Here is a 57,671-nt window from a genome sequence, read left to right as displayed (position 1 = left end):
ACCAAAGGTACGGGCGCGGCTGACTTCTTTTACGAACGAAGTGCTGGAAAAATCCACGCTTGCACTCTGGGTGCGGTCACGGAAAACCGGATGATCGAAATCGATCTCGAAACTCACCTTGAAACCTTCGAAAGGGACGAAAGTGGCGCGCTTGTCGCCGTCTTCCACTGTCACTTCCCGCAGGATACGGATGAATTTCTTGGCAGCATCCTGTTCTTCCAGGCCTGCCGATTGAATCAGAAATACGAAGGGTCCAGCGCTGCCATCCATGATCGGGACTTCGGACGCGGAGAGCTCGACGTAGGCGTTATCGATGCCCAGGCCAGCCATGGCCGAAAGCAAGTGCTCAACCGTATCCACTTTCACGTCACCGTTGACCAGCGTCGTCGACATGGTTGTCTCGCCGACGTTGGCGGCACGAGCCGGGATCTCGACCACAGGATCGAGGTCGGCACGGCGAAAGACGATGCCGGTGTCAATCGGTGCAGGCTTGAGGGTCAGGTAGACCTTCTCGCCGGAGTGCAGACCAACACCTGTGGCACGGATAATATTTTTCAGTGTGCGTTGTTTAATCATGGCTTGGGCCGCTTCAGCGCAAATTGCGAACTGGTATCAACAAAGGCTGGCGATAATAGCAGACCATGCCTTTGCTGAACACCAATCACCTTCATAGCCCTGATACATTCCATCAATCGGCCTGACGACGCAGGAAAGCCGGGATGTCCAGATAGTCCAGATCATCTTGCGGATTCATCTTCGCAGCAGTCGCAGCACCGGCCTGGGCCTGGTTGCGCATGACGGTCGGACGGTCCAGGTCACGGTAATTCACCGCTGGCGCTTCCTGACGAGCGGGCGCCGCAGTTTGCGGTTGTGCTGCCATGGAGGTGTGAACGGTGTTGTCGATGACCTTCACAGGCTTCTCGATTTTTGCACCCAGACCGGTGGCAACCACGGTTACGTGCAGTTCGTCGCGCATGTCCGGATCGATAACGGTACCGACCTTGACCATCGCATGCTCGGAAGCGAAGGCTTCGATGATGCTACCCACGTCGGAGTACTCACCCAGGGACAGGTCTGGACCTGCGGTGATGTTCACCAGGATGCCGCGCGCACCTTGCAGGTTCACGTCTTCGAGCAACGGGTTGCGGATGGCCGCTTCGGTGGCTTCGCGTGCACGGTTCGGACCGCTGGCGCAGCCAGTGCCCATCATCGCCATGCCCATCTCGCTCATCACGGTACGTACGTCGGCAAAGTCGACGTTGATCATGCCCGGACGCTTGATGATGTCGGAGATACCGCGAACAGCACCGGCCAGTACATCGTCAGCCTTGGCGAAAGCCGACAGCAGGCTGGCGTCCTTCCCGAGGATAGTCAGCAGCTTCTCGTTGGGAATGGTGATCAACGAGTCGACGCTTTCGGACAGCAGACGAATGCCTTCGTCGGCGAGTTGCATGCGCTTGCGGCCTTCGAACGGGAACGGACGGGTCACCACCGCAACGGTGAGGATCCCCATTTCCTTGGCGACTTCGGCAATGATCGGCGCAGCACCCGTACCGGTACCACCGCCCATGCCAGTGGTGATGAACACCATGTTGGTGCCCTGCAGGACTTCGGCGATGCGCTCACGATCTTCGAGAGCGGCCTGACGGCCCACTTCAGGGTTGGCACCGGCGCCCAGACCTTTGGTCACGCCAGTACCCAGTTGCAGGATGGTCCGCGCGCTGATGCTTTTCAGCGCCTGGGCATCAGTGTTGGCGCAGATGAACTCAACGCCTTCAATGTTGCTCTTGACCATGTGATTGACGGCGTTGCCGCCGCCTCCGCCAACACCGATGACCTTGATGACCGGGCTTGCGGGGACGTTGTCTACGAGTTCGAACATTTTCCCTCTCCTTTACGTTCTCTAGTTTTTTTCGCCTACTGCGTTACTGCGTGTTGCTGCTTGCTCTGTCTTGCAGCTTCAAGCTTGAAGCTTGCTGCTGCTTCTTTAAAAGTTGCCTTGTACCCAGCTCTTGATGCGATCGAGCAGGGCACCTTTGGGTTCTTCATTGCTGTAGCTGTCACGGCTGCCGATGCCCGAGAACGAAACCCCGTCGGACTGCTTTTGCAGGCCGTACATCAACAAACCAACGCCTGTGGAATAGATCGGGTTGCGCACCACGTCATCCAGGCCTTTCACGCCGTGGGGCACGCCCAGGCGTACCGGCATGTGGAAGATCTCTTCGGCCAGCTCGGTGGCGCCTTCCATTTTCGACGTACCACCGGTCAGCACGATGCCGGCCGGGATCAGGTCTTCGTACCCGCTGCGTCGCAGCTCGGCCTGGATCAGCGTGAACAGCTCGTCGTAACGCGGCTCGACCACTTCGGCCAGGGCCTGGCGGGACAACTCACGCGGTGGACGGTCGCCTACGCTTGGCACCTTGATGGTCTCACCGGCACCGGCCAGCTTGGCCAGCGCGCAGGCATAGCGGATCTTGATTTCTTCGGCGTACTGGGTCGGTGTGCGCAACGCCATTGCGATGTCGTTGGTCACCTGATCGCCAGCAATCGGGATCACGGCGGTGTGACGGATCGCGCCTTCGGTGAAGATCGCGATGTCAGTGGTGCCGCCACCGATGTCCACCAGGCAGACGCCCAGCTCTTTTTCGTCGTCGGTCAGTACCGAATACGCGGACGCCAGTTGCTCAAGGATGATGTCGTCGATTTCCAGGCCACAGCGGCGCACGCACTTCTCGATGTTCTGCGCGGCGTTGACGGCGCAGGTGACCACGTGGACCTTGGCCTCCAGGCGCACGCCGGACATGCCCAGCGGCTCGCGCACGCCTTCCTGGTTATCGATCACATAATCCTGCGGCAGGGTGTGCAGCACGCGCTGATCCGCCGGGATCGCCACGGCCTGGGCGGCGTCAAGCACGCGCTCCAGGTCGGCGGTGCTGACCTCACGATCGCGAATGGCGACGATGCCATGGGAGTTGAGGCTGCGGATGTGATTGCCCGCCACGCCGACGAACGCCGAGTGAATTCGGCAACCGGCCATCAGTTGCGCTTCTTCAATCGCGCGCTGGATCGACTGCACGGTGGATTCGATGTTCACCACCACGCCCTTCTTCAGGCCGCGGGACGGATGAGTGCCGATCCCGACGATATCCAGCGTGCCGTCGTCCCCGACCTCACCGACCAGCGCCACCACCTTGGAGGTGCCGATATCGAGACCGACGATCATTTTGCCGCTTTGCACGTTTGCCATGGGTCCTGCCTCTCTTAATTCTTCGCGACAGCGGGTTGGGCTGTCGTGGGCGCTACCGGTTCCCGCCAGCCAACAGCCAGGCCGTTGGCGTAACGCAGATCGATACTCGCAATGTTCGTAATCTGTTCTTTAAGCGTCTTGTCATAGATGGCAATGAAACGGCGCATCTTCTCTACCTGGTTGCCGCGGCCCAGCAGCAGCTCGATCCCCGGGCCCGAACTGCCGGCACCGGTGGTCAGGAACCAACTACCCCGTTCACGCAACTCCAGGCGCGCAATCGAGAAGCCCAGCGGCCGGAGCATCTGGCTCAGCACCTGGTATTGCTGCATCACTTGCTGCTGGGCCCGTTGTGGGCCGAACAACTGCGGCAGGTGTTCGTAGTTCGCCAGCTCACGCGGGGTGAACGCCTGGCCCTGGTTGTTCAACAGGGACTCATCGCCCCACCGGGCAACCGGCAGTTGTTCTTCCAGGCGGATCACGACCTGATCCGGCCACACCCGACGCACTTCGGCGTGGGCAATCCATGGCATCTGCTCAAGCTCGGTGCGCATGCTCGCCAGGTCGATGGTGAAGAAGCTCGACGCCACGTAGGGGGCGATCCGCTGCTGCACCGCTTGCTGGCTGATGTAGCTGAGGTCGCCCTGTACCGCGACCTTGGTGATCGGCCGGTCCGCATACGGCAGCAACCTTTGCGCGCCCTCGTAGGTGCCGAACCCCAGCCCAACCAGCAATACCGGCCAGGCCAAGGCTTTGAGAAAGCCAAAATTGGCTTTGGGCAGGCGTGCGGACATCGGCTCCTTGGCCACCATTCGGCTTGCACCCCGTGGCACCGGCTTGCGGCCGGGTGCGGGTGGGGGCTGATGTCGCAGCTGAGCGCCTCGCATGGACTTACCCTCGCGGCTCTTCGTTGTCGGCAATGCTTGCCGCCAGGATTGCCAGCACCAGTTGCTGGAAATCCAGGCCGGCGGCACGTGCCGCCATCGGCACCAGGCTGTGATCGGTCATGCCCGGTGCGGTGTTGACTTCAAGGAACCAGAATTGACCGTCAGCATCCTGCATCACGTCTGCCCTGCCCCAACCGGCGATACCCAACGCCTCACACGCCTTGGCCGTGAGGTCCATCAGTTCCTGTTCCTTGGTGCTGTCCAGCCCGCATGGAATGCGGTACTGGGTATCGTTGGCGATGTACTTGGCGTCGTAGTCGTAGAAACTGTGTGTCGTGCCCAGGGCGATCGGAGGCAACACCTGGTCACGCAGCGTGGCGATGGTGAACTCGGGACCTTGAATCCATTGCTCGACCAACACTTGCGAATCGTAGGTACTGGCCGCTTTCCAGGCGTCGATCAAGGCGTCGCAGGAAGTCACTTTGGCCATACCGATACTTGAACCTTCATGGGCCGGTTTGACGATCAAAGGAAAGCCCAGTTCCGTCGCTGCCGAAATACAATCGGCCTCGCAAGTCAACACGGCGTGACGCGGCGTCGGGATGCCGAGGCTTTGCCAGACCTGCTTGGTCCGCAGCTTGTCCATGGCCAACGCCGACGCGAGGATGCCGCTGCCGGTGTACGGAATGCCCAGGCACTCCAACAGCCCCTGCATGCTGCCGTCCTCACCGCCACGACCGTGGAGAATGATGAAGGCCCGGTCGATTTTCTCGCTCAGCAGCCGCTGCAACAGATCGTCTCCGACGTCGAGGCCGAATGCGTCAACGCCGGCGTCTTGCAGCGCCTGGAGGACCGCGTTGCCCGATTTCAGGGACACCTCACGTTCGGCACTCTTGCCGCCGAACAGCACGGCGACGCGACCGAAGTCCTTCGGCGCGACAGTGGAGACGAGGTTCGCGTATGCAGCAGTCATTTCAATTTCCCCACGGCCGGTGCCGCCACGGCGCCGGTGAACAACGGACTTTTCAACAGATTCGGAGCGAGGCCGCCCACATCACCGGCGCCCTGGCACAGCAGGATGTCGCCGGCACGCAGCAGCGGCTTGACCACGGGCGCGAGGTCGACACCGCGCTCGATGTAGATCGGGTCGAGCTGGCCGCGCTGACGGATGCTGTTGCACAGCTTGCGGCTGTCAGCGCCCGGGATCGGCTCTTCGCCTGCCGGGTACACTTCCATCAGCAACAGGACGTTGGCGTCGGCCAGCACCTGGACGAAATCGTCGTATAGGTCACGGGTCCGGCTGTAGCGGTGCGGCTGATAAACCATCACCAACCGGCGCTCCGGCCAGCCACCGCGTACGGCCTTGATCACGGCGGCGACCTCGGTCGGGTGGTGACCGTAATCGTCGACCAGCATCACGTTGCCGCCTTCGACCGGCAGTTCGCCGTAGACCTGGAAGCGTCGACCCACGCCCTGGAACCCGGACAGCCCCTGGACAATGGCTTCGTCACTGACGCCTTCGTCGGTGGCAATGCAGATGGTCGCCAGTGCGTTGAGCACGTTGTGATTGCCCGGCATATTCACCGAGACGTCCAGTGGCTCACGGTCAGGACGCAGTACGGTGAAGAACGTCTGCATACCCTGCTGGCGTACATTGATCGCACGCACGTCGCAGTCGTCGCCGAAGCCATAGGTCACGGTCGGACGTTTGACCTGAGGCAGGATTTCACGCACGACTGGATCATCGAGGCACACCACGGCCAGACCGTAGAACGGCAGGTTGTGGAGGAACTCGACAAAGGTTTTCTTCAGTTTGTTGAAGTCACCGTCGTAGGTCGCCATGTGGTCGGCGTCAATATTGGTCACCACGGCCACCAGCGGTTGCAGGTGCAGGAAGCTGGCGTCACTTTCATCGGCTTCCGCGATCAGGTAACGACTGGTACCGAGTTGTGCATTGGTGCCCGCGGCGTTCAGGCGGCCACCGATGACGAAGGTCGGGTCCAGGCCACCGGCGGCAAACACCGAGGCAATCAGGCTGGTGGTGGTGGTTTTGCCGTGGGTACCGGCAACGGCAATGCCGTGGCGATAGCGCATCAGCTCGGCCAGCATTTCGGCGCGCGGCACCACGGGAATGCGACGCTCCAGCGCGGTGGCAACTTCCGGGTTGGAGGTGTTCACCGCGCTCGACACCACCAGCACGTCAGCGGCAGCGGCGTTTTCGGCGCGGTGACCAATGAAAATCTGCGCACCAAAGGTTTCCAGGCGCTCAGTCACCGGCGACGCTTTGAGGTCGGAGCCGGACACTTCATAACCCAGGTTCAGCAACACTTCGGCGATGCCGCACATGCCCACGCCGCCGATACCCACGAAGTGGATATGACGGATGCGGCGCATTTCCGGTTGCGGCATGGCTTTCTGATTCTCAACCATGGGCCACCTCCAGGCAGGTATCGACCACGTTACGGGTGGCATCGGGTTTGGCCAGGCGACGGGCAGCGGCCGCCATGTCGGTGAGTCGTTGTGGTTGCATCAAAACCTCTGTCAGGCGAGCGGCAAGATCCGCTGCACCAGTCGTTCTTTGCGGCATCAGGAAGGCAGCACCTTCGCGGGCCAAATAATCGGCGTTGCGGGTCTGGTGGTCGTCGATCGCGTGGGGCAAAGGCACCAGCATCGAGGGCAGACCGGCGGCGGCCAGTTCACTGATGGTCAATGCGCCTGCACGGCACACCACCAGGTCAGCCCAGCCATAGGCTTGGGCCATGTCTTTGATGAAAGGCTGCACTTGCGCCTCGACGCCAGCGGCGCGATAGCGCTCTGCAGTCACTTCATCGTGTTTTTTGCCAGCCTGATGGAACACTTCCGGGCGCAGGTCGGGAGCGACTTGCGCCAGGGCTTCTGGCAGCAACTTGTTCAACGGTTCTGCGCCCAGGCTTCCGCCCAGGATCAGCAAACGCGCCTTGCGACCTGCCAGGGCAGGTCGCGGGGTGTCGAGGAACAGCTCGGAGCGCACTGGATTACCCGTGGTCCGTCGGCTGTCCGACAGGGTAAAGGTGTCGGGGAACGCTTCACAGACTCGGGCGGCCAACGGCACCAGCAACCGATTGGCGGTACCGGCCACAGCGTTCTGTTCGTGAACGATCACCGGCACACCGGCCAGTTTGGCCGCAACACCACCAGGACCGGTCACATAACCGCCAAATCCGACGACACATGCCGGGCGCAACTGACGAATGATCGTGCGCGCCTGCCAGATCGACTTGAGCAACATGAACGGCGCCTTGAGCAGGGACAACTTGCCCTTGCCACGCAGGCCACTGGCGTTGATTCGATGCAACTCGATACCGGCCATCGGCACCAGGTCGTTTTCGATGCCGCGCGGCGTCCCCAGCCAATGCACCGTGTAGCCGCGCATCTGGAATTCGCGGGCACAGGCCAGCGCCGGGAACACGTGGCCACCGGTGCCGCCGGCCATGATCAGGACGTTAGCGCCCATGTCTTGGCTCCTCGGCAAAGTCGCTCTCATGGAACTCCATTTCCTCGCTGCCCAGGTGGGTCCGACTCTCCCACTCGATACGCAGCAGCAAACCCAGACAGGCGCAGCAGATCACCAACGAGCTGCCGCCGTAGCTGAGGAACGGCAAGGTCAGGCCCTTGGTTGGCAGCAGGCCGACGTTCACCCCGATATTGATCAGGAATTGACCAATCCAAAGGAAAGACAAGCCATAGGCGATATAGGCGGCGAAGAACTGCTTGGACTTCTCGGCCCAATAACCGATGTACATGCCGCGCACACAAACGAAAACGAATAGCGCCACGGTCAACAACGACCCCACGGCACCCAGTTCTTCGGCCAGAACCGAGAATACGAAGTCAGTGTGGGCTTCGGGCAGGTAGAACTGCTTCTGCACGCTATTGCCCAAGCCAACGCCGAGCCATTCGCCACGACCAAACGCGATCAGCGCCTGGGACAACTGATAGCCGGCACCGAACTGGTCGGCCCACGGGTCAGCGAAGTTGGTCAGGCGCGCCATCCGATACGGCTGCACTTGAATCAACAACACCACCGCCGCGACGGCCAGGACCACCATCAGCGAGAAACGGAACAGTCCGACCCCACCGAGGAAGAGCATCGCCGCTGCGGCCCCCATCATGACGACGGTGGCGCCGAAGTCCGGCTCCATCAGCAGCAGGCCGGCCATCGGCAACAGCACGATGAACGGCTTGAAGAAACCCATCCAGCTCTCGCGCACTTCTTTCTGGCGACGCACCAGGTAACCGGCGAGATAGATCACCACGAAGACCTTGGCGATCTCGGACGGCTGGACGTTGAAGAAGCTGAAGCCGATCCAGCGCATCGAGCCGTTCACTTCGCGGCCGATCCCGGGGATGATCACCATCACCAGCAAGCCAAACGCACCAATGAGCATCATCCAGCCCAGGCGTTGCCAGGTGGCGATCGGGACCATCATCGTGACAATGCAGGCACCCAGACCCAGCGCCACGTAGATCAGGTGGCGAATCATGTAATACAGCGCGCTGCCCGATTGCACCGCCGCCACTTCGGTCGATGCCGAGGCAATCATCACCAGCCCCAGCCCCAGCAGCGCCAGGCAGCCGGCCAGCATCGGGAAGTCGAGGTCGATACCACGCCCGGTGATGATCGGCGACGGATACGGCTTGATGATGTTCAAAAGGCTCATGCCAGATCCTCCACTGCATGGACGAACTGGTGACCACGGTCTTCGTAGTTCTTGAACATGTCGAAACTGGCGCAGGCTGGCGACAGCAGCACCGCGTCACCGGGTTGGGCAACGGTGCGGCATTGCTCCACCGCTTCGACCAGCGACGCGACACGGATCAGTTGCACACCATCGCCAATGGCCGCGCCGATCTTGTCCGAGTCACGACCCATCAGGATCACGGCACGGCAGTTGGCAGCCACCGGATCGCGCAGGTCCTTGAATTCGGCACCCTTGCCATCGCCACCGGCGATCAGCACCAGCTTGCCGTCAATGTCGGCCCCCAGGCCTTCGATGGCGGCCAGTGCAGCGCCCACATTGGTGGCCTTGGAGTCGTTGTAGTAACTCACGCCGTCCAGGTCTCGGACCCATTGGCAGCGGTGCTCGAGGCCCGCGAAGGTGCGCAGGCTCGAGAGCATGGCATCGAACGGCAGGCCGACCGCATGCCCCAGCGCCAAGGCCGCGAGGGCGTTGGACTGGTTATGGGCACCGCGAATTTTCAACTCGCGCACCGGCATCAGGTTCTGGAATTCGAAGGCCAGATATTTCTCGCCGTTCTCTTCGCGGATACCAAAGGCCTTGAAATCGGGTTTACCCAGGCCGAAGGTCCAGCAAGGTTGACCTTCGCCCATCAACGGACGGGTCAGGGCGTCCTGCCGGTTGACCACAAACTGCCGGGCACCGCGGAAGATCCGGTGCTTGGCCAGGTGATAGGCCGGCAGGCCGCTGTAGCGGTCCATGTGGTCTTCGCTGATGTTGAGCACGGTCGCCACTTCGGCGTTGAGCTGGTCGGTGGTTTCCAATTGGAAACTCGACAGCTCCATGACGTACAGCTCGATGTCGTCATCCAGCAGGTCCAGCGCCGGCGTGCCCAGGTTGCCACCCACGGCGACGCGCTTGCCTGCGGCTGCAGCCATTTCGCCTACCAGGGTGGTCACGGTGCTTTTCGCGTTGGAACCGCTGATGGCCACGATCGGTGCCTTCGCGTGACGCGCGAACAGCTCGATGTCGCCGGACAACTTCACGCCACGGGCCGCAGCCGCCTGCAGGGCCGGGGTCGCCAATGCCAGGCCGGGGCTCACGTAGAGCTCATCGGCACGGCACAGGAATTCGACGTCCAGCTCGCCACAACGCACTTCCACGTGCGGATAGTCACGCTTGAGCGTGGCCAGTTCCGGCGGGTTTTCGCGCGTATCGGCCACGGCAAACGACGTGCCCCGGCTCGCCAGGAAGCGAACCAGGGACATGCCGCTCTTGCCGAGGCCGACAACGATGCGGAAGTGGTCAGAAGCGATCAGAGACACTCGTTCTACCTCAGCTTCAGGGTGGCAAGGCCGATCAGCACGAGAATCACGGTGATGATCCAGAAACGGACGATCACGCGTGGCTCGGGCCAGCCCTTGAGTTCAAAGTGGTGGTGTATCGGCGCCATGCGGAACACACGGCGACCGGTCAATTTGAAGGAGGCCACCTGGATGACCACCGACAGGGTTTCCATCACGAACACGCCGCCCATGATGAACAGCACGATTTCCTGGCGAACGATCACCGCGATGGTGCCCAGGGCTGCGCCGAGCGCCAGTGCGCCGACGTCGCCCATGAAGACTTGGGCCGGATAGGTGTTGAACCAGAGGAACCCCAGGCCCGCACCGATCAGCGCGCCGCAGAACACGATCAGCTCGCCCGCGCCCGGTACATAAGGAATGAGAAGGTATTCGGCGAACTTCACGTTACCCGACAGATAGCAGAAGATCCCCAGGCCACCGCCGACCATCACGGTCGGCATGATTGCCAGGCCGTCGAGGCCATCGGTCAGGTTGACCGCGTTGCTCGAGCCGACAATCACGAAATAGGTCAGGACGATGAAGCCCGCGCCCAGCGCGATGCTGTGGTCCTTGAGCATCGGCAGGATCAGCGTGGTCTCGACCGGCGTTGCTGCGGTCTTGTACAGGAAGATCGCCGCCGCGAGGCCGAACACCGACTGCCAGAAATACTTCCAGCGGCTTGGCAGGCCACGGGAGTTCTTCTCGATGACCTTGCGGTAGTCATCCACCCAGCCGATGGCGCCGAACAGCAGGGTGACCAGCAAGACCACCCAAACATAACGGTTGCTCAGGTCAGCCCACAGCAGCGTGCTGACGCCGATCGAAGACAGGATCAGTGCGCCGCCCATGGTGGGCGTACCCGACTTGGACAGGTGCGATTGCGGACCATCGTTGCGAACGGACTGGCCGATCTGACGGTTCTGCAGGGTGCGGATCATCCAGGGGCCATAGCACAACGACAAGACCAGCGCGGTCAACACACCCAGAATCCCGCGCAGGGTCAGATACTGGAAGACCGCGAAGCCTTTGTAGAACTGTTGCAGATACTCCGCTAGCAGCAGCAGCATTAATGTTTCTCCGGACTGGACCCGCACAAGGCGGCGACGATGTTTTCCATCGCCGCGCTGCGCGAACCCTTGATCAAAATGGTGGTGTTTGTATCTTGCTCGGCGCCCAGGGCCTCGATCAGCGCTGCCTGGGTGGCAAAGTGATAAGCCTGATCGCCAAAAGCGTTCACGGCGTGAGTCATCATCGGACCCACGGCATACAGAGCCGAGACCTTGCCACGGGCGTACTCGCCCACGTCGTGGTGCCCCTGCTGCGCCCAGTCGCCCAATTCGCCGATGTCCCCGAGCACCAGGACGGTGCGGCCGGGAAAGCCGGCGAGAATATCAACGGCTGCGCACATGGAAGTGGGGTTCGCATTATAGGTGTCATCGATCACGCGCGTGCCATTGCTGGCCAACTGCGCCACGGTGCGGCCCTTGACCGGCTGCACCGCGCCAAGGCCGGTGGCGATACCGAACAACGACACGCCCAGGGCATACGCTGCCGCAGCAGCGGCCATGGCGTTGGCCACGTTATGGGTGCCGAGCAGGTTCAGTTGAACGTGCTCCACACCTTCGGGGCTGTGCAGTTTGAACGACGGGCAACCGCGAGCATCGGTGGACAGGTCGCTGGCATGGAAGTCCGCCTGGCTATTGGTCAGGGCGAATGTCAGCACCTTGCGACCGGCGGCGCGGGTTTTCCAGATGTCGAATGCCTTGTCGTCAAGATTGAGCACGGCGACGCCATCGGCGGCCAGCCCTTCGATGATCTCGCCCTTGGCTTCGACGATCTTGTCCGGGCCGCCAAACTCGCCAACGTGGGCAGTCCCGGCGTTGTTGAGGATGGCGACGTGGGGCTTGGTCATAGCGACGGTGTAGGCAATCTCGCCGAGGCGCGACGCGCCCAGTTCGATGACGGCGGCGCTGTGCTCCGGCGCGAGCTCGAGCAGGGTCAGCGGTACGCCGAGGTCGTTATTCAGATTGCCACGGGTGGCGTGCACAGGCCCGCGCGTGCGCAGGATGCTGGCGAGCATTTCCTTGACCGTGGTCTTGCCGCTGGAACCGGTCACGGCGGCGACGGGCTTGTCGAAGGCTGCACGGTTCAACGCACCGAGTTGCCCCAGCGCCTGACGGGTATCGCCGACCAGCAGTTGCGGCAAGGTGCTGTCAGAAACTTCCCGTTCGACCAGCGCGCCAACGGCGCCTTTGGCCGCGACCTCATTCAGATAGTCATGACCATCAAAACGCGGACCGGTCAGCGCGATGAACAACTGGCCCGGTTGGATGGCCCGGCTGTCGATGCTGACGCCGTTGAAAGTGGCGTCCTTGCTGACCAGGCGGCCGCTGAGGGCGGTGGTCAGTTCACTGAGTTTCAAAGCTTTAAGCATGGGCCACCTCCCACGCGGTCAGGGCGCGATCGGCCTCGACCAGGTCCGAAAAATCATGGCGCTCGCCGTTGATTTCCTGGTAGTCCTCGTGCCCCTTGCCGGCCAGAACGATCACATCGTCCGCCGAAGCTCCGGCGATCAACTGGGCGATGGCCTGGCCGCGACCCGCCACGAAGGTGACGTTATCCACATTCGAGAAGCCGGCGCGGATGTCATCGAAAATCACCGAGGGATCTTCGGTACGCGGGTTGTCATCGGTGACCAGGACGCCATCGGCCAAACGCTCGACCACTTCGGCCATCAGCGGACGCTTGCCGCGATCGCGATCACCGCCGCAACCGAACAGGCAGAGCAATCGGCCCTTGGCGTGGGGACGCAGCGCCGTCAGTACTTTTTCCAACGCATCCGGGGTGTGGGCGTAGTCGACCACCACCAGCGGCTGAGTGCCGCCACCCAGGCGCTGCATGCGCCCTGCCGGGCCTTCGAGCTCGGGCAGGACCTTGAGAATTTCATCCAGTGCGTAATCCAGACCGAGCAAGGCGCCAATGGCGGCCAACACGTTGCTCAGGTTGAACCGGCCGAGCAAGGTACTGCGCAAATGGTGCTCGCCTTGCGGCGTGACCAGCGTGGCGCGTACGCCTTCGTCGTCGAATTGCGCATCGCGGCAGAACAGGTAGGCGCTGCGGTCGAGCAAGCTGTAGGTAATCAGCCGCGGCTCACGTTTTTCACTGGCCAGTTGCTTGCCGAAATCGTCATCGAGGTTAACCACCCGGCATTTCAGGTCGTTCCAGGCGAACAGCTTGGCCTTGGCTTCGCCGTAGGCCTGCATGGTGCCGTGGTAATCCAGGTGATCGCGGGACAGGTTGGTCATCACCGCCACGTCGAACGCCAATGCGCTGACCCGGCCCTGGTCCAGTCCGTGGGATGACACTTCCATGGCGACAGCCTTGGCGCCGGCCTTTTTCAAGTCGGCCAGGGTCGCCTGCACCGCAATCGGGTTCGGCGTGGTGTGCAGGCCGCTTTGCAGCGCGCCGTAGAAACCGGTGCCCAATGTTCCAACGATGCCGCAGTGCTGGCCGAGCAGGTCCAGAGCCTGGGCCACCAATTGGGTCACACTGGTTTTGCCGTTGGTGCCGGTAACGCCCACCAGGTTCAGGTGACGGCTCGGCTCACCGTAAAAACGTCCGGCGATGTCCGACAGTTGCGCCGCGAGCCCCTTGACCGGAATCAGCGGAACGTCGGTGATCGGCAACACGGTGGCGCCTTCGACTTCATAAGCCACCGCCGCCGCACCGCGCTGCAAGGCATCGCCAATGTGCGCGCGGCCATCGAAGCGTCCGCCCGGCACGGCCAGGAACAGGTCGCCGGCGCGCACATTGCGGCTGTCGATCGTCAACTCACGGATCAGCAGATCGCGGCCAGCGTGGGCGAAAATCTTGTTCAGGCTTAGAGACATCAGCCGCGCCCTCCATTGGCTTTCAGTGGAATGGCCGGAACCGCGTTGGCCTGTTGGACAGGCGGCAAGTTGTCCGGCGTGATATTCATCAGACGCAAGGTCCCGGACATCACTTTGCTGAATACGGGCGCAGAGACCAGGCCACCGAAGTAGCCGGCCTTGGTGGGCTCATCGATGACAACGACGATGGCGTAGCGCGGGTCGCTCATCGGCCCGAAACCGGCGAACAGTGAGCGATAAGAGTTTTCGGCATAGCCTTTGGTGCCGACCGAGGTTTTACGTGCAGTACCGGACTTGCCGCCCACGTGATACGCCGGCACTTGGGCACGGAATACACCGCGCGGTGCTTCGATCACTTGCTGCAGCATGGTCTGCATGGTTTTCGCGACGTTTTCCGGCAGCACTTGCGTGGTTTGCGGTGCCTTGTCGGTCTTGATCAGGGTCAGTGGTGCCAGGCGGCCGTTGTTGGCCAAGGCCGAGAAGGCATGGACCAACTGGATCGCAGTCACGGAAATACCGTAGCCGTAGGACAACGTCGCCGTTTCGGCCTTACGCCATTCACGGTAGTTGGGCAGGTTGCCCACACGCTCACCCGGGAAGCCCAGACCGGTGTCCTGGCCGAGGCCGAGCTTCTGCGCCAGACGGAAGATGGTTTCGCCACCGATGTCGAAGGCCACCTTACTCATACCGACGTTACTGGAGTTGATCAGGATGCCGGTCATGTCCAGCACCGGACCTTCGGTCTTGGACACGTCCTTGATGGTGTATTTGCCGATCTGCAGCGTGCCCGGGTAAACCTCGACGCTGTCGGTTGGTTTCCAGCGTCCGGTTTCGATGGCGGCACTCATGGAGATCGCCTTCATGGTCGAGCCTGGCTCGAACACGTCGATCATCGCGCGGTTACGCATCATTGCCGGCTGCAGGTTGCGACGGTTGTTCGGGTTGTAGGTCGGCTGGTTGACCATGGCGAGGATCTCGCCGCTCTTCACGTCCATGATCACCAGGCTGCCGGCCTTGGCACCGTTCTCGATGATCGCGTTACGCAACTCGCGGTTGGCCAGGTATTGCAGGCGCAGGTCAATGGACAACGCCAAGGGCTTGCCGGCCTTGGCGTTTTTTGTCACCTGAACATCTTTGATAAGTCGCCCGCGCCGGTCCTTGATGACCTGTCGCTTGCCGGGCACCCCGGCGAGCCACTCATCGTAGGCCAGCTCGACGCCTTCACGCCCGTGATCATCGATGTCGGTGAAGCCGACCATGTGCGCGGTCACCTCACCAGCAGGATAGAAGCGGCGGAACTCTTCGATGCCGTAGACGCCCGGTACTTTGAGGTCGAGCACGGACTGGCCCTGCTCGGGGGTCAACCCGCGGACCAGGTAAATGAATTCCTTGTTGGCTTGCGCCTCAAGGCGCTCGGCCAGGGCTTTCGGATCCTGACCCAAGGCAGCCGCCAGTGCTGGCCACTTCTCTTTGGCCAGTTGCATTTCCTTGGCATTGGCCCACAGCGTGGTGACCGGCGTACTGACGGCCAGCGGCTCGCCGTTACGGTCGGTGATCAGGCCACGGTGTGCCGGAATCGGGATATGGCGAACACTGCGCGCGTCGCCTTGGCCTTTGAGGAAGGCACGGTCAACCACTTGCAGGTCGATGATGCGCCAGCAAATGGCCGCGACCATGACGCCGAGCAGGCCCAGCACCAGGCGAAACCGCCACGGGAACAGTGCGCCTTCAAGCTTCATCATGGCGCCACCATCTGCACGTCAGCGGCGCCAGGAATGTGCATCTTCAGTTGTTCGGTGGCCAGCACTTCGATACGGCTGTGGGCGGTCCAGGTGCTCTGCTCGAGAATCAACCGCCCCCACTCGGCCTGCGCCTTGTCGCGCACGCTCAACTCATTGTACAGCGTGTTCAATAACTGACGGTTCCAGTGGGCGCTGTAGGACACGCCGATGGCCGACACGAGCACGCCAACAAACAGCAGCAACATGAAGAAGCTGCCGCCTGGCAGGGGTTTGGCGAAAAGCTTGCTCACCGCAACTTCTCCGCAACGCGCATGACGGCGCTGCGAGCACGTGGGTTGGCTTTGAGTTCGGCCTCGGAGGCGGACTGCGCTTTGCCATGGACTTTGATTTTGGGTTCGAAAGCCACGTGACGAACCGGCAGGTTGCGCGGCAGGTTGTCGGCTTCGCCTTTTACCAGCTTGCGCATGAACAGTTTGACGATGCGGTCTTCCAACGAGTGAAAGCTGATCACCACCAGGCGACCACCGACTTCCAGGCATTCCAGTGCGGCCTCGAGGCCGGCTTCCAGATCACCCAGTTCGTTGTTGACGTGAATACGCAGGCCCTGGAACGCACGGGTCGCCGGGTTCTTGCCCTTCTCCCATGCCGGGTTGGCGACTTTCAGCACTTCAGCCAGGTCGCCCGTGCGCTCGAATGGCGTGATGTCGCGACGCTCGACCACGGCACGGGCCATGCGTCCGGAGAATCGCTCTTCACCGTATTCCTTGAACACGCGGGCAATTTCTTCCACTGGCGCGGTATTGACGAACTCGGCCGCGCTGATGCCGCGGGACGGGTCCATGCGCATGTCCAGCGGACCATCGTTGAGGAAGCTGAAACCGCGCTCAGGGTCATCGAGCTGTGGCGAGGATACGCCCAGGTCGAGCAAAACGCCGCTCACCTTGCCGGCCAGACCACGTTCGGTCACTTCCGACCCAAGCTCGGCAAAGCTGCGCTGCACAACGACAAAGCGGCCGTCTTCGGCCGCTAGCGTCTGCCCGGTGGCAATCGCTTGAGGATCCTTGTCGAATCCGAGCAACCGGCCATCGGGACCGAGCTTGCTGAGAATCAACCGACTGTGCCCTCCGCGCCCGAACGTGCCATCCAGATAGCAGCCATCAGCACGCACGTCGAGAGCCTCGACAGCCTCGTCAAGCAGTACGGTGATGTGGTTAAAGCCGCTATCAATAGTCACAAGATCAAATCACGCAGTTCATCAGGCATGGCGCCCGGTTGTTGAATAGCAGCAAGGTCGGCGGCAGAAACCGCGTTCCAGGCATCTTCGTCCCACAATTGGAACTTGTTCAGCTGGCCCACCAACATCGCGCGTTTATCCAACCTGGCATATTCACGAAGACGCGGCGGCACCAGAAAACGACCACTGCCATCGAGCTCGAGGTCGACGGCATTACCAATCAGCAAACGTTGCAGACGACGGTTCTCTTCGCGAAGCGAGGGCAGTGCGCGCAGCTTGGTTTCAATAATTTCCCACTCATCGAGGGGGTAAACACACAAACATGGATCAACGGCATCAATGGTGACGATCAACTGTCCGGAACTACGCGAAACGAGCTCGTCACGGTACCGGCTCGGCATGGCGAGACGGCCCTTTGCGTCGAGACTGATAGCGTTAGCTCCGCGAAACACGTCAGCGTTTCTCCAAATATTAGCGTTTTGCTCTCAAAAAACCCACTTCATGCCACTTTCCGCCACTTGCGCACACTATAGGAACGCGCCCACTGCACCGTCAAGGCGCGGATTAAAGGAAAACCCTTACAGAACTGAGATTTAGGAGCACATCAGGAGGGGTAACGAGAATCTGGAGGTGGAATCTGCCCAACAATTCGAATGAACACAGAAAGCTGCGTTCACAAGTTAAAGTAATTTATTAAGAGTAAGATTTTTTCGGTATTACAAGGTGGGTTCTGCGAATCATTTACAAGGAGGGAAATTGCCATTACGCGCACCCTGCTCATGACTTTAAACAGGGAGAAAGGAAAAGGTGGAGAGTCGATCTGTAAGCCGGGTTCTGTCTTGAACAGTCATTCGTCTACGATGGCCATCACTGGACATCTTTAGCAACCTACCCGGTCCCAGCGCGGGCCACGCCTTGGGACCCTATTTGGTCTTGCTCCAAGTGGGGTTTACCTAGCCACGAACTGTTGCCAGACGTGCGGTGCGCTCTTACCGCACCTTTTCACCCTTACCGGTGCCGAAGCACTTAGGCGGTTATTTTCTGTGGCACTTTCCGTAGGCTCACGCCTCCCAGGCATTACCTGGCACTTCGCCCTATGGAGCCCGGACTTTCCTCCCCCCTAATTTTCATAGAGGGCAGCGACTGTCCGATCGACTCTCCGCCGCAAAGGTTAACGGCAGAGCGCCCGAAGAACAAGCGCTAAACGCCTCCAGGCGCGTCGCGCGTCGGCTTTCACTCGCCTTTCTGTTTCTCCAGGGCGACCTGATAAAGAACGTTCTTGCGCTCGCCGGTAATTTGCGCCGCCAAGGCTGCGGCCCGCTTGAGCGGCATCTCCTCGAGCAACAGGTCGAGAATGCGCATGGCTTCACTGCTCACGGCATCCTCGGTCTCGGGGGCGGACCAGCCAGCGACCAGGACAACGCACTCCCCGCGCTGCTGGTTGCTGTCCGACTCGACGAACTCGCGCAGCTCGGCCAGGGGCAAGCCCTTGAGCGTTTCAAAGGTCTTGGTCAGCTCGCGGGCCAGCAACGCCGGGCGCTCGGGCCCGAATACAAGTTCCATGTCCTGCAGGCACTCAAGAATGCGATGCGGCGCCTCATAAAAAATCAGCGTGCGCGGCTCTTCCCTGACCTGCTCCAGGCGGGAACGTCGGCCGACAGTCTTGGCCGGCAAAAAGCCTTCGAAAATGAACCGATCCGACGGCAGGCCCGCTGCGGATAGCGCAGCGATCAAGGCGCAAGCCCCCGGCACCGGCACCACATTGACGCCCGCCGCTCGAGCCTGGCGAACCAGGTGATAACCAGGATCGGATATCAGCGGCGTTCCGGCATCGGAGATCAGCGCCACGTCATCGCCCGCCAGCAAACGGGCGATGAAGCGGTTACCTTCGTCGCGCTCGTTGTGCTCATGGCAGGCAGCCAGCGGCGTGGAAATACCAAAATGCTGCATCAATCGCTGGGAATGACGCGTGTCTTCGGCGGCGATCAATGCCACCTCCCGCAGGATTTTCAGCGCACGCGCACTGATGTCGTCCAGGTTGCCGATGGGCGTCGCCACCACATAAAGCGAGCCAACAGCGGAATTCAAAGCACCTGGGGCAGTCAAAGCGCACACCTCATGAACGGTAAAAGCCGCCATTGTAACCCTTGGCGACGCTTTCGACAGGCACTGACAAACGCGGTTTTTTCGAGGTTTCATGCCGGTCTGCGACGATTGCATGAGCTAAATTGATCGATTCACGCCAGTAACATCGCGCCCCGGCCAGTGCTTGGGTACAATTCCACGCTAATTTGATCGAGTATCAGGAACACTACATGATCGCTTGCCTGCGGCTGTTTACTGCCCTCTGCCTCGCTGCCCTACTGGCGGCCTGCGCCAGCTCGCCGTCCTCCAGCCTTGACGAAATCCCACGGACCGCGGATGCCAGCATCGAGCAACTGCTCGATCAGGCTGCGAAAAGCAAAACGCCGGAACAAGCGGCACTGTATCGCTTGAGTGCAGCCGACCTGGCCTATCGCCAGGGCAATGCCGGCCAGTCCGCGCAAATCCTGCAACAGGTACCGGTCGAGCAACTCAAACCGGGCCAACAGGTGTTCGCCAACACCCTGGCGGCTGAACTCGCCATGACCCGCAACCAGCCAAAAGCCGCGCTAACGGCCCTGAACCACCCGAGCCTGCAACAACTGGCCGAGCTGCCGGTCGAGCAACAGGTTCGGACCGGCACGGTGCGCGCTCGCGCCCTGGAAGCCGACGGTCAGACCCTTGCGGCCGCTCGTGAGCGCATCTTCATTGCTCCGATGCTCAGCGGCGAAGCAGCCAGTAAAAACCACGAAGCGATCTGGACACTGATCGCTTCGCTGCCGACCGACCAATTGCAACCGTCGAGCAACGACGACCTCGGCGGCTGGCTTGCCCTGGCGCTGGCGGTGAAAACCGCCGGCACGCTGGAACAACAGCAAGCGGCCATCGACCACTGGCGCGCCCAGAACCCGAAACACCCGGCCGCCATCCAGTTGCCACAAGCGCTGACCAACCTCAAGGAACTGGCCAGCCAGCCCCTGAGCAAGATCGCCCTGCTGCTGCCACAAGACGGCCCGTTGGGCTCGGTGGGCAAAGCCCTTCGCGACGGTTTCATGGCCGCTCACTACCAGGCTCAACAGGCCGGCCAAAAGCCGCCAGCCATTGCCTTCTATGACAGCTCGCGCCTGACGTCGCTTGACGAGTTCTACCGCAAGGCGCAAGCCGACGGTGTGCAACTGGTGGTCGGCCCCCTGGAAAAGCCGCTGGTCAAACAACTCAGCACTCGCCCCCAATTGCCGATCACCACCCTGGCACTGAACTACAGCGAGGGCACGCAGGGTCCGGCGCAGTTGTTCCAGTTCGGCCTGGCTGCCGAGGACGAAGCTCGCGAAGTGTCCCGCCGCGCTCGCGCCGACGGCCTGCATCGCGCTGCGATCATGGTGCCGAAAGGCGAATGGGGCGATCGCGTGCTGCGCGCATTCAGCCAGGACTGGCAAGCCAATGGCGGCAGCATCGTGGCCACCGAGCGAGTCGATCAGCCGGTGCAACTGGCCCAGCAGATTGCCGACATGTTCCAGCTGCGCCAGAGCGAAGGTCGCGCCAAGAGCCTGCAAAGCACCGTTGGCTCGCAGGTGGCTGCCCAGCCTTCGCGTCGTCAGGACATCGAGTTCATCTTCCTGGCCGCCACGCCTCAACAGGCCCAGCAGATCAAACCAACCCTGAACTTCCAGTACGCCGGTGACGTACCGGTCTACGCCACCTCTCACGTGTTCAGTGCCAGCGGCGACGTCAACCAGTACAACGACATGAACGGCATTCGCTTCTGCGAAACCCCGTGGTTGCTGGAAGCCAACGACCCGCTGCGCCAACAAGTCACCGCGCAATGGCCACAAGCGGCAGGCAGCCTCGGTCGCCTGTATGCGATGGGGGTCGATGCCTATCGCCTGGCCCCGCGCCTGGGTCAACTCAAAGCCCTGCCAGACAGCCAGATTGAAGGTCAATCCGGCAGCCTGAGCATGACGCAGAACCAACGCGTCGTTCGTCAGTTGCCGTGGGCCGAGTTCGTCAACGGCCAGGTTAAACGCCTGCCGAACACCCCGCGCTGATGCCCGAGAGGTCACGCCAGCAACGCGGCAAGGATGCCGAGCGCCATGCGCTCGAGCATCTGCAACAACAGGGTCTGCGCCTCCTGGCGCAGAACTGGTTGTGTAAACGGGGTGAGCTTGATCTGGTCATGCTGGAGGGCGATACAGTAGTATTCGTTGAAGTTCGCTACAGAAAAAACACTCAATGGGGTGGCGCACTCGATAGCATCGATAAGCGCAAACAGCAGAAACTGATCCTTGCCGCGCAGTATTTTCTTCAGCGCGAGCCGCGTTGGGCCAATTCCCCCTGCCGTTTCGACGTGGTCGCCATCGACAGCGATCACGATGAGTTGAATTGGCTGCAGAATGCCTTCGACAGCTGATCACCTGCCCCGGACACCTACACCCAAATTTTGCTCTTTGCTTTGCGGGCTGCACATTCATGTGGGCCGCGCCAATTAAGGTCACACAGATGGACATGCAATCCCGAATTCGCCAGCTTTTTCAGGCCAGTATCGATACCAAGCAAATGGCGATGGACGTACTTGCACCGCACATCGAGCAAGCCAGCCAGGTCATGGTCAACGCCCTGCTCAACGAGGGCAAGATGCTGTCCTGCGGCAACGGCGGGTCTGCCGGCGACGCCCAGCACTTCTCGTCCGAGCTGCTCAACCGTTTCGAGCGCGAACGCCCGAGCCTGCCGGCCATCGCCCTGACCACCGATAGCTCGACGATCACCTCGATCGCCAACGACTACAGCTACAACGAGGTCTTCTCCAAGCAGATCCGCGCGCTTGGCCAGCCGGGCGATGTGTTATTGGCGATTTCCACCAGCGGCAACTCCGCCAACATAATTCAAGCGATCCAGGCCGCACATGATCGCGAAATGATTGTCGTAGCATTGACGGGACGTGACGGTGGCGGCATGGCGTCGCTGCTGTTGCCCGAGGACGTGGAAATTCGCGTACCGGCCAACGTCACCGCACGTATCCAGGAAGTCCACCTGCTGGCGATCCATTGCCTTTGCGACTTGATCGACAGCCAACTGTTCGGGAGTGAAGAATGACCCCTAATCGCCTTGGCCTTCTGGCCTTGACCCTGTGCCTTGGCATCAGCGGCTGCACCTCGGTGGTTAACGCCAGCCGGGAAGCACCTATCGATGACGACCGCGGCACACGTACCCTGGGCAGCAAGATCGACGATTCCCTGATCGACACCAAGGTCGGCGTGAACGTGCGCAAGGCCGACCCGGCCCTGGACAACGAATCGCACATCGTCGTCACCAGCTACAACGGCATTGTGCTGCTCGCCGGGCAAACCCCGCGCGAAGACCTCAAGGCCAAGGCCGAACAGGCCGCCGCCGCAGTGCAGCGCGTCAAAAAGGTCCACAACGAACTGCAAGTACTGCCACCGTCAGGCTTCCTGGCCCGCCAGAACGACACCTGGCTGACCTCGAAGATCAAGACGCAGATGCTCACCGACCCCAACATCCCGGGCTCTCGCATCAAGGTGGTCACCGAGAACGGCATCGTCTACCTGCTGGGCCTGCTGACCAAGCAGGAAGCAGCCCAGGCGACCAATCTGGTGCAGAGCGTTTCCGGCGTGCAGAAGATTGTGAAGTTGTTCGAATACATCGACTGATAGCTGTATTCCCATCCCTGTAGGAGCGAGCACGCTCGCGATGATAGCCCAGACACCGCGGGCCTCCAGACAGCCCGCGTCATCGTTAGCGCCATCGCGAGCAGGCTCGCTCCTACGGGGGACTCGGGCACAAAAAAGGCGATCCATCTGGATCGCCTTTTTTTTATTTCACCACTTTCAAACTTGGACGACCGCTGGGACGCGGCGGTTCATCGTCCGGTGGAGGCAGGTCATCATCCGGCTCGATCTCGTCCTCGCCTTCCATAGGCGATTCCAGATCGAAGACCATGCCCTGGCCGTTCTCACGGGCGTAAATGCCCAGAATCGACGCGATAGGCACGTACAGGGTGTGAGGCACCCCACCGAAGCGCCCTTCGAAACTGACGGCTTCGTTGTCCATGTGCAAATGACGCACAGCAGCCGGCGATACGTTGAGTACGATCTGGCCGTCACTGGCGAAACCTTGAGGCACCTGTACCGACGGATACTCGGAATTGACCAGCATGTGCGGGGTGCAATCGTTATCCACAATCCACTCGTAGAGCGCGCGGACCAGATAAGGTCGACTGGAGTTCATAGCGGCTCCTTAAGCCTTAGCGCATATCGCGCTCGACACCAGACAGACTCGCCTGGAAAGTCTCACGCGCAAACTGGCGCTCCATGTAATCAAGCAGCGGCTTGGCAGGCCGCGGCAGTTCAATACCCAGAATCGGCAATCGCCAGAGTATTGGCAATAGGCAGCAATCCACCAGACTTTGTTCCTCACTGAGGAAAAACGGCTTGTCGGCAAACAGCGGCGACACGCCAGTCAGGCTTTCACGCAGTTCCTTGCGAGCGACAACGCGAGCAGCTTCCTTGGTTCGCGAATCCAGGATCAGATCTACCAGGCCACACCAGTCACGCTGGATACGATGAATCAGCAAACGACTGTTGGCACGCGCCACGGGATAAACCGGCAGCAAAGGCGGGTGCGGGTAACGCTCATCCAGATACTCCATCACCACGGTCGACTCCCACAATGCCAGGTCACGATCGACCAGGGTGGGCAGGCTTCCATAGGGGTTCACCTCAATCAGTTTAGGCGGCTGGCGGCCAGCTTCCACGTAAATGATCTCGGCGCTGACACCCTTCTCTGCCAGTACGATGCGCACCCGGTGGGAATAGTGGTCGGCGGGGTCGGAGTAACAGGCCAACCGATTGGTCACGCCCATGGCGGTCCTCCTCGCTTGTAGAATTTATCGAAAGCGGAAAAACGAGCGCGCCCAGAGGGCGCCTCCCGTAACGCCTGGATGACCAGGATCGTTACACTTTCAGAGGCGCCCTTGGGCGCGCGCGATTAACAGCAATTGCTTGAAACGTTATCAGTGCACGTCTTTCCAGTATTCGCGCTTGAGCAGGTAAGCGAATACAAAGAAGAACGCCAGGTACAGCAAGACATAAGTACCAATGCGCTGATGTTGCAACTTAACCGGGTTAGCCGAATAAGCCAGGAAGGTTACCAGATTCTTCACCTTCTCATCGAACTGCTCTTCGGTCAGAGCACCGCTCTTCGGCACGATGGTCAGCTGGTCGCACGCTTCATGAGTCAAAGCGGTACCGGTCAGCGGATCATATTGCTTCTTGCCGTCTTCGACGATCTGCACTTGTTTGCAACCTACGACCTGGCGACCTTGCAGGCCCACCAGTACGTTCGGCATACCCACGTTCGGGAACACCTTGTTGTTCACACCCCAAGGACGCGCTGGATCTTCGTAGAACGACTTCAGGTAACCGTAGAGCCAGTCAGTACCACGAACGCGAGCCACCAGGGTCAGGTCAGGTGGCGCAGCACCGAACCAGGTCTTGGCGTCCGCCGGCTGCATGCCGATATTCATGTGGTCGCCGATCTTGGCGCCCGTAAGCACCAGGTTCGACAACATCAGATCATGGGGAATGCCCAGGTCGTCGGCAACACGTTCATAGCGCTGGAACTTGGCGCTGTGGCAGCCCATGCAGTAGTTGGCGAATGTACGTGCGCCATCCTGCATGGCAGCCTTGTCGGAAACGTCGATATCGACCTTTTCCAGTTCCGGACCACCATGTTCAGCCGCGAAGGACAGTACAGGCAAAGCAGCAAGAATCAGTACAGCAAATAGCTTTTTCATCAGCCAGTCACCCTATCCGGAACCGGTTTGGTCTTCTCGAGCCTGGTGTAGAACGGCATCAAAATGAAGTAGGCGAAGTACAGGAAGGTGCAGACCTGCGACAGCAACGTACGGACAGGGTTTGGCGCCAGTACGCCCAGCACGCCCAGGATCACGAACGAAATGCAGAACACCCACAGCCAGATCTTGCTCAACCACCCCTTGTAGCGCATCGACTTGACTGGACTACGGTCCAGCCACGGCAGGACGAACAGGACCGCGATGGCCGCACCCATGGCAATGACACCGAGCAGCTTGTCCGGAACCGCGCGCAAGATCGCGTAGAACGGGGTGAAGTACCAGACCGGAGCGATGTGCTCTGGGGTCTTGAAGGCGTTCGCCACTTCGAAGTTAGGCTTCTCCAGGAAATAACCACCCATTTCCGGGAAGAAAAATACGATCGAGCAGAAGACAAACAGGAACACCACGACACCGACGATATCTTTCACGGTGTAGTACGGGTGGAACGGAATGCCGTCCAGCGGAATGCCGTTTTCGTCCTTGTGTTTCTTGATGTCCACGCCGTCCGGGTTGTTCGAACCGACCTCGTGCAGGGCCAGGATGTGCAACACCACCAGACCGAGAATCACGATCGGCAGGGCGACCACATGGAGGGCGAAGAAGCGGTTCAGGGTGATGCCGGAAATCAGGTAGTCACCACGGATCCACTGGGTCAGGTCGTCACCGATGACCGGGATCGCACCGAACAGCGAGATGATCACCTGGGCACCCCAGTAGGACATCTGGCCCCATGGCAGCAGGTAGCCCATGAAGGCTTCCGCCATCAGCGCCAGGTAGATCAGCATGCCGAAGACCCACACCAACTCACGCGGCTTCTGGTACGAACCGTAGAGCAGGCCACGGAACATGTGCAGGTAAACCACGATGAAGAACGCCGAAGCGCCGGTGGAGTGAAGCAGACGCAGGATCGAGCCGTACTCGACGTCGCGCATGATGTATTCAACGGAAGCGAAAGCCTCTTCCGCCGATGGGGTGTAGCTCATGGTCAGCCAGACACCGGTGACGATCTGGTTGACCAGAACGAGCAGTGCCAGGGAGCCAAAGAAGTAGAAGAAGTTGAAGTTCTTCGGGGCGTAATACTTGCTGAGATGGTCTTCCCACATTTTGGTCGCGGGAAAGCGCGCATCAACCCAATCCATGAACTTGCTCATCACGCTTTCTCCGTATCGACGCCAACGACAATGATCTCGTCGGACTCATAGGAATGCGGGGGTACTGGCAGGTTCAAAGGCGCAGGTTGCGACTTGTAGACACGGCCAGCCAGATCGTAGTGGGAACCGTGGCAAGGGCAGAAATAGCCACCTACCCAGTCTTTACCCAGATCCGCGGGCGCCACTTCCGGACGGAAGGTTGGCGAGCAACCCAGGTGCGTGCAGATGCCGATCAGCAGCAGAATCTCGGGCTTGATCGAACGCACTTCCGGATCGACATAAGTCGGTTGAACAGAGTTCTTGGAGGTCGGGTCAGAGAGCTGGCCCTCGATCTTTTTCAGATTCCCCAGGATTTCCTCAGTACGGCGGACGATGAACACCGGCTGACCGCGCCACTCAGCAACCATCTGCTGGCCTGGCTCGATTTTGCTGACATTCACTTTCACCGGTGCACCTGCAGCTTTCGCCTTGGCACTGGGAAACCATGACCCCACGAACGGGACCGCAGCCCCCACCGCTCCTGCAGCACCCACCACGGATGTGGCTGCTACCAAGAAGCGACGCCGGCCTGCATTCACGCCGTCATTGCTCATTCAGTCCTCTCCCATCAGCTTTGTGGCCTGTTAAATCAGGCATCTACTAAATAAAACTATGTACTTATAAAAATTTTGCCGAATGGTAATGAAAAGCCCCAATCCTGACAAGGTAATTACCGAAGGGCTCCAGTGCCAAGCCTTGCAGTATAGGGGCTCTACGGATGTGGCACGTTGTCACAGAGCAATTCTTTGTTAAATCGCGCACATAAAAAAACGCCCAGCTCCGTAAGGGGCTGGGCGTTCTTTTTTGAACGAGAAAGCGAATTAACGCTTCGAGTACTGCGGACGCTTACGCGCTTTACGCAGACCGACTTTCTTACGTTCAACTTCACGGGCGTCGCGGGTAACGAAGCCAGCTTTGCGCAGAGCGCTACGCAGGGTTTCGTCGTAGTCCATCAGAGCGCGAGTGATACCGTGGCGGATTGCGCCAGCTTGACCACTTACACCACCGCCGATCACGGTGACGTAGATGTCGAACTTCTCGACAGTCTCGGTCAGCTCCAGCGGCTGACGAACTACCATGCGGGCAGTTTCGCGACCGAAGAAGGTTTCCAGCGAACGGTTGTTGATGGAGATGTTACCAGTACCCGGACGCAGGAAAACGCGTGCGGTTGCGGTCTTGCGACGGCCAGTGCCGTAATTTTGAGTCGCCGACATAATGAACTATTCCGTTAAATCTTCAGTTCTTGGGGCTGCTGAGCAGTATGAGGGTGTGCAGCGCCCGCATAGACTTTCAGCTTACGGTACATGTCGCGACCCAGCGGGTTCTTAGGCAGCATGCCTTTGACCGCGGTCTCGATCACGCGCTCAGGGGCCTTGGCGATCAGCTTTTCAAAGTTGATCGACTTGATGCCGCCCGGGAAACCGGAGTGGGAGTAGTACATTTTGTCAGTGGTTTTAGCACCGGTAACACGGATCTGCTCGGCATTGATAACGACGATGTAGTCGCCGGTGTCAACGTGAGGAGTGTACTCAGGCTTGTGCTTGCCACGCAGACGGCTCGCGATTTCGGTGGCCAGACGACCCAGGGTCTGACCAGCAGCGTCGACGACAAACCAGTCGCGCTTTACTGTTTCCGGTTTAGCAGTAAAAGTTTTCATTCTTTATAGCCTCAGGGGCCGCCCTGTAAATTAGACGGCGGATCTTACTGAATAGTGCGTACTTTGACAAGTCAAAGGCAGCCGGATACAGACGCTTTCGGGGGCTCGGGTCGGCGCGTCCGTTCAACGGCAAGATTCTTCGGCGGCGGCGCATCACTTCCACTGCAGAAAGAGGTGCGCAATTATGCAGATTGCGAAAAATATTTCAACCTGCTTTTATGATTGTTTTGCCCAAGGAGCACCCGATGGACTATCGCCAGCTAGGCCGTACCGATCTGAACGTCAGCGCCCTCTGTCTCGGAACCATGACCTGGGGTGAGCAAAACAGCGAAGCCGAGGCCTTCGCCCAGATCGAGCGGGCCAAGGGCGCCGGGATCAACTTCATCGACACCGCCGAGATGTACCCGGTGCCGCCCAAGGCCGAGACCTACGCCACCACCGAGCGCTACATCGGCAACTACTTCAAGAGCCGCGGCGACCGTGCCGACTGGATTCTGGCCAGCAAAATTGCCGGCCCCGGCAACACCATCGACTACATTCGCGATAAAAACCTGCGCCACAACCGCCAGCACATCACCGAGGCGGTGGACGCCAGCCTCAAGCGCCTGCAGACCGATTACATCGACCTCTATCAGTTGCACTGGCCGGAACGCAGCACCAACTTCTTCGGCCAATTGGGCTACAAGCACAAGATCGAAGCTAACCTGACACCGCTGGAAGACACCCTCGAAGCACTGGACGAACAGGTCAGGGCCGGCAAGATCCGCCACATCGGTCTTTCCAACGAAACGCCCTGGGGCACCATGCGTTTCCTGGCGCTGGCCGAAGCCCGTGGCTGGCCGCGTGCGGTTTCGATCCAGAATCCGTACAACCTGCTCAACCGCAGCTTTGAAGTCGGCCTGGCGGAAATCGCCATACGCGAACAATGCGGCCTGCTCGCCTATTCACCGCTGGCGTTCGGCTTCCTCTCGGGCAAGTACGAAGGGGGCGCCCGCCCGCCGAAAGGTCGCCTGAGCCTCTACAGCCGCTTCAGTCGCTACTTCAATCCACAGTCCGAAGCGGCGTGCAGCCGTTATGTCGCCCTGGCCCGTGAACACGGCCTGGACCCGGCGCAAATGGCCCTCTCCTTCGTGACCCAGCAGCCATTCGTGACCAGCAACATCATCGGCGCCACGACCCTGGAGCAACTGGACAGCAACATCGCCAGTTTCGACCTGAAGCTGTCGGATGAGGTGTTGGCGGGGATCGAGGCGATTCACAAGGATCATCCGAACCCAGCGCCGTAACGGGCCTTTAGCTCCTATCGCGAGCAAGCTCGCTCCTACAGGTTTTCGGGTGAAACACAGATAGCGTGAACACCAAAAAACCTGTGGGAGCGGCGGTGCGACGATTCCACAGGGCCAGGAAAATAGATCAAAGCGCCCGAGCAATGATCTCCTTCATGATTTCATTGGTCCCCGCATAAATGCGCTGCACCCGCGCATCCGCCCACGCCCGCGCGATTGGGTATTCCCACATGAAACCGTAGCCGCCATGCAACTGCACGCATTCGTCGAGCACCTTGCATTGCAGGTCGGTCCCCCAGTACTTGGCCATCGCCGCCGTCGGCACATCGAGTTTGCCCTGCAAGTGCAACCCCAGGCAGCGGTCGACGAAGACCCGGCCAATCTGGATTTCGGTGGCCATTTCCGCCAGTTTGAATCGGGTATTCTGGAAATCGGCAATCGACTTGCCGAACGCCTTGCGATCGCGGGTGTAGTCCAGCGTCCACTGCAACGCCGCTTCAGCTGAAGCCAGGCCACCGATCGCCACGGTCAGGCGTTCCTGTGGCAACTCCTGCATCAGGTAGGCAAAGCCCATCCCCGCCTGCCCCAACAGGTTTTCCTTGGGCACGCGCACGTCCTGAAAGAACAGCTCCGAGGTGTCCTGCGCCTTCATCCCAACCTTTTCCAGGCGCTTGCCCTTGTCGAAGCCTGGCGTTCCGGCCTCGACCAGAAACAGGCTGGTGCCCTTCGCGCCGGCCTTCGGATCGGTCTTGGCGACGACGATCACCAGGTCCGCCAGATAGCCATTGGTGATGAAGGTTTTCGAGCCATTGATCACATATTCGTCGCCATCGAGCACGGCGGTGGTCTTCACCCCTTGCAGATCGGATCCTGCGCCCGGCTCGGTCATGGCAATCGCCGTGACCATTTCTCCAGAAACCAGTTTGGGCAAGTACTTGTGCTTCAGCGCTTCACTGCCGTAGTGCAGGATGTAGGGTGCGACGATGTCCGAATGCAGGGAAAAACCGATGCCGGTCAAACCGAGCCGTCCCACTTCCTCGATCACCACCGCACTGTAGAGAAAATCTGCGCCCAGCCCGCCGTAAGCCTCCGGCAGGTGCGAACAGAGCATCCCCGCCTCCCCCGCCTTGTTCCAGAGTTGACGGTCGATATGCCCCTGCTTTTCCCATTGTCCGTGGAACGGCACGGCCTCTTTTTCGAGGAAGGTGCGCACGCTGTCGCGAAACAGTTCGTGCTCGGGACTGAACAAGGTTCTGGGGATCATGGGGCACCTGTCGTTATTGTTAGAGGATTGATCTCCAGAGACTAAGGCGCAGCACCGATACAGGACACTGGACACATCCGACAAAAAATAAGACGATCCAGCCGTCTGGTGACCACTTTCCCCTATAAGAATAAGTTTGAATTATGTCTAACCAAGCCTCCACGCCCTTGCGGCGCGTCAGCATCCTGGCCATCGACCGGGTTTTCGCTACCACCCTCATGCAAGCCAAGGATTTTTTCCACCTGGCCAGCCTGCGCTATGGCAAACAACTGGGCCAGGGACTGGTACCGGCGTTCGAAACACGCCTGGTCAGCCCCGACGGCAAGCCGGTGAACAGTTTCAGCGACGTGATCATGCCCGTTGATGGCAGTCTCGAAGACGCCGACGTGATCATCCTCCCCGCGTTTTGGGACGACTTCGAAACCTTGTGCCAACGTTATCCACAGGTGCTGCCCTGGTTGCGCCAGCAACATGCGCGTGGTGCGGTGCTATGCGGCGAAGCCACCGGTGTGTTCTGGCTGGCCGAGGCAGGCTTGCTCAATGGCAAGGAAGCGACCACCTACTGGCGCTTCTTCAACGCCTTCGCCGAGCGTTACCCCAGGGTTCACCTCAACCAGGACAAACACCTGACCGACGCCGACAACCTGTACTGCGCAGGCGGCACCACCTCGGCGTGCGATCTCTACATCTACCTGATCGAACGCTTCTGCGGCGCCAACATCGCCCAGGCCGTGGCTCGCGACATTCTCTATGAAGTACAGCGCAGCTATTCCCCGGGCCGCATCGGCTTTGGCGGGCAGAAGCTGCATCAGGACGTGATCATCCTGCAGATCCAGCACTGGCTCGAAGAGCATTTCGCCGACAAGTTCCGTTTCGAAGACGTCGCCCGTGAACACGGCATGAGCATCCGCAACTTCATGCGTCGCTTCCAGACGGCCACGGGCGACAAGCCGCTGCATTACCTGCAACGACTGCGCATCGAAACCGCCAAGGGCCTGCTGTCCGGCAGTCGCAAGAGCATCAAGACCATCAGCTACGAAGTCGGCTACGACGACGCGAGCTTCTTCGCCCGCTTGTTCCGCCAGCACACGGAACTGTCGCCCAACCAATACCGCCAGCAGTTCCAGCAGGCGGCGTAACCAGACGGGGCCGGACGACTGTTTTCCCACAAAAAAAGGGAATGCGCGACGGCACGGCCCCCGACTTTACTCACAGACAACGCCCTCTGAAAGCACCAGCATCTTCCGGGTATTCACCCTCAAGGAAGATCGCCAGTGACCATCGGATCAAGCTACGAATACCCCGCATCCGTCAGCCGGGACACCACCCGCAGCAAACGTACCCCGCCCTCCAAATGGGCCGGGCGCTTTCCCAACCCCCCAGACCTGTGCTTTGACTATCGCGCATTGGTCGAGCAGGAACACGGCATTGCCCAGGCCACCGACCCGCAACACAGTATTTGCATCATCGGCGCCGGTATCACTGGGCTGACCGCCGCCAGGGAGCTGTACCGCTCAGGCTTCAGGCGGATTTCGCTCATCGAGCAATCCCGGCGCATCGGCGGAAGACACCGCACCGTGCCAGGCAGCCCGCATTCCACGCGAAGCCACACCCCTTTCGAGATGGGCGCCATGCGCATGCCCTTTTTCAACCGTACCGACGAGCCACCGACCCAGGGCCGCTCGTTGATGGCCTACTACACCCAGTTGTTTGACCTGGCGTTTTCAGACTTTGCCAACCCCGGCAGCCCCTGGGTCCGTTCGACCGGCATCTACCTCCGGGAGGGCAGTGTGGGCAACGGCCCGGCGCCGCAGATGTTGATCTGGAAGAATCCGGACGGCCAAACCCCGCCGCCCGGCGACGAGCTGCAAAGGGTCTACGGTAAATGGAAAGCCTTTGCCGACCGTCTGACCCGCCACGTTGCCCAGGTGTATGGCCACCCGGAATGGGGGGCGATGTGGGCGGCCATCGTCGCGCAATACGAGCGGGTGTCGTTTCGCGATCTGGTCAGTCGGCCAGCCCTGCCCCACTGGGATCAGCACTCACCGGGGGACTTTGGCGGGATGGGCATGTCCGCCGAAGAGTCAGCGATTTTCTACGCCATTGGCATCGGTGACGGCAGTTGGGGCGCCTTTTACGACGTCTGCTGCCTCTATCCCCTGCGCACGGCGATCTTCGGGTTCAGCAGCCAGCTGCAACTGATCCACGGGCGAGTTGACGCCAAGGGAGATCCCCTGGAGGCACCCTACCTCGAGGGAAACCCCGTGATGGATTCCCGAGGACTGACTTTGCGCGGCCTCGCTATATCGGTCTCGCCGCGCTGAGCGAATGCCTGATGTTCATGAAGATCGCCGAAACCGGGAAGTGCGTTCATGAACACAGCCTTGAATCCATGAACGGTCTGCTGACCGACAGCTCCGTGACCCGACTCAAGAAACTCGCCAACGGCAAGACCCGTGTTTATTTCAATTGGCAGCACAGCCAGCCCGACCAGAGTCGGCAGCTCTTCAATGACTTTGATTCGGTGATCATGACCCTGCCGTCCTGGTTGATCGAAACCCGCATCCAACTGGAAGGCTTCACCCCCCAGATGCTGCCATTCGAAACGATCAATGCCTATAAAACAGCACACTGGGAAACCAGCTGCAAAGTGTTTGCGCCGTTGAAGAAAACCTTCCTGTCGAAAAACACCCTCATCCCCCAGGCCATCGTTACCGACAGTTTCATCCACGACGTCTACACCTACCGCTATAACGAGCACTACAGCTACGATTGCATCCTGTTGAGTTACACCTGGGAGGACGACGCCACCAAGCTCGCCGCCTTCGGCGACAAGGAGCTGGTGGCCCGCTGTGTCGCCGAGCTGGACCGCATCCTCATGAATGCCAGCAATATCCAGGAAAAAATCTCGCCCTACATCGGCCTCGACCAGGCCGTAGTGCAACGCTGGATGACCGATCGCAATGCCTTGGGATGCGCCAAGCTGTATCGCCCTGGCGCCTATCAGGACGCTGTGCGCCTGATGAGATACAACCGGGATTTTGGCCACGTTTCCGGCCTGTATCTGTGCGGCGAATCGTTTTCCGTGGATGCCGGCTGGACCGAGCCGTGCTTTCGGGGCGCCTTGGATGCGGTGATCCACATCTGCCACAAGACCGCCGCGACCTTCAACGGTGGCTTTTCCATCAACGACCTGCCCCACTACCAGCTCAAAGCCTGACGCCCCCGTCCCAGAGCCACTCACGCCAGTGTGCTGGCTCTGCCCCACACCCTCGGTACACCCCCCGGTTAAAAATTCCCCATACATGTTCGGATTGCGCCTACAACCCTCGCGGAATCCGCCGACTGTTTCTCGCTCGCCACTTCAACACTTAATAAACGCGCTGTTAAACAACGTGAATAACAATAAAAAGAGGTCATCGGAATGAGCGAGCCAGCAAGCCCTGTTCGTGTAGCAGTCGTGCAATTCGATCCACAAGTTGGCGTCGGCAATCGCCAGGACAATCTGCATCGCAGCCTGGAGCTGGCCGAAGAGGCGGTAAAAGGTGGCGCCAATCTTATCGTCTTGCCTGAGCTGACCAGCACAGGCTATTTTTTCAGCAACCGCCAGGATGCGTTTGCGCATTCCGAAGGCGTACCGGACGGTCCAAGCGTCCGCCTGTGGATAGAGTTCGCCCGCCAGCACCGCATCTATCTGGTCGCCGGCCTGGCCGAACGTGATGGTATGCAGCTGTTCAACACCGGCGTGCTGGTCGGGCCTGACGGTTTCATCGGCAAGTACCGCAAAGCCCATCTGTGGAATCTGGAAAAACTCTGGTTCACCCCCGGTGATCTGGGCTTTCCGGTGTTCGATACGCCAATCGGGCGCATCGGATTGTTGATCTGCTGGGACATCTGGTTTCCGGAAGTGCCCCGCCTGCTCAGCCAGCAAGGTGCCGACATCATCTGCAGCCTGAACAACTGGGTCTGGACGCCACCGCCGCTGTTCGATGACGCAGGCAAGTGCATGGCCTCGTACCTGACGATGACCGCCGCACACGTAAACAACGTGTTTATCGCCGCCGCCAGCCGAATCGGCGAGGAGCGAGGTGCGCGTTACCTGGGTTGCTCCCTCATTGCCGGGACCCATGGCTGGCCGATTGGCGCGGTGGCCTCGGCGGACCAGCAGGAAATCCTGTTCGCCGACATCGACTTGACCAGTGCCCGCAGTGCGCCGATCTGGAACAGCCTTAACGACCTGCATCGCGACCGCCGTGCCGATCTCTACGATCCGATGCTCGGTTATCGCCTGCATCCGTGCCTGCCGCGCTGACCGGAGGGACGACTGATGCATACCTCAACCGAAAACAACCGTCTGGCGCGACGCTCGCTATTCGATATGGCAGTCATCCTGCTACTGATCGTCTTGTCGCTGCTGGTGATCTGGCTATCACTGACTCACCGAATGCACGGGTCGGCTCACTGGCCCGGGTACAGCGATCTGCTGAAGGGTTTTCCCGCACCCAGCGCCTGGCTGCGCTGGGTGCTCGGCGACATCAGCGAAGTGGCCTTCTACAAACACGAGCTGGCGTCCATCGGCCTGTTGGCCGGCGCCTACCTGGCCTATTGGGCGAACCGCACGCGCCAGCGCTGGCAAGGCTTTGCCATCTGCTACGGCAGCGGTCTGTGGCCCTGGCTGGTCACCAGTTCGCTGCTCGGGTTGCTGCTGAGCAACCTGTTGTGGGGCTGGACAGTGACCGCCACGAGCTGGCAACCGACCTTTGCCGCGTTCGTTTCACTGCCGGCGGCGATGGTGCTGATGTTTGGTGGCGGCTGGAAGGTCACGATCAACGGCGCCATCCTGGGGGCCGTGTTGGTGACACCCACGTGCCTGTTGCTGGTCAACTACGTGTGCTATCCGTTGTCCTTGCCGGTGGTGATCGGCAATGTCTCGGGCATGGCGATCGCCAGCGTGGCGGCCTTCCTGCTCTGTCGGTACCTGCCGGCCCTGGTGAAACCTGCGCAACCCTGCGAGCCCCCGCCCCCACCCGTTAACAGCGAAAGGCCTGACTATGGGTTCATCTGGAGCCTGCGTCGAATCCTCGCGGACTTTTCCGAGGCGCCGTTCTATGGCAACGAATGGGCCAGCCTGGGCTTGATCCTGGGCGCGTTGCTGGCGTTTACATTGAACCCGGCGAGTCCGGTCTACGGTTCGATGCTGCTGCCGCAACTGATCGGTGCCCAGGCGCTGACCTCGGCGATAGGCGTGGTGATCTGGCGGCGCAACTGGATGGAACACGGCTGGTACCCCACTTACATCCCGCTGGTGTCCGTGGTGCCGGCTGCGCTGCTCACCTACGGCGGCAGCTGGCAGGTGATCGTCATGAGCGCGCTGCTGGGCGCCCTGATCGCGCCGCCGCTGGCCTGCGAAATATCAAGGCGCCTGCCGGGCTATATGCATGGGTACATTGGCAATGTGCTGTCGATGGCGATCGGTACGTTGCTGATCATTCCGTTCATCGGTTTCCTGATCACCCACTGAAAGACCGCACCTGTAGGAGCGAGCTTGCTCGCGATGGCGGTGTATCAGTCACCATTGATATCGACTGACACACCGCATCGCGAGCAAGCTCGCTCCTACAGGGGAGATGAAACCGCCTACGGCTTGTGGGCCCGCGACAGGAATTCGTGGGACTGCATTTCCAGCAGGCGGCTGAGGGTGCGCTGGAACTCGAAGTTCAGGCGACCGCCGGTGTACAGGTCCTTCAGCTCGACCTCGGCCGAAATGATCAACTTGACGTTACGGTCGTAGAATTCGTCGACCATGTTGATGAAACGTCGGGCGATGTCGTCGGTGGTCACGCTCATCTGCTCGACGCCGCTGAGCAACACGGCGTGGAAGATCTTGCCCAGTTCGATGTAGTCGTTCTGGCTGCGTGGACCGTCGCACAGTTCGCGGAAATCGAACCAGGCCACGTCATCGCAGGTGCGCAAGGCGCGGATTTCGCGGTTCTCGATGATCAGCACATCGTTCTCGACCGCCGCCGTGCATTCCGGGGTCAGCGCGCGGAAGCTCTTGCGCAGGCTTTCGTGGGACGCCTCGTCCAGCGGGAAGTGGAACAACTCCGCCTGTTCGAGGTGGCGCAGACGATAATCGACGCCGCTGTCGACGTTGACGATCTCGGTATTTTGCTTGATCAGCGCGATGGCCGGCAGGAATCGGGCGCGTTGCAGCCCGTCCTTGTAAAGACCGTCCGGCACGATGTTCGAGGTGGCGACCAGGGTCACGCCATTCTTGAACAACTCTTCCATCAGCGTACCGAGGATCATCGCGTCGGTGATGTCGGAAACGAAGAACTCATCGAAGCAGATCACCCGCGATTCGGCGGCGAAGCGCTTGGCAATGATGGTCAGCGGGTTTTTCTCGCCGCCCAGGGTCTTCATTTCTTCATGCACGCGCTTCATGAAGCGGTGGAAGTGGGTACGGGTCTTTTCCTTGAACGGCAGTGCTTCAAAGAAGGTGTCGACCAGATAAGTCTTGCCGCGCCCTACGCCGCCCCAGAAATACAGGCCCTTGACCGGGTTCTGATCTTTCTTGCCAAACAGTTTGCTCAACAGGCCTGGCTTGTTCTGATCGGCTGCGATCAGATCGTCGTACAGGCGCTGCAAATGACGCACAGCCGTTTCCTGCGCAGCGTCATGGAAGAACTCCGGGCGTTTCAGATCAGCTTGATATCGTTCTAGGGGCGTCATAATTCGTTAGCAAGGCAACAAAAACGGGCCGTCACTGTAGCGATGGCCCGGGAGAATGGCAATCAGCCCTTGGTTTGGCCGTGCCGTCGTTTATTCCTGAACCGGTGTCAGGGCGACCCGCAATGCGTCAATTGCGCTATCACGAGCGGCACTGTCGGCGAAGGTCGGACTGTCGGCGACGCACTCGCCTTCCAGCCAGACACTGAAGCTCAGCGCATCGCTGCGCACGTCCAGAGGCTGCCCCGCTTGCAACTGCTTGCTCACCTGGCCGGCCGCTTTGCCGTCGGCGAAGTTGCGCGAGAGCAGCAGTTGCTCGCCATCGGCCGCCAGCAGACGGAAACGGAAACTGCCATCGTCTTCACGGAAGCTGACAAAACGCGCCGCTTTCGCGGCTTTCTTCCTGGTGGTCGCCGCGACTTGCGCCTGCGCCACGAAAGAACGCAAGCCCACCGCTTCACGCAGTTCGTTGAGGAACGGCGTCGCCACTGCACGAGCCTTTTTCGCACCGTGTTGCAGGATGTCTTCCAGGTCCGCCGGGCGCTCGATCAGCTGTTGATAACGCTCACGGGACTCGCCCAATTCGTTGTCCAGCAGTTGGAACAAACGGTTTTTCGCCTCGCCCCAACCCAGGCCCTGCAGCAGTTCGCTGCGGAACTCGTCGGCCTGTGCCGGGGTGGCGAAGGCCTGGAACAGGGTGAACAGATGCGAATTGTCCGGATCTTTCGCTTCGCCCGGGGCGCGGGAGTCGGTGACGATCCGCGAAATCGCGTCTTTCATGTCCTTGGCGCTGCTGAACAACGGAATGGTGTTGTCGTAGCTTTTCGACATCTTCCGACCGTCGAGGCCTGGCAACGTGGCCACGCTCTCCTCGATCAGCGCCTCGGGCATGGTGAAGAATTCCTTGCCCTGGCCAAACAGGTGGTTGAAGCGCTGGCCGATGTCGCGGGCCATTTCCACGTGCTGGATCTGGTCACGACCGACCGGGACCTTGTGGGCGTTGAACATCAGGATGTCCGCTGCCATCAATACCGGATAGCTGTACAAGCCCATGGTGATACCGGCATCCGGGTCTTCGCCGGTCTCGACGTTCTTGTCCACCGAGGCTTTGTAGGCGTGGGCGCGGTTGAGCAGGCCCTTGGCGGCGACGCAGGTCAGCAGCCAGGTCAGCTCGGGGATTTCCGGGATGTCGGACTGGCGATAGAACGTCACGCGCTCGACATCCAGGCCACCGGCCAGCCAGGTCGCAGCGATTTCCAGGCGCGAGCGCTGGATGCGCAACGGGTCATCGCACTTGATCAGGGCGTGATAGTCGGCCAGGAAATAGAACGAATCGGCATTGGCGTCACGGCTGGCGACGATCGCCGGGCGGATGGCGCCAGCGTAGTTGCCCAGGTGCGGCGTGCCGGTGGTGGTGATGCCGGTGAGGATACGGGTACGAGTCGTCATGGGTAATCGCTTGTCAGACTGCAATCAATTCGAAAGACGCGGCAGGATAAGATCCTTGAGATCGGTCAGCTTGCCATGAAAAAAGTGTCCGCATTCTGCCACTTTCAGCAGCTCATGGGGGCGCTGGAGTTGCGCGGACCAGTCGTAAACGACTTGCGGCTCGATGACTTCGTCGGTTTCCGGCTGGATCAGGGTCAGCTCGCCGTGCTGCGGCAGTTGATCCTGATCGCCCAGGCGCATGACCGCCGGCGCCACCATGAACAGATGCTTGAGCTGCTCGCCGCTGGCTTCCAGACGCCCGCCGAGGCTGGCGGCGACAAAACCGCCAAAGGAAAAGCCGAACAGGGTCAGGGGCAGGGCCGGGTGTTTTGCCCGCAGCCAGGCCGCCACCGCCTGGGCATCATCGACCTCGCCGCTGCCCATGTCGTGGCTGCCGGCGCTGGCACCGACGCCTCGGTAATTGAAACGCAAGGTAATCAAACCGGCATCGCGTGCGGTGCGCTGCAGGGTCGACACGACTTTATTGAGCATGGTGCCGCCCTGCACCGGGTTAGGATGGCAGATCAACGCCACACCGCGAGGGGCCTCGACTTCCAGGTAGAGGGCTTCCAGTTGACCCACCGGGCCATCAATCACTACAGGGGTTTCGCGCATAAGCAAGAAAGGAACTCCGTGACCTTGATTCCGGTCGACTCGTCTAGCAAATTGTCTGTGCCAGTGTATTGCGAGTGAATCGCGGTATACAGCGCAGGTTCGAGCCGTTAACGTAAAGCAAAGCCGTTTATAGAGGAAGGACTCGTGGAACACTCGCTCTTAGTTTGGTTGTTGCCGACTCTTGCCCTGGTTGTGGGTGTCGCCGTTGGTTTCCTGATCGCTCGCCTGGTGCCCAATGCAGCGCCGAGCAGCACACAACGTCAGCTGGATGACATTCAGGAACGTTTCGACAGTTATCAGAACGAGGTGGTCACCCACTTCAACAGCACCGCATCACTGGTCAAGAAACTGACTCAGAGCTACCAGGAAGTGCAGGATCATCTCGCCGAGGGCGCCAACCGCCTGGCCCTGGACGAGCAGACCCGCCAACGCCTGCTCGCCTCGTTGCACTCCGAAGCGACGGTGGCAGCCCCACGTGAACGCCTGACGCCACCACGCGACCAGGAGCCGCCTCGCGACTACGCGCCGAAAGCCCCGAACGCACCGGGCATGCTGGATGAGCATTATGGCTTGAAGAAGTAATCAACCTTCGCGCCAATGAAAAGCCCCCGGACAGGTGATGTCCGGGGGCTTTTTTGTGTCTGGTGGTTTGAGGGTGAATGTTCTGGCCCTATCGCGAGCAAGCTCGCTCCTACAGGGGCCTGCGGTGCTCTTGTAGGAGCGGGCTTGCCCGCGATGAGGCCATAAGCATCAACACAAAACCCTCAGCCCAACACCTCCTGCGCCACCTGATCAATCGCCTGCTTGGCAATGCCCACAATCAGGTCCGCCTCCGCCTCGGTCAGTACCAAAGGTGGTGCAAACCCCAGGATGTCGCCATGAGGCATCGCTCGAGCAACCATTCCGTGTTCCAGGCAAGCCGCCGAGACCTTTGGACCCACCTTCAAGGACGCATCGAACGGCGTACGCAGCTCGCGATCGGCCATGAACTCGACGGCGGCCAGCATGCCATCCCCGCGCACTTCGCCCACCAGCGGATGGCCTTCAAGGGTTTCGCGCAGCCGCCGATTGAGATAGGCGCCCACCTTGTCGGCATTGGCCGTGAGGTTTTCCCGCTCGAGGATGTCGAGGTTGGCCAGTGCCGCCGCCGCACAGATCGGATGCCCGGAGTAGGTCCAGCCATGTCCCATGGGGCCTTGGGATTCAGAAGCTTTGTCGATCACGTCCCACACCTTTTCGCCGACGATCACCGCTGACAACGGCGCGTAGGCACTGGTCAACCCTTTGGCGGTGGTGATCAGGTCCGGGCGCATGCCGTACCGCTGACTGCCCATTTTCGAACCCAGGCGACCAAAGGCGCAGACCACCTCGTCGGCAATCAACAACACGTCATATTTGCTGAGGACGGCCTGGATCGCCTCCCAATACCCGGCTGGCGGTACGATGATGCCGCCGGTGCCCATCAACGGCTCACCGATGAATGCGGCCACGGTGTCCGGGCCCTCGGCCAGAATCATCTTTTCCAGTTCGTCGGCGCAATAACGCACGAACGCCGCCTCATCCATGCCGATTGGCGCCTTGCGATACCAGTGTGGGCAAACGGTGTGCTTGATGCCTTCGGCTGGCAGGTCGAAATGCTGGTGGAAACTGGGCAGGCCGGTCAGGCTGCCAGTCATGATGCCCGAGCCGTGATAGCCACGGTCGCGGGAGATGATTTTCTTCTTCTGCGGCCGCCCCAGCACGTTGTTGTAATAACGCACCAGCTTGATCTGGGTTTCGTTGGCATCGGAACCCGACAGACCGTAATAGACCTTTTTCATGCCGTAGGGCGCCCAGTCGATGATGCGGCTCGACAGTTCGATGATGGCTTCGGTCGAGTGGCCGACGTAGGTGTGGTAATACGCCAGTTCCTTGGCCTGCTTGTAGATGGCGTCCGCCACTTCGGTACGGCCATAACCGATGTTCACGCAATACAGCCCGGCGAAGGCGTCAATCAGCTCCCGGCCTTCGTGGTCACGGATGCGGATGCCCGACGCGCTCTTGATGATGCGTCCCTTGAGCGCACCACTGGCATGGTCGTGGGCGTGGGTCGACGGGTGCATGAAGTGGGCACGGTCTTGTGCGAACAGCGAGTCGAATTCTTGGTTCATGGCAATCTCCTGAGTACGGGCCCTTAGAACTGGCCTTGATGGTGCAAGCAAAAGTATTTGGTTTCGACAAAGGCTTCGAACCCCTCCGTGCCGCCTTCCCGGCCCAGCCCCGACGCTTTCATGCCACCGAAGGGGATTGGATGGCCGGTGAACTTGACGCCGTTGACCGCGACCATCGCATGGTCGAGGCGGCGGATCAGCGGGTAGATCAGGTCCAGGCGATTGGAACAAATGTAGGCCGCCAGACCGTATTCGGTGTCGTTAGCCATTTCGATGGCCTGGTCGAGGGTGTCGAACGGCATCACCCCGGCAATCGGCGCGAAGTTCTCTTCGCGGTAAATGCGCATCTGAGGGGTGACATCGGCCAGGACCGTAGGCTGGTAGAACAGACCGCCGAGGGCATGGGCTTCGCCTCCGACCAGCCGCTGCGCCCCCTGCTGCAAGGCATCGGCTACCCGCTCGGCGGTCACGTCAAAAGCGGCCTGATGCATCAACGGGCCGATATCGACCTGCTGCTCGCGGTCGCCGAGCATGGCCGGGCCAACACGTAGCTCACGTACCGCAGCAGCAAAGCGCTGGAGAAATTGCGGATAGATCGATCGCTCGACCATGATCCGGTTGGCCGCGCAGCAATCCTGGCCGGAGGTCTGGAACTTGGCTTGCACCGCGACTTTCACTGCCAGCGCCAGATCGGCGTCGGCACAGACAATGAACGGCGCGTTGCCGCCCAGTTCCAGCGCGACTTTTTTCACGTCCTGGGCAGCGGCTTGCAGCACCAGTTGGCCGACACGAGTCGAGCCCGTGAAACTCACCGAACGTACGCGCTTGTCCTGCACCAGGGTTTGCATGGCCATCTGCGGCTCGCCTAGCACCACGTTGAACACCCCGGCCGGAAAGCCCGCTTCTTCGGCCAGTTGCGCGAGGGCGAAGGCCGAGTACGGGGTTTCGTGGGCCGGTTTGATAACCACCGTACAACCGGCCGCCAGGGCGGCAGCGGCCTTGCGGGTGATCATCGCCGAAGGGAAATTCCACGGCGTCAGCAATGCGCAGACACCGACCGGTTCCTTGACTGTGCCCAGGTGAGCACCGGGAATGTGGCTGGGAATGTTCTGCCCATAGAGGCGTCGGGCTTCTTCGGCGAACCACGGGATGAAACTCGCGGCGTAGGCGATTTCACCGCGCGACTCGGCCAGGGACTTGCCCTGCTCCAGACTGAGAATCCGCGCCAGATCTTCCTGGTGCTCGAGGATCAACGCCGCCCAACGCCGCAGAATCACCCCGCGCGCATCGAGGCTCTGTTCGCGCCAATCGTTAAACGCCCGGTGCGCGGCATCGACAGCCGCGACGATTTGCGGCTGATCGAGCATTGGCACATGGCCAATCAAGGTCTGGTCAGCCGGGTTGTGCACGGCGATGCTGTGGCCACTGTCGCTGTGCACCCAATGGCCATCGACGTAGCAAAGCGCTTTGAACAGCAGGGGATGTTTGTAGGTCATGGCGTAAACTCCGAACCGTGTGCGTGGAGTCCATGCTAGGGCAGCAGAAGGTCGGGCAATTGCGGTTTGGAAGGGGGTGGGCAGGTGGTTTTTTCTGATTGAACAGTGCCAGACAGCAGATTTCTGTGGTGATTGGAAAATCAGGATTGCTGAGACAACTCAGCCGGCAACGCCCCAGCCGTCTTGATGGTCTTGGTGACGATGTAGGTGAAGTAGCGCTCGATGCCCAGGTCATCGAGCAGCAGTTGGTCGATGAAGCGCTGGTAATGGTCGATGTCCGGCGTCTGGATCATCGCCATGTAATCGACACCACCGCCGGTGGCGTAACAGAAGGCCACTTCGGGCGCGTCGTTCATCCGTTGCTCGAAGCGCCGCATGTCCTGCGCGGTGTGCCGGGCGAGAGTGATTTCCACCAGCACCTGCTGGCTCTTGAACACCGCGCCCCAGTCGATCTGCGCCCGATACCCCTTGATCAGGCCGAGGGCTTCCAGCTTGCGCACGCGCTCCCACGCCGGGGTGACCGACAGGTTGATTGCCTCGGCCAGGCTCGACTTGGTGATACGCCCGTCGTCAGCGAGGATTCGCAGGATTTTCAGGTCGTAGCGATCGAGTTTGTGCATGGGCAAAGAGCTCCCGAATAAGTAAGGTCCCTGTAGGAGCGAGCTTGCTCCTACAGGGGGTACATGGTGTCAGGTCAGTATGTCCGCGATGACGGCGATGGTATCGCCACACTGCACCAACCCCGGGAAATGCCTGGCTGCCAGCAGGCCGCTGCGGGCCGCGCGATACTCCACCGGGGCCACACCGCTGCGGGTCGCGTCGTAGACCCGGGCGATGACTTCGCCCTGATTCACGGTGTCACCCAGGTCGCGACACATTTCCAGCAGGCCGTCGTGTTCACTGGCGATAAAACAATCACTGCCGGGCATGTCGAGCATGACCGATGGCGCCGTTTGGACTTCACCTTCAAGAATCCCGGCATGCACCAGCAGGTTACGCACGCCCCGCTCGGCGATCGCCACACTACGTGCGGTGGACGAGCCGCCGCCACCCAATTCCGTGGTGACGAACACCTTGCCCTGCGACTCGGCAGCCGTGTCGTACATCGCCTCGGCATCCAGCTCCAGCATGCGCATGCTGTAAGGCGCGTTGAATGCACGCATACCGGCCTCGCAGCGGGCCTGCTGTTGTTTGTCCGGCAACACATGGCACGCGGCGAATGGCAGGAAGTCCAGGGTGCGTCCGCCGGAGTGGATGTCCAGCACGATGTCGGCCAGGGGCAACAAGGTGCGGGTGAAGTAGTCGGCGATCTTCTCGGTGACCGTACCGTCCGGTTTGCCGGGAAAACTGCGGTTGAGGTTGCCCCTGTCGATGGGCGACGTACGCCGCCCGGCATGGAACGCCGGGGTGTTCATGAACGGAATGATGATCACCCGTCCGCTCACCTCGGCGGCGGTCAGGCCTTGCGCCAGTTTGCTCAGGGCCACCGGTCCTTCGTATTCGTCGCCATGGTTGCCGCCGGTGAGGAGCGCGGTCGGCCCTTCACCGCGCGCGATCACCGTGACTGGAATCATCACCGCACCCCAGGCCGAATCGTCCCGGGAATACGGCAGTTTGAGGAACCCGTGCTGCACGCCTTCACGGTTGAAATCCAGCGTGGTACTGATCGGGTTGGCAGGCAGATCGCTCATGGGCTCAATCCTTCACGAACAGTTGGCGTGGCACGTTGCACAGTGTTTCGACACCCGTCTCTGTGATCAAAATGCTCTCGGTGATTTCCAGCCCCCAGTCGTCCATCCACAGGCCCGGCATGAAATGGAACGTCATGCCCGGTTGCAACACGCTGGTGTCGCCGGGACGCAGGCTCATGGTGCGCTCGCCCCAGTCCGGTGGATAGCTGATACCGATCGGGTAGCCACAGCGGCTGTCCTTGTGGATGCCGAACTTCTCCAGCACCTTGAAAAAGGCCACGGCGATGTCACCAGTGGTGTTGCCTGGTTTGGCCGCTTCCAGGCCGGCGGCGATGCCTTCGACCACGGCTTTTTCGCCCTCGAGGAAATGCTGGGGCGGCTTGCCCAGAAACACCGTGCGCGACAACGGGCAGTGATAGCGCTTGTAGCAACCGGCGATTTCGAAAAAAGTGCCGGCGCCTTTTTCGAACGGCGAATCGTCCCAGGTCAGGTGCGGCGCGCTGGCATCGGCACCGGTCGGCAACAACGGCACGATGGCCGGGTAATCACCGCCATGGCCGTCGGCGCCCTGAATGCCGCTGCTGTAGATCTCCGCCACCAGATCGTTCTTGCGCATGCCCGGTTCGATCCGTTCGAGGATCCGCCCATGCATGTTTTCGACGATACGTGCGGCGATGCGCATGTAGGCGATTTCCTGTGGCGACTTGACCGCCCGCTGCCAGTTCACCAGCCCGACTGCATCGATCAGCCTGGCCTTGGGCAGGTTTTTCTGCAGCGACAGGTAGGCGGCGGCGCTGAAATAGTAGTTATCCATCTCGACGCCGATGGTCAGCGCATCCCAGCCACGGGCAGCGATCACTTCCCGCGACAGGTAGTCCATGGGATGGCGCTCGCGGGACTGCACGTAGATGTCCGGGTAACCGACGATATTTTCCTGTTGCATGAACACCGTGCGCTTGGCGCCGTTGGCGTCCTGGCCACGACCAAACCACACCGGCTCGCCATCCAGGGCCAGCAGCACGCATTGGTGAACATAAAATGACCAACCGTCATAGCCAGTCAGCCAGGCCATGTTCGACGGATCGGTGACCAGCAACAGCTCGATGCCCTGGGCCTGCATGGCCACTCGCACCTTGGCCAGCCGCTGGGCGTATTCCTCCCGGTTGAACGGGAGATTGACGACTATCTGAGACATGCACCTGCCCTCTTGAAGATGAAGCGGGATAAATGACGCGCGGATAAAAAAGCGGATTAGCTGCCGAACTGAAAACCCTTGCCCGCCGAGCGCGCGCGTTCGAACGCCAGGTTGGCCATCGCCGTGTCCTGGGCGCCAGTGCCGGTGAGGTCGCACAAGGTGACCTGCGAGGCCTGCGTGCGACCGGGCCGCTGGCCAGCCAGCACCTGCCCCAATTCGGCAAAGCTCGACGCGTCGCTGACAGCACCCGCCGCGAGGGCGTGATGCAACTCGCCGAGGATGCGGGTCTGGCTCAAACGATCGGCGACGTAGCAGTCGACCTGCGCCAGCGCTTGCGGGGCAATTTCGTTTTTATGCTCGGCGTCCGAGCCCATGGCGGTGATGTGCAGACCGGGATGCAAATGGCGCACATCGATCAACGGCTCACGACTGGGCGTGCAGGTGATGGCGATATCGACGTCGGCCATGGCCTCGTCGATGCTCGTGCAGGGACGCACGTCCAGGCCACTGTCACGGGCCAATTCGACGCTGAAGGCTTGGGCCTTGGCCCAATCCCGCGCCCATACCCGCACGTTGTCGATGGGCCGCACCAGGCGCAGGGCCTGCAACTGCAAGGCCGCCTGCTCCCCGGCACCCATCAGCGCCACGCTGCGGCTGTCGGCCCGCGACAATGCCCGCGCCGCCACCGCCCCCGCTGCCGCCGTGCGCACCGCCGTGAGATAGCCGTTGTCCAGCAGCAAAGCGTCGAGCAGGCCAGTGCGTGCCGACAGCAACATCATCATGCCGCTGAGGCTGGGCAGGCCGAGTTTCGGATTGTCGAAAAAACCCGGGCTGACCTTGATCGCAAAGCGCTCCAGCCCCGGCAGGTAGGCAGTCTTCACATCCACCTCGCCATTGTGCTCGGGGATGTCCAGCCGCAGGATCGGCGGCATCGCAACCGCCGCGGTAGCCAACAGCACGAAGGCTTGCTGGATGGCTTCGATACTGGCCAGATCCAGCGCCACACAGGCGCGCAGATCGGCTTCGCTCAACAGGGTGATTTCACTCATCAACGGGCGCTCCCAGGGAGTCGTTATTGTTGGTTTTCATGCCTCGGCACCCGCGAGCACACGCAGATGCTGATCGGTATCGACGTTGCGCCCACTGACCACCACGACGACCGGGCCGCGAGGTTCGATCAGGCCATCGAGCAGCGCAGCGATGCCCACGACCGCCGCCCCTTCAAGCACCAGGCGTTCTTCGCGATAGGCATGACGCAGGGCATTGGCGATGGAGCCTTCGCTGAGCAGATGCACGTGATCGCAGGTGTCGCGGGTCATGTTGAAGGTGTAACGGTTGTCCAGACCGATACCACCGCCGAGGGAGTCGGCCAGGGTCGGCAGCTCTTCGACTTCCACCGGGCGCCCGGCAGCGAGACTGGCGTGCATTGCCGCGCCGCGCTGCATGCTGATGCCGTGGGTGATGATCTGCGGGTTGGCACTTTTCAGCGCCAGCGCCACGCCGGCGAACAGGCCACCGCCGGACAGCGGCACCAGCACCTGGGCGACGTCCGGCTGCTGTTCGAGAATTTCCAGCCCCAACGTGCCCTGCCCTGCAATGATCGCCGGGTGATCGAACGGCGGCAGCAGCGTGGCGCCCTGTTCGGCGGCAATCCGCTCGGCTTCACGCTGGGCGTCGTCCTGGGAATCGCCGACGATGCACACGCGCGCACCGAGATCACGAATGGCCTGGACCTTGTTGTCCGGCACCAGTCGCGACAGACAGATCGTGGCCTTCACGCCCAGTCGAGATGCGGCGTAAGCCAACGCCCGTCCATGGTTGCCAGTGGATGCGGCGACCACGCCTCGGGTTTTCTGTTCGGCGCTGAGCTGTGCCACGGCATTGCTTGCACCACGCAACTTGAAGCTGCCGGTGACCTGCTGGGATTCGAGCTTGAGGTAGACCGGCGCACCCAACAGCCGGGACAGGCTGGGCGAATGCTCCATGGGCGTACACTGCACCAGCGCTTCGATACGCTGACGCGCGAGGTAAACATCGTTGAGCTGTAGCACTGACATGACCGCGTCCCGATGAGGTGTTGGGCGCAGTCTAAGAGGGCAGGATTGTCACACTGAATGTACTAGGGCAATTTAGCCGACAAATTTTTATTGTTCAAAAATCATGGATCCGAGGGTATTGGCCGAAGATTTCGCGCATGTTGATCAAGGCTTCGCGTGCTTCTTCGTCGCTGCATTCCGCGCCCACACACACGCGAACCGCACGGGCCTTGGGCGTGCCACGCACGGTGAACGGGTCCGGTGAGGTCACGGCGATATGCCGATGACGCAGGGCACGCACCAGGCTGTCGACCTCCCAGTGCGGCGGAATACCGATCCAGGCATTCAGCGCATGTGCGTGTTGGCCCAGCACGTACTCCCCCAGGTACTCGGTGACCATCGCCTGGCGCACCGACAGCATTTTTCGTTGCAGGCGCAGCAGCGTGTCGGCACGCCCATCGCGAATCCAGCGCGTGGCGATTTCCGAGACCATCGGCGTGCCCATCCAGCTGTTGACCCGCAGGATGCTCTCGGTGCGCAGGGCCAGTCGTTTGGGCATCACCAGAAACCCCACGCGCAATCCGGTCAGCACCGATTTGGTCATGCTGGTGCAGTAGAAGGACAGTTCCGGCAGATAGTGGCTGATCGGTGGGGCGTGCCGTTCTTCGAGCAACGGGCCATACACGTCATCCTCGATGATGTGCACGCCGAAGCGCCGGGCGATCTCGGCGATTTCCCGGCGGCGACTGTCCGGCATCAGCGTGGTGGTCGGGTTGTTGAGGTTCGGCGTGCACACCAGCGCAGTGATGCGTTCATTGCTGCACATGTCCTCGAAGTGTTCCGGATCAATGCCAAAGCGGTCCATCTCCAGGCCTTTGAGGGTGAACCCCAACACCTGGGAATTGCCGATTACCCCATGGTCGGTGCTGCCTTCACACAGCACCACATCGTCGGGCCCGGCGAGCGACGCCAGGGCGAGAAATATGCCGTGGGCGGCGCCGTTGGTGATCAGGATATCGTCGCGTTCGACCTTGAGACCCTGGCGCCCGATCCAGTGCATCGCCGCTTCGCGGTGCGATTCGAAACCGGCAATCGGGCGAAACGCGTGGATCCACGGTTGATCTTCTTCGGTGCTGAGTTCCCGGCAGGTGTCGCGCCAGAACTGGTCGTGCTCGCGGGTGTGCAGGATGCGCGCAATGGAAAAGTCCACCAGCGCCCGCTCGGGGCTGTCGAGGATGTAAGTGGCCACCCGGTCGCTCATGCGCCGGGATACAAAACTGCCGCGCCCGACTTCGCAGCGCACCAGGCCCTGGCGCTCCAGCTCCTTGTAGGCGTTGGTCACCGTCTGCACGCTGATGCCCATGGCATCGGCCACATTGCGCTGCGGCGGCAGCCGCTGATCGTTGGCCAACACGCCCTGCTCGATATCGGCGGCGATGGCCTGCACCAGGATCTTGTATTTGGATTCGCCGCTGCGGGCGACATCCAGGGCTGCTTTCCACTTATTCATCAACGCTGGAACCCGCGTGATTGACCGTGTCGACAGCATCTCCCGAGAATCTGTGCAAAGCAATTGTCCTAGTGCAATGCAATGTGGTGCAGGGCTTTTGTATGCTCGGTCCAAGGTCGATGCACGGGCTTGTCAGCAGGTCCGCAAAATAAAACCAATCGACCTGTACCGGCGCGGTGTCCAAACCCTGGCATCGACGCTCGTACGCTTTGCTCTTGTCACACTGCCTCCTAACACAGAGCCGTCAACGACGGGTCCACAAGAAACAGGAGATTTTATCGATGAGCAATTCCCTTTCCCGCAACTCCCATGCTTTACGCCACCTGTTCGTGGCCTGCGCACTGTTTGGCCTGGCCGCGGGCGCCCAGGCCGCGACGACCCTGGAAAACATCACCAAGAACAGCAGTATCCGCATCGGTTACGCCAATGAAACGCCCTTTGCCTTTACCGAGACCGATGGCCGGGTAACCGGAGAATCTCCGGAAATCGCCAAAGTCATCTTCGCCAAGATGGGCATCAAGCAGGTCAACGGCGTGTTGACCGAGTGGGGTTCATTGATTCCGGGTCTGCGCGCCGGTCGTTTCGACGTGATCGCCGCCGGCATGTACATCACGCCGGAGCGCTGCAAACAGGTGATCTTCACCGACCCTCAATACCAGTTGCCCGACGCCCTGCTGACCGCCAAAGGCAATCCGAAGAACCTGCACAGCTATGAAGACATTGCCAAAAATCCGGACGTGAAACTGGCGATCATGGCCGGCACGGTCAACCTCAAATACGCGCGGGACTCTGGCGTGAAAGATGCGCAGATCCTCCAGGTGCCCGACACCACCGCCCAGTTGCAGGCCGTGCGCGCCGGCCGCGCTGACGCAGCAGTGGGCACCCAACTGACCATGAAAGGCCTGGCGGCCAAGGGCGGCGAAAAAGTCGAAGCGGTCACCGAGTTCAAGGACGACCCGTCGCACACCGGCTACGGTGCGCTGGCCTTCCGCCCCGAAGACAAGGACTTGCGCGATGCGGTCAACGCTGAGCTGAAAAAATGGCTGGGCTCCGAAGAACACCTCAAGACGGTCGCGCCCTTTGGCTTCGACAAATCCAACGTGACAAGCAAAACGGCTGCCGAGCTCTGCGCTCAATAGCCGAAACAGGCATGGCGCTGCGGCGCGATGCCTATTTCCCTGCTTAATCGGGATGTTGAACCATGGGTGAATTACTTCCGCTATTGATACAAGGCGCCTGGGTCACGCTCCAGGTGACCTTCTTCGGTTCGGTGCTGGCGATTGTCGCCGCCATTCTGGCCGCGCTCGGGCGCATGTCCTCGTGGCGACTGCTGAGCTGGTTTTCGGTGGCCTACATCGAAGTTTTCCGCGGTACTTCGTTGCTGGTGCAACTGTTCTGGTTGTTCTTCGTGTTGCCATTGCCACCGTTCAACATCGAACTGAGCCCTTATGCCGTGGCGATCGTTGGACTGGGCCTGCACATTGGCGCCTATGGCGCGGAGGTGATGCGCGGCGCGATCAGTTCCGTGGCCAAGGGTCAGTACGAAGCGGCCACTGCGCTGAACTTCAGTGGTTACAAGCGCTTTCGCCGAATCATTCTGCCCCAGGCATTGCTGGCTGCGATCCCTCCCGGCACCAACCTGTTGATCGAACTGCTGAAGAACACTTCACTGGTGTCGCTGATCACCCTGTCCGACCTGAGCTTTCGCGCTCGGCAACTGGATCAGGCCACCTTCCAGACCCTGGAAATCTTCAGCCTGGCGCTGGTGATGTATTTCATCCTCGCCCAGGCCATCAACCTCGGCATGCGCGCCATTGAGCGTCGCCTGGCTCGCGGCCGGATGCGTGGAGGTCTGTCATGACCCTGTTCGACTGGACCTACGCCTGGCAGATTCTTCCCGACCTGCTGCGCGCCTCGCTCAACACCGTGGGCATTACCCTGATCGGCTTTCTGATCGCCATCGTGCTGGGGCTGTTTCTCGCCATCGGCCGGCGCAGCCGCCTGTACTGGGTATCGTGGCCGATTGCCGGGATCATCGAGTTCATCCGCAGCACGCCGCTGCTCATCCAGGTGTATTTCCTCTACTACGTGCTGCCCAATTACGGGGTGAGCCTGTCGGCCATGCAAGTGGGGATCATCGGTATCGGTGTGCATTACGCCTGCTATATCGCCGAGGTCTATCGCGGTGGGCTGGATGCCGTTCCACGGGCGCAATGGGAAGCTGTCACGGCGCTGAACATCGCGCCGTACAGTGCCTACCGCAACATCATCCTGCCCCAGGCGTTGCGGCCGATCCTGCCACCGCTGGGCAACTACCTGGTGGCGATGCTCAAGGACACGCCAGTGCTGTCGGCCATCACCGTGGTCGAAATCATGCAGCAGGCCAAGAACATCGGCTCAGAGAACTTCCGTTACCTGGAACCGATCACCATGGTCGGCCTGTTTTTCCTCGCCCTGAGCATCGCCCTGGCTTATCTGGTACGGCGCCTCGAACTGCGCCTGGAGCTACGCTAATGACTTCTCCACTCTCGACTTCCCACGACCTTTCCCGGCGCGGCAACCTGACACCGCTGCATCCGCAGGAGGCCACGGCCATGCATCAACCGCAAGCGGTCAAGCCGATTGTCAGCTTCCAGGACGTCACCAAGAGTTACGGCAACTTCACCGTACTCGACCACTTGAACCTGGATGTCACGCCGGGTGAAAAAGTCGCGATCATCGGCCCCAGCGGTTCGGGCAAGTCCACGCTGTTACGGGTGCTCATGACCCTCGAGGGCATTGATGACGGGGTGATCCGCGTCGAAGACGACCTTCTGACCCACATGCCCAATCGCAATGGGGTGCTGGTGCCCGCCAATGACCGGCACATACGCCGGGTACGCGGCAAAATCGGCATGGTCTTCCAGAGCTTCAACCTGTTCCCGCACATGACAGCGTTACAAAACGTGATCGAAGCACCCGTGCAGGTGCTGGGCATGAAGCCGGCTGAAGCACGCGAGCGTGCGGCGGACTTGCTCGAGCTGGTGGGACTGGGCAGTAAGCTGGGCCATTACCCCTCACAGCTTTCCGGCGGCCAGCAGCAACGGGTCGCCATTGCCCGGGCACTGGCGATGCGGCCCAAAGTCATGCTGTTTGACGAAGTGACCTCGGCGCTGGACCCGGAACTGTGTGGCGAAGTGCTCAACGTGATCCGCAAGCTCGGCGCCGAGCACAACCTGACGATGCTGATGGTCACCCACCAGATGGGCTTCGCCCGCGAGTTCGCTGACCGGGTGTGCTTTTTCTACAAGGGGCAGATCCACGAACAGGGCACCCCGGCGCAGATCTTCGAGCATCCGCAGCAGGAAAGGACCTGTGCGTTTCTGAGTGCGGTGAAGGAGGCTAATTAAGCGGTTGGCCGACGATGGGGCCGTCAAATTTCACACAAAAAAAAGCCCGATCATCAGATCGGGCTTTTTCATTGAGCCAGGTATTAGGGGTACTGCTGAACATTCCCCTGTTGCTGACCACCATACTGCTGACCCGGAATCGCTTTGAGATTGACCTCAACACGACGGTTCTGCGCGCGGCCATTGACGTCGGCGTTGCTGGCCACCGGGTTATCCGGGCCGGCACCACGGGCGCTCAGGTTGGCACCGCTGACGCCTTGCGAGGTCAGGTAGGTCGCGACGCTCTGGGCGCGGCGCTGGGACAGGTCCATGTTGTGCTGGCGGCTGCCGGTGCTGTCGGTGTAGCCGACGATTTCGATCTGGTTCTGGTTGAACTCTTTCAGCGAGCCCGCCAGGTTGTTCAGCGGCTGGTAGAAGCTGGGCGCAATGTTTGCCGAATCGGTGGCGAAGGTGATGTTGCCCGGCATGATCAGCTTGATCTGGTCGCCCTGACGCTGCACTTCAACCCCGGTGTTGGCCATGCTGGCGCGCAGTTTTTTCTCCTGCTGGTCGGCGTAGTAACCGTAACCGGCAGCGGAAGCCCCCACCACGGCGGCGCCGATCAGCGCACCCTTGCCACGGTTGTTGTGATCGATAGCAGCGCCTGCGAGTGCACCGGCCAGTGCGCCGAGGCCGCCGTATTTCGCGGTTTTGCTCATGCCTGCGGAGCCGCCGTCAGCCTGACCCTGGTTGTCGTACGGGTTGGGCGAGGCGCAGCCAGACAGCAAGGCCACAGCGGTAGCGACGATAATCAAACGCTGTTTGGTGAACATGGAAAGCTCCTGGATTTGGCATTCTGTGGTGCAAACGGACATCGGCCTTTGCGGGCGTTGGATCATTTTGCCAGCAGAAAATTCCGTAGCAGCCCCTTATGCGCGCACAAAAGGGTTGTCGCGCATTTCATCGCCCAGTCGTGTGTCCGGACCGTGGCCGGTGACCACCGTCGCGTCTTCGTCCAGGGTGTACAAACGCTGTTTGATCGAACGCACGATGGTCGCCTGGTCGCCGCCCCACAAATCCGTGCGTCCGACACCACGACGGAACAACGTATCACCGGCAATCAGCAGTTTAGCCTCTGAAAACCAGAAACTCATGGACCCCGGCGTATGGCCCGGGGTGTGCAGCGCCACGCCGCAGCCGCAGGCAAGCTCTTCGTCATCGGCCAGCCAGCGGTCGGGCGAAGGCACCGGGGTGTAGGGCACACCGAACATCTGGCATTGCATTTCCAAGTTATCCCAGAGGAACTGATCCTCTTTGTGCAGGTGCAGGGTCGCGCCGGTCTTTTCCTTCAATTGCCCGGAGGCCAGGAAATGATCAAGGTGCGCGTGGGTGTGGATGATGCTCACCACCTTCAGGCCCAGGGCATCGAGTCGCGCGAGGATCAACTCATGATTGCCCCCCGGATCGACCACGATGGCCTTTTTCGTCACCGGATCGCCGATGATCGTGCAGTTGCACTGCAAAGGGCCGACGGGGAAGGTTTCGCGGATAAGAGTCGGTTTTTGCGACATTGAGGTACGCTCGATCAACAGGATATCGCGGATTTTCGCACACATTGGCCGGCCAACCCTTACACCGTCAATCCAGCAATCCCAACTCCTTGGCCCGCGCCACCGCCTGTGTCCGCCGCTCGACCCCCAGCTTGCTGTTGATGTGGCTGGCGTGGGTTTTCACCGTGTGCAGGGAAATGAACAACTGATCGCTGATTTCCTGGTTCGAGCAACCCTGGGCGATGAGTTTGAGCACCGCCAGTTCACGTGAGCTGAGCTGTTCGCAGGGGGCATCCACACAATGCCGGGAGACGGCGGCAGGCAGTTGCGCCAACAAGCCTGGCGAAACCTTGGCGGTCGCGCTGTGCTGTAGCTGGTCGCGCAGCCAGTCAGGGTGTTTTTTCAACAAACTGTCGAAAGGTTGCAACGCCCCACCGTTGGCCGCCTCAAGCGCCTGGACGAACGCTTGTCGGGCTTGAGGTTCGCGGCCGGTATCGAGCAGCAATTCGATGTGTTGTGTCAGCGCCAGGGTGCTGAGTAATTGGTGACCGGTTTGCTCGCCACGCTCAAGCAGGGCATGCAAACGGCCCTCGGCGAGCATTGGCTGCCCCTGGATGACCTCCAGCAAAGCCTGCTGCAATTCGATGTGCAGCGGCAGTTGTGGATGAAACTCCGGCGGCGCCGCCGGCTGTTCGCCGTTGTAGGTCTGCCCCAGGCGAGCGAGCCAGGCTTCGGCCAGATCGGTACGCCCCTGCGCCAGCCAGAGCTCGCATTTGACCAGGGTGATCATCGCCAGGTAGTAGATCGGCGGCACGTCCCAGATGTGCATCAGACGCTCGGCTTCGGCCAATTCGGCGAAAGCCTTGGCGAATTCACCGCTGCGGCCTTCGATCCGGGCAATTACGCAGTGGCCGATCAACACGCTGATGTCGCGACAGGCACGGGCTTCGCTCAAGCCCGCCTGCAAACGCTGGCGCGCGGCTTGGGGTTGCAGGCGCAGCGCCAGTAGAAACCCTTCGTACAACGTCAGTCGCGCCCTGACTGCATACAACCGCTGCGGCGACAGACCTTGCAGGCGTTGCAGCCCCTGGCGGACTTCTTCCAGCGAACGCAGGATTTCGCCCCGGGCCTGCAACACTCGGGCGCGGTCGTAATGGGCCAAGGCTTCGAACAGCGGATTGCCGACCCGCTGCGCCAGTTCCAGCGATTCGCGGTTCAGGCCGCGAGCGCGCCACAGGTCACTGTCGGCTATCGCCAGGTTGGACAGGGTCGACAGACACATCAGGCGCTGGCCATAACGCTTGGCGGGAAGACTCTCCAGCGCCTCCGTGCAGTAGAGCAACGTCAACTCCCGGTTGCCGCGTCCACGGGCGATGATCCCGCTCAAGGCCAACCATTGCGCAAGCATGGATTTCTGCGCGGTGGCCGACGGCGCTGGCAGGAAACGGCTGAGGTGGCTGGCCAGCTCTTCGGCCGCGTCCAGTTGACAGGCCAACCCCAACGCCCAGCTGTAGAGCACGATCAGCCGTGGCGTGCTGATCAGCAGGCTGTCGGGCAAGTCCATTTTCCAGCGCAGCAACATGCCGACATTCTGCTCGGCCAACAGTTGTTCTTCGGAAAGGTTTTGCACAAGGTTCGCCGCGACGTCCAGGTGACCGGCACGCAAGGCCTGCTCCACGGCTTCATCGAGCAACCCCTGGGCGTTGAACCAGCGACAGGCCCGCAAGTGCAGGCTGGCCGCCGGAACAATGGCCTGTCGGGTAGGACGGGTGCGCAGCAGGTCGGAGAACAGGTGGTGATAGCGGAACCAGTGACCGTGTTCGTCCAGTGGCACCAGGAACACCTGGTGAGCGAGCAGAAAACGCAGGATTTCGGCGCTGTCATGGGCTTCGCGAATGGCGTCGCACAGTTCGCTGCAAAAACGCTCCTGGGGCGCCGTGTCGTACAGAAATGCCTGGACCTCGGCGGGCAGGCAGTCGATGACTTCTTCGAGCAGGTAATCGCGAATCAGCCCTTCCCCGCCATTCAGCGATTGCGGCAACGCACCTTCGGAGCCGGCCTCGGAAGCCGCCAGCAACCAGAACCGCAAGCCGGCGACCCAGCCTTCGCTGCGCTGGATCAGGTTCTCCAGCGCTTCGCCGCGCAGGGAGGTGCTGTGTCGATCGAGCAACGTCGAGGCTTCGTCGTAAGTCAGGCGCAGGTCTTGCTCGTGCAGTTCAAGTAACTGGCGGGACAGGCGCAGGCGCGCCAGATGCCAGTCCGGACGCTGGCGGCTGGTGACCATGACCAGCAGGCCGTCGGGAAGATGATTGAGGAAAAACTGCAGGCAGCGATCGAGCACCGGACCCTGGACCAGATGGTAGTCGTCAAGGACCAGCAGCAGCGGCGCGGTGGGCAGCAGGTGCATCGCCAACTCGTCCAGCAGGCCATCCAGCCATTCCTCGAAGGCGAAGGGTTGGTGGCGCTGGCGCATTTTCAACAGGCCGAGGGACTGGCGACCCAATTGCGGAAAAAGTCCTGCAGGCCTTCGAGCAATCGTTCAAGAAACCGGCCCGGGTCGTTGTCCCGTGGGCTCAACCCCAGCCACAGGCTTTGCCAGTGCGAGGGCAACCCCTGGCAGAACTCCACGGCCAGCGAGCTCTTGCCAAACCCCGCCGGTGCAGACACCAGCAACAACCTGCCACCGAGCCCGGCGCTTAAACGCTCGCATAAACGCGGCCGCAGGACGTAGCCGTCAGGCAACGGCGGGCGGAAAAAGCGTCCGTCCAACGTCGCGACGGAAACGCTGGCAGGGCCCGGGATGGGGGACAGATCAGTCATGGCCGGCTCTTGTTTGGATTGCGGGTGGCGGCGTTGCAGATTTTTGCAGACTAGCGGTAAACGCGCAGGGAATGAAGGTTATTGCTACAAATGGCTACAAAAAGTCTACGAAGGCGGGATGGTTTCTTTGAACCTGTAGGAGCGAGCACGCTCGCGATGGTAGTCCAAACAACGCGGGGAATCAGTTAGCCAGCGTTATCGTTGACGACCATCGCGAGCGTGCTCGCTCCTACAGAGGAATGGTGTAAGCAAAAAAAAACCCGAACAAGTCGGGTTTTTTTTCGAGGATGCGGCCTCTTCAGTGAAGGTTAGCGAACCCCTTCCTGACGCAATGCAGCGGGGGTGAAGTCGCTGGTATTGGCGGTGAAACCGAAGTCATACGCCTGCTTCTCTTCGTTTTTCATGCCCAAAGCCAGGTAACGGCCCGATTGCAGGTCGTACAGGGTTTCCAGGGCGTACCACGGCACTTGCTTGTCGTAGTAGTTCTCGGCATGCGCCTCGGCTACGCGCCACAGTTGGCCACGACCGTCATAGTGGTCAATGACCGCCGCTTGCCAGGTGTCTTCATCGATGTAGAAGTCACGCTTGGCGTAGATGTGGCGCTGGCCGTCCTT

52 protein-coding genes, 1 other RNA gene and 2 pseudogenes (2 of these 55 cut by a window edge) are annotated in these 57,671 nt (G+C 60.8%); 14 read left to right on the top strand and 41 right to left on the bottom strand.

All coding sequences use genetic code 11. From position 1 onward, the window contains the following. From lpxC to rsmI, 18 genes are all read right to left on the bottom strand, one after another. A protein-coding gene (gene lpxC, locus AB4N33_RS26705; RefSeq protein WP_460121089.1) for a UDP-3-O-acyl-N-acetylglucosamine deacetylase crosses the window boundary here: on the bottom strand, positions 1-576 show its 5' portion. The gene continues 336 nt to the left of window position 1, outside the view; the window shows 576 of its 912 coding nt (coding positions 1-576); it begins with the start codon at positions 574-576; the stop codon falls past the left edge of the window. 112 nt (positions 577-688) lie between these two features. Then, a complete protein-coding gene (gene ftsZ, locus AB4N33_RS26700) occupies positions 689-1,882 on the bottom strand; it encodes a cell division protein FtsZ (protein WP_460121087.1) in 1,194 nt (397 codons plus the stop codon). A 105-nt stretch (positions 1,883-1,987) separates the two neighbouring features. After that, a complete protein-coding gene (gene ftsA, locus AB4N33_RS26695; protein ID WP_460121085.1) occupies positions 1,988-3,247 on the bottom strand; it encodes a cell division protein FtsA in 1,260 nt (419 codons plus the stop codon). Positions 3,248-3,261: 14 nt separating this feature from the next. Beyond that, positions 3,262-4,131 (bottom strand): cell division protein FtsQ/DivIB, encoded by an 870-nt coding sequence (locus tag AB4N33_RS26690; RefSeq protein ID WP_460121083.1) that lies wholly within the window; start codon positions 4,129-4,131, stop codon positions 3,262-3,264. A 4-nt stretch (positions 4,132-4,135) separates the two neighbouring features. Beyond that, positions 4,136-5,104 carry a D-alanine--D-alanine ligase gene (locus AB4N33_RS26685; protein ID WP_476458580.1) on the bottom strand — a complete coding sequence of 323 codons (969 nt, stop codon included), beginning with the start codon at positions 5,102-5,104 and terminating at the stop codon, positions 4,136-4,138. Continuing rightward, entirely contained in the window at positions 5,101-6,561 is a 1,461-nt protein-coding gene (gene murC, locus AB4N33_RS26680) for a UDP-N-acetylmuramate--L-alanine ligase (protein ID WP_460121080.1), read from the bottom strand. The genes AB4N33_RS26685 and murC overlap by 4 nt, the downstream gene beginning before the upstream one ends. Beyond that, positions 6,554-7,624, bottom strand: coding sequence for an undecaprenyldiphospho-muramoylpentapeptide beta-N-acetylglucosaminyltransferase (gene murG, locus AB4N33_RS26675; protein WP_460121078.1), 1,071 nt, complete (start codon positions 7,622-7,624; stop codon positions 6,554-6,556). The genes murC and murG overlap by 8 nt, the downstream gene beginning before the upstream one ends. Then, positions 7,614-8,831 carry a putative lipid II flippase FtsW gene (ftsW, locus tag AB4N33_RS26670; RefSeq protein WP_460121076.1) on the bottom strand — a complete coding sequence of 406 codons (1,218 nt, stop codon included), beginning with the start codon at positions 8,829-8,831 and terminating at the stop codon, positions 7,614-7,616. Before ftsW ends, murG begins: the two co-directional genes overlap by 11 nt. Beyond that, the gene (murD, locus tag AB4N33_RS26665) at positions 8,828-10,174 is read right to left on the bottom strand and encodes a UDP-N-acetylmuramoyl-L-alanine--D-glutamate ligase (protein ID WP_476458579.1); all 1,347 of its coding nucleotides are present in this window, start codon (positions 10,172-10,174) and stop codon (positions 8,828-8,830) included. Before murD ends, ftsW begins: the two co-directional genes overlap by 4 nt. Before the next feature lie 5 nt (positions 10,175-10,179). Then, positions 10,180-11,262, bottom strand: a complete 1,083-nt coding sequence (mraY, locus tag AB4N33_RS26660) for a phospho-N-acetylmuramoyl-pentapeptide-transferase (RefSeq protein ID WP_460121072.1) — start codon at positions 11,260-11,262, stop codon at positions 10,180-10,182. Further along, on the bottom strand, positions 11,262-12,629 hold the full coding sequence (locus AB4N33_RS26655; RefSeq protein WP_476458578.1) for a UDP-N-acetylmuramoyl-tripeptide--D-alanyl-D-alanine ligase: 1,368 nt from the start codon (positions 12,627-12,629) through the stop codon (positions 11,262-11,264). The genes mraY and AB4N33_RS26655 overlap by 1 nt, the downstream gene beginning before the upstream one ends. After that, on the bottom strand, positions 12,622-14,085 hold the full coding sequence (locus AB4N33_RS26650) for a UDP-N-acetylmuramoyl-L-alanyl-D-glutamate--2,6-diaminopimelate ligase (RefSeq protein ID WP_476458577.1): 1,464 nt from the start codon (positions 14,083-14,085) through the stop codon (positions 12,622-12,624). The genes AB4N33_RS26655 and AB4N33_RS26650 overlap by 8 nt, the downstream gene beginning before the upstream one ends. Further along, positions 14,085-15,824, bottom strand: a complete 1,740-nt coding sequence (locus AB4N33_RS26645) for a peptidoglycan D,D-transpeptidase FtsI family protein (protein WP_460126557.1) — start codon at positions 15,822-15,824, stop codon at positions 14,085-14,087. The genes AB4N33_RS26650 and AB4N33_RS26645 overlap by 1 nt, the downstream gene beginning before the upstream one ends. Next, on the bottom strand, positions 15,824-16,117 hold the full coding sequence (ftsL, locus tag AB4N33_RS26640) for a cell division protein FtsL (protein ID WP_368555240.1): 294 nt from the start codon (positions 16,115-16,117) through the stop codon (positions 15,824-15,826). Before ftsL ends, AB4N33_RS26645 begins: the two co-directional genes overlap by 1 nt. After that, the gene (gene rsmH, locus AB4N33_RS26635) at positions 16,114-17,061 is read right to left on the bottom strand and encodes a 16S rRNA (cytosine(1402)-N(4))-methyltransferase RsmH (protein WP_476458576.1); all 948 of its coding nucleotides are present in this window, start codon (positions 17,059-17,061) and stop codon (positions 16,114-16,116) included. The genes ftsL and rsmH overlap by 4 nt, the downstream gene beginning before the upstream one ends. Further along, positions 17,058-17,513, bottom strand: coding sequence for a division/cell wall cluster transcriptional repressor MraZ (mraZ, locus tag AB4N33_RS26630; RefSeq protein WP_186530428.1), 456 nt, complete (start codon positions 17,511-17,513; stop codon positions 17,058-17,060). Before mraZ ends, rsmH begins: the two co-directional genes overlap by 4 nt. A gap of 355 nt (positions 17,514-17,868) precedes the next feature. Then, positions 17,869-18,220, bottom strand: an RNA gene (gene rnpB / locus AB4N33_RS26625) — RNase P RNA component class A. 74 nt (positions 18,221-18,294) lie between these two features. Further along, a complete protein-coding gene (gene rsmI / locus AB4N33_RS26620; protein ID WP_460121063.1) occupies positions 18,295-19,200 on the bottom strand; it encodes a 16S rRNA (cytidine(1402)-2'-O)-methyltransferase in 906 nt (301 codons plus the stop codon). Positions 19,201-19,376: 176 nt separating this feature from the next. Between rsmI and AB4N33_RS26615 the strand changes: the two genes are divergently transcribed. The 4 genes from AB4N33_RS26615 to AB4N33_RS26600 all read left to right on the top strand — a co-directional run bounded on the left by AB4N33_RS26615 (position 19,377) and on the right by AB4N33_RS26600 (position 22,808). Continuing rightward, on the top strand, positions 19,377-21,188 hold the full coding sequence (locus tag AB4N33_RS26615; protein ID WP_476458575.1) for a penicillin-binding protein activator: 1,812 nt from the start codon (positions 19,377-19,379) through the stop codon (positions 21,186-21,188). Then, a complete protein-coding gene (locus AB4N33_RS26610) occupies positions 21,188-21,550 on the top strand; it encodes a YraN family protein (protein WP_460121058.1) in 363 nt (120 codons plus the stop codon). The genes AB4N33_RS26615 and AB4N33_RS26610 overlap by 1 nt, the downstream gene beginning before the upstream one ends. Before the next feature lie 89 nt (positions 21,551-21,639). Then, a complete protein-coding gene (locus AB4N33_RS26605) occupies positions 21,640-22,233 on the top strand; it encodes a phosphoheptose isomerase (protein ID WP_368555245.1) in 594 nt (197 codons plus the stop codon). After that, complete coding sequence (locus AB4N33_RS26600; protein WP_460121056.1) at positions 22,230-22,808, top strand: BON domain-containing protein; 579 nt, start codon at positions 22,230-22,232, stop codon at positions 22,806-22,808. The genes AB4N33_RS26605 and AB4N33_RS26600 overlap by 4 nt, the downstream gene beginning before the upstream one ends. Positions 22,809-22,971: 163 nt before the next feature. On the opposite strand, the gene AB4N33_RS26595 is transcribed toward AB4N33_RS26600, so the two are convergent. The 7 genes from AB4N33_RS26595 to rplM all read right to left on the bottom strand — a co-directional run bounded on the left by AB4N33_RS26595 (position 22,972) and on the right by rplM (position 27,859). After that, positions 22,972-23,385 (bottom strand): ClpXP protease specificity-enhancing factor, encoded by a 414-nt coding sequence (locus tag AB4N33_RS26595; RefSeq protein ID WP_460121054.1) that lies wholly within the window; start codon positions 23,383-23,385, stop codon positions 22,972-22,974. 16 nt (positions 23,386-23,401) lie between these two features. Next, the gene (locus tag AB4N33_RS26590; protein WP_460121052.1) at positions 23,402-24,019 is read right to left on the bottom strand and encodes a glutathione S-transferase N-terminal domain-containing protein; all 618 of its coding nucleotides are present in this window, start codon (positions 24,017-24,019) and stop codon (positions 23,402-23,404) included. 150 nt (positions 24,020-24,169) lie between these two features. Then, a complete protein-coding gene (locus AB4N33_RS26585; protein WP_460121050.1) occupies positions 24,170-24,952 on the bottom strand; it encodes a cytochrome c1 in 783 nt (260 codons plus the stop codon). Continuing rightward, positions 24,952-26,163, bottom strand: coding sequence for a cytochrome b (locus tag AB4N33_RS26580; RefSeq protein ID WP_476458574.1), 1,212 nt, complete (start codon positions 26,161-26,163; stop codon positions 24,952-24,954). Before AB4N33_RS26580 ends, AB4N33_RS26585 begins: the two co-directional genes overlap by 1 nt. Then, a complete protein-coding gene (gene petA / locus AB4N33_RS26575; protein WP_368555251.1) occupies positions 26,163-26,756 on the bottom strand; it encodes a ubiquinol-cytochrome c reductase iron-sulfur subunit in 594 nt (197 codons plus the stop codon). Before petA ends, AB4N33_RS26580 begins: the two co-directional genes overlap by 1 nt. A 267-nt stretch (positions 26,757-27,023) precedes the next feature. Then, positions 27,024-27,416 carry a 30S ribosomal protein S9 gene (rpsI, locus tag AB4N33_RS26570; RefSeq protein WP_119427677.1) on the bottom strand — a complete coding sequence of 131 codons (393 nt, stop codon included), beginning with the start codon at positions 27,414-27,416 and terminating at the stop codon, positions 27,024-27,026. 14 nt (positions 27,417-27,430) lie between these two features. Then, positions 27,431-27,859, bottom strand: a complete 429-nt coding sequence (gene rplM, locus AB4N33_RS26565; protein ID WP_003228062.1) for a 50S ribosomal protein L13 — start codon at positions 27,857-27,859, stop codon at positions 27,431-27,433. A 245-nt stretch (positions 27,860-28,104) separates the two neighbouring features. Here rplM and AB4N33_RS26560 point away from each other — a divergent pair, with 245 nt between their 5' ends. Beyond that, the gene (locus tag AB4N33_RS26560) at positions 28,105-29,145 is read left to right on the top strand and encodes an NADP(H)-dependent aldo-keto reductase (RefSeq protein ID WP_476458573.1); all 1,041 of its coding nucleotides are present in this window, start codon (positions 28,105-28,107) and stop codon (positions 29,143-29,145) included. A 127-nt stretch (positions 29,146-29,272) separates the two neighbouring features. On the opposite strand, the gene AB4N33_RS26555 is transcribed toward AB4N33_RS26560, so the two are convergent. Further along, the gene (locus AB4N33_RS26555; RefSeq protein WP_476458572.1) at positions 29,273-30,409 is read right to left on the bottom strand and encodes an acyl-CoA dehydrogenase family protein; all 1,137 of its coding nucleotides are present in this window, start codon (positions 30,407-30,409) and stop codon (positions 29,273-29,275) included. Between the two features lie 242 nt (positions 30,410-30,651). Here AB4N33_RS26555 and AB4N33_RS26550 point away from each other — a divergent pair, with 242 nt between their 5' ends. From AB4N33_RS26550 to AB4N33_RS26535, 4 genes and pseudogenes are all read left to right on the top strand, one after another. After that, complete coding sequence (locus AB4N33_RS26550) at positions 30,652-31,548, top strand: GlxA family transcriptional regulator (protein ID WP_460126556.1); 897 nt, start codon at positions 30,652-30,654, stop codon at positions 31,546-31,548. A 135-nt stretch (positions 31,549-31,683) separates the two neighbouring features. After that, positions 31,684-33,629: pseudogene (locus AB4N33_RS26545) on the top strand (flavin monoamine oxidase family protein). Between the two features lie 204 nt (positions 33,630-33,833). Then, complete coding sequence (locus AB4N33_RS26540; RefSeq protein ID WP_476458571.1) at positions 33,834-34,721, top strand: nitrilase family protein; 888 nt, start codon at positions 33,834-33,836, stop codon at positions 34,719-34,721. Between the two features lie 15 nt (positions 34,722-34,736). Continuing rightward, positions 34,737-35,930: a hypothetical protein gene (locus AB4N33_RS26535; protein WP_476458570.1), complete on the top strand. Its 1,194-nt coding sequence runs from the start codon at positions 34,737-34,739 to the stop codon at positions 35,928-35,930. Between the two features lie 116 nt (positions 35,931-36,046). On the opposite strand, the gene zapE is transcribed toward AB4N33_RS26535, so the two are convergent. The 3 genes from zapE to AB4N33_RS26520 form a co-directional block, all read right to left on the bottom strand. Next, positions 36,047-37,141 carry a cell division protein ZapE gene (zapE, locus tag AB4N33_RS26530; protein ID WP_460121035.1) on the bottom strand — a complete coding sequence of 365 codons (1,095 nt, stop codon included), beginning with the start codon at positions 37,139-37,141 and terminating at the stop codon, positions 36,047-36,049. A gap of 90 nt (positions 37,142-37,231) precedes the next feature. Next, the gene (locus AB4N33_RS26525) at positions 37,232-38,587 is read right to left on the bottom strand and encodes a tryptophan--tRNA ligase (protein WP_460121033.1); all 1,356 of its coding nucleotides are present in this window, start codon (positions 38,585-38,587) and stop codon (positions 37,232-37,234) included. A gap of 24 nt (positions 38,588-38,611) precedes the next feature. Continuing rightward, positions 38,612-39,241 carry an alpha/beta hydrolase gene (locus AB4N33_RS26520; RefSeq protein WP_476458569.1) on the bottom strand — a complete coding sequence of 210 codons (630 nt, stop codon included), beginning with the start codon at positions 39,239-39,241 and terminating at the stop codon, positions 38,612-38,614. Positions 39,242-39,385: 144 nt separating this feature from the next. Between AB4N33_RS26520 and AB4N33_RS26515 the strand changes: the two genes are divergently transcribed. Continuing rightward, the gene (locus AB4N33_RS26515) at positions 39,386-39,823 is read left to right on the top strand and encodes a Z-ring associated ZapG family protein (RefSeq protein ID WP_460121029.1); all 438 of its coding nucleotides are present in this window, start codon (positions 39,386-39,388) and stop codon (positions 39,821-39,823) included. Positions 39,824-40,005: 182 nt separating this feature from the next. Here the strand turns inward: AB4N33_RS26515 and AB4N33_RS26510 are convergent, their stop codons facing one another. From AB4N33_RS26510 to ehuR, 8 genes are all read right to left on the bottom strand, one after another. Beyond that, on the bottom strand, positions 40,006-41,391 hold the full coding sequence (locus AB4N33_RS26510) for an aminotransferase (protein WP_476458568.1): 1,386 nt from the start codon (positions 41,389-41,391) through the stop codon (positions 40,006-40,008). Between the two features lie 23 nt (positions 41,392-41,414). Continuing rightward, positions 41,415-42,887: an NAD-dependent succinate-semialdehyde dehydrogenase gene (locus AB4N33_RS26505; protein WP_476458567.1), complete on the bottom strand. Its 1,473-nt coding sequence runs from the start codon at positions 42,885-42,887 to the stop codon at positions 41,415-41,417. Between the two features lie 140 nt (positions 42,888-43,027). Continuing rightward, a complete protein-coding gene (locus tag AB4N33_RS26500) occupies positions 43,028-43,507 on the bottom strand; it encodes an Lrp/AsnC family transcriptional regulator (RefSeq protein WP_460140927.1) in 480 nt (159 codons plus the stop codon). A 69-nt stretch (positions 43,508-43,576) separates the two neighbouring features. Next, entirely contained in the window at positions 43,577-44,578 is a 1,002-nt protein-coding gene (gene doeB, locus AB4N33_RS26495; protein WP_476458566.1) for a N(2)-acetyl-L-2,4-diaminobutanoate deacetylase DoeB, read from the bottom strand. Between the two features lie 4 nt (positions 44,579-44,582). Beyond that, positions 44,583-45,773, bottom strand: coding sequence for an ectoine hydrolase DoeA (gene doeA, locus AB4N33_RS26490; protein ID WP_476458565.1), 1,191 nt, complete (start codon positions 45,771-45,773; stop codon positions 44,583-44,585). A gap of 56 nt (positions 45,774-45,829) precedes the next feature. Beyond that, entirely contained in the window at positions 45,830-46,822 is a 993-nt protein-coding gene (gene eutC, locus AB4N33_RS26485) for an ectoine utilization protein EutC (RefSeq protein ID WP_476458564.1), read from the bottom strand. 36 nt (positions 46,823-46,858) lie between these two features. After that, entirely contained in the window at positions 46,859-47,830 is a 972-nt protein-coding gene (gene eutB / locus AB4N33_RS26480; RefSeq protein ID WP_476458563.1) for a hydroxyectoine utilization dehydratase EutB, read from the bottom strand. 94 nt (positions 47,831-47,924) lie between these two features. Then, on the bottom strand, positions 47,925-49,319 hold the full coding sequence (gene ehuR, locus AB4N33_RS26475; protein WP_460121013.1) for a MocR-like ectoine utilization transcription factor EhuR: 1,395 nt from the start codon (positions 49,317-49,319) through the stop codon (positions 47,925-47,927). Positions 49,320-49,600: 281 nt separating this feature from the next. Between ehuR and ehuB the strand changes: the two genes are divergently transcribed. The 4 genes from ehuB (at position 49,601) to ehuA (ending at position 52,708) form a co-directional block, all read left to right on the top strand. Continuing rightward, a complete protein-coding gene (ehuB, locus tag AB4N33_RS26470) occupies positions 49,601-50,458 on the top strand; it encodes an ectoine/hydroxyectoine ABC transporter substrate-binding protein EhuB (RefSeq protein ID WP_476458562.1) in 858 nt (285 codons plus the stop codon). Between the two features lie 62 nt (positions 50,459-50,520). Beyond that, positions 50,521-51,180 (top strand): ectoine/hydroxyectoine ABC transporter permease subunit EhuC, encoded by a 660-nt coding sequence (gene ehuC / locus AB4N33_RS26465; protein WP_460121009.1) that lies wholly within the window; start codon positions 50,521-50,523, stop codon positions 51,178-51,180. After that, on the top strand, positions 51,177-51,833 hold the full coding sequence (gene ehuD / locus AB4N33_RS26460) for an ectoine/hydroxyectoine ABC transporter permease subunit EhuD (RefSeq protein WP_460121007.1): 657 nt from the start codon (positions 51,177-51,179) through the stop codon (positions 51,831-51,833). The genes ehuC and ehuD overlap by 4 nt, the downstream gene beginning before the upstream one ends. 80 nt (positions 51,834-51,913) lie before the next feature. After that, positions 51,914-52,708, top strand: coding sequence for an ectoine/hydroxyectoine ABC transporter ATP-binding protein EhuA (gene ehuA, locus AB4N33_RS26455; protein WP_476458852.1), 795 nt, complete (start codon positions 51,914-51,916; stop codon positions 52,706-52,708). Positions 52,709-52,791: 83 nt separating this feature from the next. Here the strand turns inward: ehuA and AB4N33_RS26450 are convergent, their stop codons facing one another. From AB4N33_RS26450 to AB4N33_RS26435, 4 genes and pseudogenes are all read right to left on the bottom strand, one after another. Further along, on the bottom strand, positions 52,792-53,520 hold the full coding sequence (locus AB4N33_RS26450; protein ID WP_460121005.1) for a YiaD family glycine zipper/OmpA-like lipoprotein: 729 nt from the start codon (positions 53,518-53,520) through the stop codon (positions 52,792-52,794). Positions 53,521-53,616: 96 nt separating this feature from the next. Next, positions 53,617-54,258 carry an MBL fold metallo-hydrolase gene (locus tag AB4N33_RS26445; protein WP_214378588.1) on the bottom strand — a complete coding sequence of 214 codons (642 nt, stop codon included), beginning with the start codon at positions 54,256-54,258 and terminating at the stop codon, positions 53,617-53,619. Between the two features lie 67 nt (positions 54,259-54,325). Continuing rightward, a pseudogene (locus tag AB4N33_RS26440) lies at positions 54,326-57,057 on the bottom strand (winged helix-turn-helix domain-containing protein). A gap of 308 nt (positions 57,058-57,365) precedes the next feature. After that, on the bottom strand, positions 57,366-57,671 hold the final stretch of the coding sequence (locus AB4N33_RS26435; RefSeq protein WP_476458561.1) for a DUF1329 domain-containing protein. It continues 1,059 nt past the right edge of the window; only the last 306 of its 1,365 coding nucleotides appear in the window; its start codon lies off the right edge, out of view; it ends in the stop codon at positions 57,366-57,368.

Source organism: Pseudomonas sp. S1_E05, from assembly GCF_056337105.1.
Note: the sequence above shows the minus strand (reverse complement) of the source record. Positions and strands in the feature narration are given on the sequence as shown.

Coding starts and splice junctions, on each gene's coding strand:
- ftsZ (WP_460121087.1), bottom strand. CDS start 1,882: ATGTTCGAACTCGTAGACAACGTCCCCGCAAGCCCGGTCATCAAGGTC.
- ftsA (WP_460121085.1), bottom strand. CDS start 3,247: ATGGCAAACGTGCAAAGCGGCAAAATGATCGTCGGTCTCGATATCGGC.
- AB4N33_RS26690 (WP_460121083.1), bottom strand. CDS start 4,131: ATGCGAGGCGCTCAGCTGCGACATCAGCCCCCACCCGCACCCGGCCGC.
- AB4N33_RS26685 (WP_476458580.1), bottom strand. CDS start 5,104: ATGACTGCTGCATACGCGAACCTCGTCTCCACTGTCGCGCCGAAGGAC.
- murC (WP_460121080.1), bottom strand. CDS start 6,561: ATGGTTGAGAATCAGAAAGCCATGCCGCAACCGGAAATGCGCCGCATC.
- murG (WP_460121078.1), bottom strand. CDS start 7,624: ATGGGCGCTAACGTCCTGATCATGGCCGGCGGCACCGGTGGCCACGTG.
- ftsW (WP_460121076.1), bottom strand. CDS start 8,831: ATGAGCCTTTTGAACATCATCAAGCCGTATCCGTCGCCGATCATCACC.
- mraY (WP_460121072.1), bottom strand. CDS start 11,262: ATGCTGCTGCTGCTAGCGGAGTATCTGCAACAGTTCTACAAAGGCTTC.
- AB4N33_RS26655 (WP_476458578.1), bottom strand. CDS start 12,629: ATGCTTAAAGCTTTGAAACTCAGTGAACTGACCACCGCCCTCAGCGGC.
- AB4N33_RS26650 (WP_476458577.1), bottom strand. CDS start 14,085: ATGTCTCTAAGCCTGAACAAGATTTTCGCCCACGCTGGCCGCGATCTG.
- AB4N33_RS26645 (WP_460126557.1), bottom strand. CDS start 15,824: ATGAAGCTTGAAGGCGCACTGTTCCCGTGGCGGTTTCGCCTGGTGCTG.
- rsmI (WP_460121063.1), bottom strand. CDS start 19,200: ATGGCGGCTTTTACCGTTCATGAGGTGTGCGCTTTGACTGCCCCAGGT.
- AB4N33_RS26615 (WP_476458575.1), top strand. CDS start 19,377: ATGATCGCTTGCCTGCGGCTGTTTACTGCCCTCTGCCTCGCTGCCCTA.
- AB4N33_RS26610 (WP_460121058.1), top strand. CDS start 21,188: ATGCCCGAGAGGTCACGCCAGCAACGCGGCAAGGATGCCGAGCGCCAT.
- AB4N33_RS26605 (WP_368555245.1), top strand. CDS start 21,640: ATGGACATGCAATCCCGAATTCGCCAGCTTTTTCAGGCCAGTATCGAT.
- AB4N33_RS26600 (WP_460121056.1), top strand. CDS start 22,230: ATGACCCCTAATCGCCTTGGCCTTCTGGCCTTGACCCTGTGCCTTGGC.
- AB4N33_RS26595 (WP_460121054.1), bottom strand. CDS start 23,385: ATGAACTCCAGTCGACCTTATCTGGTCCGCGCGCTCTACGAGTGGATT.
- AB4N33_RS26590 (WP_460121052.1), bottom strand. CDS start 24,019: ATGGGCGTGACCAATCGGTTGGCCTGTTACTCCGACCCCGCCGACCAC.
- AB4N33_RS26585 (WP_460121050.1), bottom strand. CDS start 24,952: ATGAAAAAGCTATTTGCTGTACTGATTCTTGCTGCTTTGCCTGTACTG.
- AB4N33_RS26580 (WP_476458574.1), bottom strand. CDS start 26,163: ATGAGCAAGTTCATGGATTGGGTTGATGCGCGCTTTCCCGCGACCAAA.
- petA (WP_368555251.1), bottom strand. CDS start 26,756: ATGAGCAATGACGGCGTGAATGCAGGCCGGCGTCGCTTCTTGGTAGCA.
- rpsI (WP_119427677.1), bottom strand. CDS start 27,416: ATGTCGGCGACTCAAAATTACGGCACTGGCCGTCGCAAGACCGCAACC.
- rplM (WP_003228062.1), bottom strand. CDS start 27,859: ATGAAAACTTTTACTGCTAAACCGGAAACAGTAAAGCGCGACTGGTTT.
- AB4N33_RS26560 (WP_476458573.1), top strand. CDS start 28,105: ATGGACTATCGCCAGCTAGGCCGTACCGATCTGAACGTCAGCGCCCTC.
- AB4N33_RS26555 (WP_476458572.1), bottom strand. CDS start 30,409: ATGATCCCCAGAACCTTGTTCAGTCCCGAGCACGAACTGTTTCGCGAC.
- AB4N33_RS26540 (WP_476458571.1), top strand. CDS start 33,834: ATGAGCGAGCCAGCAAGCCCTGTTCGTGTAGCAGTCGTGCAATTCGAT.
- AB4N33_RS26535 (WP_476458570.1), top strand. CDS start 34,737: ATGCATACCTCAACCGAAAACAACCGTCTGGCGCGACGCTCGCTATTC.
- zapE (WP_460121035.1), bottom strand. CDS start 37,141: ATGACGCCCCTAGAACGATATCAAGCTGATCTGAAACGCCCGGAGTTC.
- AB4N33_RS26525 (WP_460121033.1), bottom strand. CDS start 38,587: ATGACGACTCGTACCCGTATCCTCACCGGCATCACCACCACCGGCACG.
- AB4N33_RS26520 (WP_476458569.1), bottom strand. CDS start 39,241: ATGCGCGAAACCCCTGTAGTGATTGATGGCCCGGTGGGTCAACTGGAA.
- AB4N33_RS26510 (WP_476458568.1), bottom strand. CDS start 41,391: ATGAACCAAGAATTCGACTCGCTGTTCGCACAAGACCGTGCCCACTTC.
- AB4N33_RS26505 (WP_476458567.1), bottom strand. CDS start 42,887: ATGACCTACAAACATCCCCTGCTGTTCAAAGCGCTTTGCTACGTCGAT.
- AB4N33_RS26500 (WP_460140927.1), bottom strand. CDS start 43,507: ATGCACAAACTCGATCGCTACGACCTGAAAATCCTGCGAATCCTCGCT.
- doeB (WP_476458566.1), bottom strand. CDS start 44,578: ATGAGCGATCTGCCTGCCAACCCGATCAGTACCACGCTGGATTTCAAC.
- doeA (WP_476458565.1), bottom strand. CDS start 45,773: ATGTCTCAGATAGTCGTCAATCTCCCGTTCAACCGGGAGGAATACGCC.
- eutC (WP_476458564.1), bottom strand. CDS start 46,822: ATGAGTGAAATCACCCTGTTGAGCGAAGCCGATCTGCGCGCCTGTGTG.
- eutB (WP_476458563.1), bottom strand. CDS start 47,830: ATGTCAGTGCTACAGCTCAACGATGTTTACCTCGCGCGTCAGCGTATC.
- ehuR (WP_460121013.1), bottom strand. CDS start 49,319: ATGAATAAGTGGAAAGCAGCCCTGGATGTCGCCCGCAGCGGCGAATCC.
- ehuB (WP_476458562.1), top strand. CDS start 49,601: ATGAGCAATTCCCTTTCCCGCAACTCCCATGCTTTACGCCACCTGTTC.
- ehuC (WP_460121009.1), top strand. CDS start 50,521: ATGGGTGAATTACTTCCGCTATTGATACAAGGCGCCTGGGTCACGCTC.
- ehuD (WP_460121007.1), top strand. CDS start 51,177: ATGACCCTGTTCGACTGGACCTACGCCTGGCAGATTCTTCCCGACCTG.
- ehuA (WP_476458852.1), top strand. CDS start 51,914: ATGCATCAACCGCAAGCGGTCAAGCCGATTGTCAGCTTCCAGGACGTC.
- AB4N33_RS26450 (WP_460121005.1), bottom strand. CDS start 53,520: ATGTTCACCAAACAGCGTTTGATTATCGTCGCTACCGCTGTGGCCTTG.
- AB4N33_RS26445 (WP_214378588.1), bottom strand. CDS start 54,258: ATGTCGCAAAAACCGACTCTTATCCGCGAAACCTTCCCCGTCGGCCCT.